This is a genomic window from Klebsiella sp. MISC125, assembly GCF_051131775.1.
In the GTDB taxonomy this organism is placed as follows: domain Bacteria; phylum Pseudomonadota; class Gammaproteobacteria; order Enterobacterales; family Enterobacteriaceae; genus Klebsiella.
The window spans coordinates 5,734,975-5,792,369 of record NZ_CP180448.1 but is presented as its reverse complement, the minus strand read 5'-3'; the positions used below and the strand labels follow the sequence as shown (position 1 = coordinate 5,792,369).

General features: G+C 52.3%; 52 protein-coding genes (2 of these 52 only partly in view). 23 read left to right on the top strand and 29 right to left on the bottom strand.

The window, feature by feature from the left end; genetic code table 11:
* The 3 genes from ACMYSL_RS27115 to uvrA all read right to left on the bottom strand — a co-directional run.
* On the bottom strand, window positions 1-43 hold the start of the coding sequence (locus ACMYSL_RS27115) for a hypothetical protein (RefSeq protein WP_434664284.1). The gene continues 275 nt to the left of window position 1, outside the view; the window shows 43 of its 318 coding nt (coding positions 1-43); its start codon is at window positions 41-43; its stop codon lies beyond the left edge, outside the window.
* Between the two features lie 2 nt (window positions 44-45).
* Window positions 46-456: a hypothetical protein gene (locus tag ACMYSL_RS27110; RefSeq protein WP_434660650.1), complete on the bottom strand. Its 411-nt coding sequence runs from the start codon at window positions 454-456 to the stop codon at window positions 46-48.
* A 142-nt stretch (window positions 457-598) separates the two neighbouring features.
* The gene (gene uvrA, locus ACMYSL_RS27105; protein ID WP_181484019.1) at window positions 599-3,424 is read right to left on the bottom strand and encodes an excinuclease ABC subunit UvrA; all 2,826 of its coding nucleotides are present in this window, start codon (window positions 3,422-3,424) and stop codon (window positions 599-601) included.
* Between the two features lie 250 nt (window positions 3,425-3,674).
* Between uvrA and ssb1 the strand changes: the two genes are divergently transcribed.
* Window positions 3,675-4,211 carry a single-stranded DNA-binding protein SSB1 gene (ssb1, locus tag ACMYSL_RS27100; RefSeq protein WP_110274575.1) on the top strand — a complete coding sequence of 179 codons (537 nt, stop codon included), beginning with the start codon at window positions 3,675-3,677 and terminating at the stop codon, window positions 4,209-4,211.
* 102 nt (window positions 4,212-4,313) lie between these two features.
* Here the strand turns inward: ssb1 and ACMYSL_RS27095 are convergent, their stop codons facing one another.
* The gene (locus tag ACMYSL_RS27095; protein ID WP_434660648.1) at window positions 4,314-5,864 is read right to left on the bottom strand and encodes a transglycosylase SLT domain-containing protein; all 1,551 of its coding nucleotides are present in this window, start codon (window positions 5,862-5,864) and stop codon (window positions 4,314-4,316) included.
* 607 nt (window positions 5,865-6,471) lie between these two features.
* On the opposite strand from ACMYSL_RS27095, the gene ACMYSL_RS27090 reads away from it, so the two are divergent.
* Window positions 6,472-8,739: a TonB-dependent siderophore receptor gene (locus ACMYSL_RS27090; RefSeq protein WP_434660646.1), complete on the top strand. Its 2,268-nt coding sequence runs from the start codon at window positions 6,472-6,474 to the stop codon at window positions 8,737-8,739.
* 261 nt (window positions 8,740-9,000) lie between these two features.
* Here ACMYSL_RS27090 and ACMYSL_RS27085 read toward each other — a convergent pair whose 3' ends face one another.
* On the bottom strand, window positions 9,001-9,351 hold the full coding sequence (locus ACMYSL_RS27085; protein ID WP_434660644.1) for a helix-turn-helix transcriptional regulator: 351 nt from the start codon (window positions 9,349-9,351) through the stop codon (window positions 9,001-9,003).
* 639 nt (window positions 9,352-9,990) lie between these two features.
* Here ACMYSL_RS27085 and bamA point away from each other — a divergent pair.
* Both bamA and iraM read left to right on the top strand, forming a co-directional pair.
* Window positions 9,991-12,414 (top strand): outer membrane protein assembly factor BamA, encoded by a 2,424-nt coding sequence (bamA, locus tag ACMYSL_RS27080; RefSeq protein ID WP_434660642.1) that lies wholly within the window; start codon window positions 9,991-9,993, stop codon window positions 12,412-12,414.
* Window positions 12,415-12,829: 415 nt separating this feature from the next.
* Entirely contained in the window at window positions 12,830-13,183 is a 354-nt protein-coding gene (gene iraM / locus ACMYSL_RS27075; RefSeq protein ID WP_182235650.1) for an anti-adapter protein IraM, read from the top strand.
* 31 nt (window positions 13,184-13,214) lie between these two features.
* Here iraM and ACMYSL_RS27070 read toward each other — a convergent pair whose 3' ends face one another.
* Genes ACMYSL_RS27070 through ACMYSL_RS27060 form a run of 3 tightly spaced genes read right to left on the bottom strand, consistent with a single transcriptional unit; the run spans window position 13,215 to window position 15,756 of the window.
* Window positions 13,215-13,976, bottom strand: a complete 762-nt coding sequence (locus ACMYSL_RS27070) for an inositol monophosphatase family protein (protein ID WP_228727453.1) — start codon at window positions 13,974-13,976, stop codon at window positions 13,215-13,217.
* Complete coding sequence (locus ACMYSL_RS27065; RefSeq protein WP_434660641.1) at window positions 13,973-15,004, bottom strand: LacI family DNA-binding transcriptional regulator; 1,032 nt, start codon at window positions 15,002-15,004, stop codon at window positions 13,973-13,975. Before ACMYSL_RS27065 ends, ACMYSL_RS27070 begins: the two co-directional genes overlap by 4 nt.
* Window positions 15,001-15,756 carry an MBL fold metallo-hydrolase gene (locus tag ACMYSL_RS27060; protein WP_434660640.1) on the bottom strand — a complete coding sequence of 252 codons (756 nt, stop codon included), beginning with the start codon at window positions 15,754-15,756 and terminating at the stop codon, window positions 15,001-15,003. The genes ACMYSL_RS27065 and ACMYSL_RS27060 overlap by 4 nt, the downstream gene beginning before the upstream one ends.
* Before the next feature lie 164 nt (window positions 15,757-15,920).
* Between ACMYSL_RS27060 and ACMYSL_RS27055 the strand changes: the two genes are divergently transcribed.
* The 4 genes from ACMYSL_RS27055 to ACMYSL_RS27040 all read left to right on the top strand — a co-directional run bounded on the left by ACMYSL_RS27055 (window position 15,921) and on the right by ACMYSL_RS27040 (window position 19,898).
* On the top strand, window positions 15,921-16,970 hold the full coding sequence (locus tag ACMYSL_RS27055) for an ABC transporter ATP-binding protein (protein ID WP_434660638.1): 1,050 nt from the start codon (window positions 15,921-15,923) through the stop codon (window positions 16,968-16,970).
* 29 nt (window positions 16,971-16,999) lie between these two features.
* Window positions 17,000-18,139, top strand: a complete 1,140-nt coding sequence (locus ACMYSL_RS27050) for an ABC transporter substrate-binding protein (RefSeq protein ID WP_434660637.1) — start codon at window positions 17,000-17,002, stop codon at window positions 18,137-18,139.
* Between the two features lie 71 nt (window positions 18,140-18,210).
* A complete protein-coding gene (locus ACMYSL_RS27045; protein ID WP_434660635.1) occupies window positions 18,211-19,041 on the top strand; it encodes an ABC transporter permease in 831 nt (276 codons plus the stop codon).
* Window positions 19,041-19,898, top strand: coding sequence for an ABC transporter permease (locus ACMYSL_RS27040; protein WP_434660632.1), 858 nt, complete (start codon window positions 19,041-19,043; stop codon window positions 19,896-19,898). Before ACMYSL_RS27045 ends, ACMYSL_RS27040 begins: the two co-directional genes overlap by 1 nt.
* Window positions 19,899-19,936: 38 nt before the next feature.
* Here the strand turns inward: ACMYSL_RS27040 and ACMYSL_RS27035 are convergent, their stop codons facing one another.
* Complete coding sequence (locus ACMYSL_RS27035) at window positions 19,937-20,218, bottom strand: YjcB family protein (protein WP_181484005.1); 282 nt, start codon at window positions 20,216-20,218, stop codon at window positions 19,937-19,939.
* Window positions 20,219-20,761: 543 nt separating this feature from the next.
* Between ACMYSL_RS27035 and ACMYSL_RS27030 the strand changes: the two genes are divergently transcribed.
* Complete coding sequence (locus tag ACMYSL_RS27030) at window positions 20,762-22,366, top strand: EAL domain-containing protein (protein ID WP_434660630.1); 1,605 nt, start codon at window positions 20,762-20,764, stop codon at window positions 22,364-22,366.
* Here the strand turns inward: ACMYSL_RS27030 and soxS are convergent.
* Window positions 22,351-22,680: a superoxide response transcriptional regulator SoxS gene (gene soxS, locus ACMYSL_RS27025; protein ID WP_110274562.1), complete on the bottom strand. Its 330-nt coding sequence runs from the start codon at window positions 22,678-22,680 to the stop codon at window positions 22,351-22,353. The genes ACMYSL_RS27030 and soxS overlap by 16 nt on opposite strands.
* 84 nt (window positions 22,681-22,764) lie before the next feature.
* Between soxS and soxR the strand changes: the two genes are divergently transcribed.
* The 4 genes from soxR (at window position 22,765) to ACMYSL_RS27005 (ending at window position 27,683) form a co-directional block, all read left to right on the top strand.
* Entirely contained in the window at window positions 22,765-23,223 is a 459-nt protein-coding gene (soxR, locus tag ACMYSL_RS27020; RefSeq protein WP_110274561.1) for a redox-sensitive transcriptional activator SoxR, read from the top strand.
* 259 nt (window positions 23,224-23,482) lie between these two features.
* Window positions 23,483-24,151, top strand: a complete 669-nt coding sequence (locus tag ACMYSL_RS27015) for a glutathione S-transferase family protein (RefSeq protein WP_434660626.1) — start codon at window positions 23,483-23,485, stop codon at window positions 24,149-24,151.
* A 388-nt stretch (window positions 24,152-24,539) separates the two neighbouring features.
* On the top strand, window positions 24,540-25,889 hold the full coding sequence (locus ACMYSL_RS27010; RefSeq protein WP_181484002.1) for an NCS2 family permease: 1,350 nt from the start codon (window positions 24,540-24,542) through the stop codon (window positions 25,887-25,889).
* 147 nt (window positions 25,890-26,036) lie between these two features.
* Entirely contained in the window at window positions 26,037-27,683 is a 1,647-nt protein-coding gene (locus ACMYSL_RS27005; protein WP_434660623.1) for a Na+/H+ antiporter, read from the top strand.
* A gap of 110 nt (window positions 27,684-27,793) precedes the next feature.
* Here ACMYSL_RS27005 and ACMYSL_RS27000 read toward each other — a convergent pair whose 3' ends face one another.
* Window positions 27,794-28,675: a LysR substrate-binding domain-containing protein gene (locus tag ACMYSL_RS27000; protein WP_434660621.1), complete on the bottom strand. Its 882-nt coding sequence runs from the start codon at window positions 28,673-28,675 to the stop codon at window positions 27,794-27,796.
* 103 nt (window positions 28,676-28,778) lie between these two features.
* Here ACMYSL_RS27000 and ACMYSL_RS26995 point away from each other — a divergent pair, with 103 nt between their 5' ends.
* From ACMYSL_RS26995 to ACMYSL_RS26965, 7 genes are all read left to right on the top strand, one after another.
* Window positions 28,779-29,189, top strand: a complete 411-nt coding sequence (locus ACMYSL_RS26995; RefSeq protein WP_434660619.1) for a CidA/LrgA family protein — start codon at window positions 28,779-28,781, stop codon at window positions 29,187-29,189.
* Entirely contained in the window at window positions 29,182-29,871 is a 690-nt protein-coding gene (locus tag ACMYSL_RS26990) for an LrgB family protein (RefSeq protein ID WP_434660616.1), read from the top strand. Before ACMYSL_RS26995 ends, ACMYSL_RS26990 begins: the two co-directional genes overlap by 8 nt.
* A 638-nt stretch (window positions 29,872-30,509) precedes the next feature.
* Window positions 30,510-31,046: a fimbrial protein gene (locus ACMYSL_RS26985; RefSeq protein ID WP_434660614.1), complete on the top strand. Its 537-nt coding sequence runs from the start codon at window positions 30,510-30,512 to the stop codon at window positions 31,044-31,046.
* Window positions 31,047-31,102: 56 nt separating this feature from the next.
* The gene (locus tag ACMYSL_RS26980; protein WP_434660611.1) at window positions 31,103-31,789 is read left to right on the top strand and encodes a fimbrial assembly chaperone; all 687 of its coding nucleotides are present in this window, start codon (window positions 31,103-31,105) and stop codon (window positions 31,787-31,789) included.
* Entirely contained in the window at window positions 31,743-34,334 is a 2,592-nt protein-coding gene (locus tag ACMYSL_RS26975) for a fimbria/pilus outer membrane usher protein (RefSeq protein WP_434660608.1), read from the top strand. Before ACMYSL_RS26980 ends, ACMYSL_RS26975 begins: the two co-directional genes overlap by 47 nt.
* Before the next feature lie 47 nt (window positions 34,335-34,381).
* Window positions 34,382-34,945, top strand: a complete 564-nt coding sequence (locus ACMYSL_RS26970; protein WP_434664281.1) for a fimbrial protein — start codon at window positions 34,382-34,384, stop codon at window positions 34,943-34,945.
* A 22-nt stretch (window positions 34,946-34,967) separates the two neighbouring features.
* Window positions 34,968-36,071 carry a type 1 fimbrial protein gene (locus ACMYSL_RS26965; RefSeq protein WP_434660606.1) on the top strand — a complete coding sequence of 368 codons (1,104 nt, stop codon included), beginning with the start codon at window positions 34,968-34,970 and terminating at the stop codon, window positions 36,069-36,071.
* Between the two features lie 43 nt (window positions 36,072-36,114).
* Here the strand turns inward: ACMYSL_RS26965 and actP are convergent, their stop codons facing one another.
* The 3 genes from actP to acs form a co-directional block, all read right to left on the bottom strand.
* Complete coding sequence (gene actP / locus ACMYSL_RS26960; protein WP_181483991.1) at window positions 36,115-37,764, bottom strand: cation/acetate symporter ActP; 1,650 nt, start codon at window positions 37,762-37,764, stop codon at window positions 36,115-36,117.
* The gene (locus ACMYSL_RS26955) at window positions 37,761-38,075 is read right to left on the bottom strand and encodes a DUF485 domain-containing protein (RefSeq protein WP_110274548.1); all 315 of its coding nucleotides are present in this window, start codon (window positions 38,073-38,075) and stop codon (window positions 37,761-37,763) included. The genes actP and ACMYSL_RS26955 overlap by 4 nt, the downstream gene beginning before the upstream one ends.
* Before the next feature lie 181 nt (window positions 38,076-38,256).
* A complete protein-coding gene (gene acs, locus ACMYSL_RS26950; RefSeq protein WP_434660601.1) occupies window positions 38,257-40,215 on the bottom strand; it encodes an acetate--CoA ligase in 1,959 nt (652 codons plus the stop codon).
* A 411-nt stretch (window positions 40,216-40,626) separates the two neighbouring features.
* Here acs and gltP point away from each other — a divergent pair, with 411 nt between their 5' ends.
* Window positions 40,627-41,940: a glutamate/aspartate:proton symporter GltP gene (gene gltP / locus ACMYSL_RS26945; protein WP_112215858.1), complete on the top strand. Its 1,314-nt coding sequence runs from the start codon at window positions 40,627-40,629 to the stop codon at window positions 41,938-41,940.
* 148 nt (window positions 41,941-42,088) lie between these two features.
* Here gltP and ACMYSL_RS26940 read toward each other — a convergent pair whose 3' ends face one another.
* From ACMYSL_RS26940 to ACMYSL_RS26900, 9 genes are all read right to left on the bottom strand, one after another.
* Window positions 42,089-42,772, bottom strand: coding sequence for a tetratricopeptide repeat protein (locus ACMYSL_RS26940; protein WP_142514441.1), 684 nt, complete (start codon window positions 42,770-42,772; stop codon window positions 42,089-42,091).
* Between the two features lie 222 nt (window positions 42,773-42,994).
* Entirely contained in the window at window positions 42,995-45,142 is a 2,148-nt protein-coding gene (gene fdhF / locus ACMYSL_RS26935; protein ID WP_434660597.1) for a formate dehydrogenase subunit alpha, read from the bottom strand.
* A 249-nt stretch (window positions 45,143-45,391) separates the two neighbouring features.
* Window positions 45,392-47,377 carry an alkyl/aryl-sulfatase gene (locus tag ACMYSL_RS26930; protein ID WP_434660595.1) on the bottom strand — a complete coding sequence of 662 codons (1,986 nt, stop codon included), beginning with the start codon at window positions 47,375-47,377 and terminating at the stop codon, window positions 45,392-45,394.
* A gap of 284 nt (window positions 47,378-47,661) precedes the next feature.
* Window positions 47,662-48,588 (bottom strand): allose kinase, encoded by a 927-nt coding sequence (alsK, locus tag ACMYSL_RS26925; RefSeq protein WP_434660592.1) that lies wholly within the window; start codon window positions 48,586-48,588, stop codon window positions 47,662-47,664.
* On the bottom strand, window positions 48,572-49,267 hold the full coding sequence (gene alsE / locus ACMYSL_RS26920; protein ID WP_304255186.1) for a D-allulose 6-phosphate 3-epimerase: 696 nt from the start codon (window positions 49,265-49,267) through the stop codon (window positions 48,572-48,574). Before alsE ends, alsK begins: the two co-directional genes overlap by 17 nt.
* Before the next feature lie 10 nt (window positions 49,268-49,277).
* Window positions 49,278-50,258, bottom strand: a complete 981-nt coding sequence (gene alsC, locus ACMYSL_RS26915) for a D-allose ABC transporter permease (protein ID WP_434660589.1) — start codon at window positions 50,256-50,258, stop codon at window positions 49,278-49,280.
* Window positions 50,237-51,769, bottom strand: coding sequence for a D-allose ABC transporter ATP-binding protein AlsA (alsA, locus tag ACMYSL_RS26910; protein WP_434660587.1), 1,533 nt, complete (start codon window positions 51,767-51,769; stop codon window positions 50,237-50,239). Before alsA ends, alsC begins: the two co-directional genes overlap by 22 nt.
* Before the next feature lie 155 nt (window positions 51,770-51,924).
* Window positions 51,925-52,860, bottom strand: a complete 936-nt coding sequence (alsB, locus tag ACMYSL_RS26905; RefSeq protein WP_182235675.1) for a D-allose transporter substrate-binding protein — start codon at window positions 52,858-52,860, stop codon at window positions 51,925-51,927.
* Between the two features lie 63 nt (window positions 52,861-52,923).
* Window positions 52,924-53,811: a MurR/RpiR family transcriptional regulator gene (locus ACMYSL_RS26900; RefSeq protein ID WP_110274538.1), complete on the bottom strand. Its 888-nt coding sequence runs from the start codon at window positions 53,809-53,811 to the stop codon at window positions 52,924-52,926.
* A gap of 363 nt (window positions 53,812-54,174) precedes the next feature.
* Here ACMYSL_RS26900 and rpiB point away from each other — a divergent pair, with 363 nt between their 5' ends.
* Together rpiB and yjdP are read left to right on the top strand one after the other, a co-directional pair.
* A complete protein-coding gene (rpiB, locus tag ACMYSL_RS26895; protein ID WP_434660583.1) occupies window positions 54,175-54,624 on the top strand; it encodes a bifunctional allose-6-phosphate isomerase/ribose-5-phosphate isomerase RpiB in 450 nt (149 codons plus the stop codon).
* Between the two features lie 69 nt (window positions 54,625-54,693).
* Entirely contained in the window at window positions 54,694-55,023 is a 330-nt protein-coding gene (gene yjdP, locus ACMYSL_RS26890) for a DDRRRQL repeat protein YjdP (protein WP_434660580.1), read from the top strand.
* Here yjdP and ACMYSL_RS26885 read toward each other — a convergent pair.
* From ACMYSL_RS26885 to phnP, 6 genes are all read right to left on the bottom strand, one after another.
* On the bottom strand, window positions 55,017-55,421 hold the full coding sequence (locus ACMYSL_RS26885) for a hypothetical protein (protein ID WP_434660578.1): 405 nt from the start codon (window positions 55,419-55,421) through the stop codon (window positions 55,017-55,019). The two genes, yjdP and ACMYSL_RS26885, sit on opposite strands and share 7 nt — an antisense overlap.
* Window positions 55,421-55,894, bottom strand: coding sequence for a hypothetical protein (locus ACMYSL_RS26880; RefSeq protein ID WP_228727456.1), 474 nt, complete (start codon window positions 55,892-55,894; stop codon window positions 55,421-55,423). Before ACMYSL_RS26880 ends, ACMYSL_RS26885 begins: the two co-directional genes overlap by 1 nt.
* A gap of 84 nt (window positions 55,895-55,978) precedes the next feature.
* A complete protein-coding gene (locus ACMYSL_RS26875; RefSeq protein WP_182240607.1) occupies window positions 55,979-56,311 on the bottom strand; it encodes a low molecular weight protein tyrosine phosphatase family protein in 333 nt (110 codons plus the stop codon).
* Entirely contained in the window at window positions 56,311-56,535 is a 225-nt protein-coding gene (locus ACMYSL_RS26870) for a hypothetical protein (protein ID WP_182235679.1), read from the bottom strand. The genes ACMYSL_RS26875 and ACMYSL_RS26870 overlap by 1 nt, the downstream gene beginning before the upstream one ends.
* Window positions 56,536-56,623: 88 nt before the next feature.
* Window positions 56,624-57,094, bottom strand: coding sequence for a hypothetical protein (locus ACMYSL_RS26865; RefSeq protein WP_434660575.1), 471 nt, complete (start codon window positions 57,092-57,094; stop codon window positions 56,624-56,626).
* Window positions 57,095-57,164: 70 nt separating this feature from the next.
* Window positions 57,165-57,395, bottom strand: the end of a protein-coding gene (phnP, locus tag ACMYSL_RS26860; protein ID WP_434660573.1) for a phosphonate metabolism protein PhnP. Its footprint extends 528 nt past the window's final position; only the last 231 of its 759 coding nucleotides appear in the window; its start codon lies off the right edge, out of view — the gene reads right to left on this strand; the stop codon is at window positions 57,165-57,167.

The following is a 57,395-nucleotide window of genomic DNA, read 5'->3' as shown; positions in this document are numbered from 1 at the left end:
CGGCGTCAGTGAACTGGGTGCTGAGTTCCTCTAGGGTAGACATCATTATTTCCCTGAACGTTGTTGTTCGCCATTGATGGCCTGTTGGTAAAGGTTTTCCGTTTGTTTCGTTAGAACCGAGGCTGCGAAAGGCGTCAGTGCGGTATCCTGGCTGGATACTTGCGCGTATAGCCGCTGGTAGTTTTGTTTCAGTACCAGCAGATTATCCTGCCGCAGCGTATCGCTATTGTTTAACGCCAGGCTGAATAGCTGACGAATCTGGCTATCCTCTTGCCTTAGCATCGGCCGATCGACAGGCGTTACCGCGGCATCGGTGATGAACTGGAGATGAAGTTGTTCCAGCATAAGTAACTGCTGATGCGCTGAGCTACTGTAGCTATCCACCCAACTGCAGGCGGTCAGCGCAAATAACGCAGCGGCGAGGGCGTATCGATAAAATCCGTGTTTTAAAGACATGATGCTTCCTGCAAGTAGTGGTTATGCAGCTATCGTCATGCCAGATGACGAACGGTCGCAAATCACAAATGCTCAGCAGGAAAAAATGAGGTGAAATGAGATTAAATGATGCCTCTTCCCCGCAGAGAAGAGGCAGATGAACTTACTTCAGCATTGGTTTGAGGAAGTGTGCCGTATATGAAGCTTCACACTCGGCGACGGTTTCAGGCGTTCCGGAAACGAGGATTTCACCGCCGCCGCTACCGCCTTCCGGGCCGAGGTCGACAATCCAGTCAGCCGTTTTGATAACGTCCAGATTGTGTTCGATCACCACGATGGTATTGCCCTGGTCGCGCAGCTGATGCAGAACTTCCAGCAGCTGTTGGATATCGGCAAAGTGCAGACCGGTGGTCGGCTCATCAAGGATATACAGCGTCTGCCCGGTACCGCGCTTGGACAGCTCACGGGCCAGCTTGACGCGCTGGGCCTCACCGCCGGAGAGCGTGGTCGCCGACTGACCAAGGCGAATATAGGTCAAACCGACATCCATCAGGGTCTGGAGCTTACGCGCCAACGCCGGAACCGCATCAAAGAACTCACGCGCTTCTTCAATGGTCATATCCAGCACTTCATGAATCGTTTTGCCTTTGTACTTAATCTCCAGCGTTTCGCGGTTATAGCGCTTGCCTTTGCACTGGTCGCACGGCACGTAGATATCCGGCAAGAAGTGCATTTCGACTTTGATCACGCCATCGCCCTGACAGGCTTCACAGCGCCCGCCGCGTACGTTAAAGCTGAAGCGGCCAGGCGTATAGCCACGTGAACGTGATTCAGGCACGCCCGCAAACAGTTCACGAACTGGCGTAAAGACGCCGGTGTAGGTCGCCGGGTTAGAACGCGGCGTACGGCCGATGGGGCTCTGGTCGATATCGATCACTTTGTCGAAATGTTCCAGTCCCTGTACGTCACGATACGGTGCCGGTTCTGCGATGGTCGCGCCGTTGAGCTGGCGCTGGGCAATCGGAAACAGCGTGTCGTTAATCAGCGTTGATTTACCCGAACCAGAAACGCCGGTAATACAGGTAAACAGGCCCACTGGCAGCGTCAGCGTGACATCTTTCAGGTTGTTGCCGCGCGCACCTGTCAGCTTCAGTACTTTCTCCGGGTTGGCCGGAACGCGCTGTTTTGGCACCTCGATTTTGCGCTTACCGCTCATAAACTGGCCGGTCAGCGACTCCGGCACCGCCATAATATCTTCCAGCTTACCTTCAGCCACGACCTGACCGCCGTGCACACCGGCGCCAGGGCCGATATCGATAACGTGGTCAGCGGCGCGAATGGCGTCTTCATCGTGCTCGACAACGATAACGGTGTTGCCGAGATTACGCAGGTGGATCAGGGTGCCGAGCAGACGCTCATTATCGCGTTGGTGCAGGCCGATAGAGGGTTCATCCAGCACGTACATCACGCCGACCAGACCTGCGCCGATTTGGCTGGCGAGGCGGATACGCTGGGCTTCACCGCCGGAGAGAGTTTCCGCCGAACGGGAAAGCGTCAGGTAATTCAGGCCGACGTTAACGAGGAATTTCAGACGATCGCCAATCTCTTTCAGCACTTTTTCGGCGATTTGCGCGCGCTGACCGGAGAGCTTCAGATTGTTGAAGAAGTCCATCGCGTGGCCGATGCTCATATCCGAGATGGTCGGCAGCGGCGTATTTTCCACGAATACGTGACGTGCTTCGCGACGCAGACGCGTGCCGCCGCAGCTGGTGCAGGAGCGGTTGCTGATGAATTTCGCCAGCTCTTCGCGCACGGCGCTGGATTCGGTCTCTTTGTAGCGGCGCTCCATATTATGTAAAACGCCTTCGAACGGATGACGGCGAACGGAAGTGTCGCCGCGGTCGTTCATGTATTTGAATTCAATATTCTCTTTGCCTGAGCCGTAGAGAACGACTTTCTGTACGTTGGCGTTCAGCGTGCCCCACGGTGCTTCAACATCGAATTCATAATGTTCTGCCAGCGATTTCAGCATCTGGAAATAGTAAAAATTGCGCCGATCCCAACCACGAATCGCGCCACCCGCCAGCGATAACTCCGGGTTCTGGATAACGCGTTCAGGATCGAAATATTGCTGTACTCCCAGGCCGTCGCAGGTTGGACAAGCGCCTGCCGGATTGTTGAAGGAGAACAGGCGCGGTTCGAGCTCGCGCATGCTGTAGCCGCAAATCGGGCAGGCGAAGTTAGCGGAAAATAGCAGCTCTTCCGCTTTGGGATCGTCCATATTGGCGACGATGGCGCTCCCGCCGGAAAGCTCCAGCGCGGTTTCAAAGGACTCAGCCAGACGCGTGCTGAGATCTTCGCGCACCTTGAAGCGGTCGATTACCACTTCGATGGTGTGTTTCTTTTGCAGTTCAAGCTTCGGCGGATCGGAGAGATCGCAGACTTCGCCGTCGATCCTTGCGCGGATGTATCCTTGCCCGGCGAGGTTCTCCAGCGTTTTGTTATGCTCACCTTTGCGCTCTTTAATGATCGGCGCCAGCAGCATTAGACGCTGACCTTCCGGCTGCGAGAGCACGTTATCGACCATCTGGCTGACGGTTTGCGCCGCCAGCGGGACGTCGTGATCCGGGCAACGAGGTTCACCGACGCGAGCGTACAGCAGACGCAGGTAGTCGTGAATTTCGGTAATAGTACCTACCGTTGAGCGGGGGTTATGGGACGTTGATTTCTGTTCAATGGAAATCGCTGGCGACAGCCCTTCGATGTGGTCAACATCAGGTTTCTCCATCAGCGACAGGAACTGCCGCGCATAGGCGGAGAGCGACTCAACGTAACGACGCTGTCCTTCGGCATACAAGGTGTCGAAAGCCAGTGAGGATTTGCCTGAACCCGAAAGCCCGGTGACGACAATGAGTTTGTCGCGTGGGATAACGAGGTTGATATTTTTGAGATTGTGGGTGCGGGCGCCCCGAACTTCGATCTTATCCATTCACCTTTCCCGGTAGATACGCGGATTGCCTGATTTGCTTGAAGGACAAACGGCAGAAACGGCTAATTATGACACAATTTAACCTGTTTGAATATACAGTATTGGAATGCATTTTCCGACGGGCTGTGTAAAAATGTCAGGTCGCGCGTGATATCTGGAAGCTTCTTCGCAGCTATCAAAATACCACCTGGAAATGGTACACTCGCGCGTTTACACTATTTATTAATAAACGCATTCAGGAGAGACAAACATGGCCAGCAGAGGCGTAAACAAGGTGATTCTCGTCGGTAACCTGGGCCAGGACCCGGAAGTACGCTATATGCCTAGTGGTGGCGCAGTTGCCAACATTACGCTGGCTACTTCCGAATCCTGGCGTGACAAAGCGACCGGTGAGATGAAAGAGCAGACTGAATGGCACCGCGTGGTGCTGTTCGGTAAACTGGCAGAAGTGGCTGGTGAATACCTGCGTAAGGGTTCCCAGGTCTATATCGAAGGCCAGCTGCGTACCCGTAAATGGACCGATCAATCCGGTCAGGAAAAATACACCACCGAGATCGTGGTTAACGTTGGCGGCACGATGCAAATGCTCGGCGGCCGTCAGCAGGGCGCAGGCGCTCCGGCAGGTGGCAACGCAGGCGGTCAGCAGCAGGGCGGTTGGGGTCAACCTCAGCAGCCGCAGGGTGGCAACCAGTTCAGCGGCGGCGCGCAGTCTCGTCCGCAGCAGCAGGCTCCGGCAGCACCTTCCAATGAACCGCCGATGGACTTTGACGACGATATCCCGTTCTAAGCGCGCCGTTTTGCTTTGTAAGTCAGACGTTGTGAAGTTATCTCTGAAAAAGCCCCATTTGGGGCTTTTTCTATTTTGAAAAGTAAATTGTCAGCCGGGTTTCTACGGCGTGGCTGGCGCGGTCTGCGCGTTTGTTGCCGGAGCAGTCTGGTTTTTTGAATCCGTTGTCGCCTGCTGCTTACGCGCCATTTCATCGACGATCAGCCGGTAAGCGATGTAGTACTTATAAATATTGCTCACATAGGTCACGGTCTCAGAACCAATTTTTTCGGCGGCCAGATACTCGACGTTGCCAAACCAAACGTTGGGGTCAAAGCCGCGCTTTTTGGTCTCGGTGCGCAGTCGGGCGATGCGCGCGGGACCGGCGTTATAAGAAGCAAATGAGAACAGCGCCTTATCAAGCTGAGTCATCGGTTCATCCCCGTAATAATGGTCTATCATCCAGCGCATATATTTCACCCCGGCATGGATATTGGGATCGAGCTGCTTAATATCGCCGACCTTCAGCTCCCTACCGGTATTCGGCATCACCTGCATGACGCCAATTGCGCCAACGTGGCTCCGTACCGACTGATTAAGCCGCGACTCCTGATACCCCTGTGCGGCCATCAGCAGCCAGTCGACGTCATAGCGATCGCCGTATTTACGGAAAATTTCCACCATCGTGAGAAACTTACGTCGCTCCTTCTGCGCCGCCGCGTTTTTAACGTATTTAGCATCTTTCAGATAGCGCAGCAGGATCGTATTACCCAGCTTGCTGCCCTGGCTGTTTTCTTTGATGAAATGATTAAGTAACGCGAGGAGCTGCGGGCTGTTGCTGCGTACCGCCCAGCCAATATTGCCCTCGTTGCGCAGAATGATGTCCTGGTGAACCTGAATTTTTGGAAAAACCTGTTTCCAGAATATCGCCTTATGGCGATCGACCACGGTCAGTGGGATAAGTCCGGCGCTGAGCATCTCTATTAAATCTTCATCCTCCAGCGCTTCGGGGGCTGGTTTAATAATCACGGGCGGCAGGGACTCTTGCGCAAAGCGCGCATTGAGCGCAATCAGACTTGCGTAGTAGCTCGACGATGTGCGCACAAATACTGTTTTGCCGGAGAGTTGTTGCAGATTTTCCACTTTAGGAGAGCCGGGGCCAGAAAGCAGCAGCTCCTGAACGTGGGAATAGATAGGCGCGGTAAACGTCATTTGCTGTTGACGTTCCGGTGTGATGGTCAGGTTAGCGGCGATGATATCCCCTTTACCGGCGTTAAGCGCGCTGATGAGCTGGTCGCGGGCAACGGGAACAAAAATGATCCGCACTTTGAGATGGCGATGCTTAAGCTTCTTCTCTTTCGCTAATTTTTGATTCAGGCTGCGTTCAAACTCCATAAAAATATCGTGCGTGGCGCCGCGCTGGGTGCCTTTGTTGATAAAGAAAAAGGTTTTGCTGTAGGTGGTTAAAACCCGGATTGTTCGTCGGTCGAGCATACCCGGCAAATCGCCCTGCCATGGTTGCAACATATCCTCGACGTTAACTTCAAGGGCCTCGCGTTCGTCTGGCTCTGCGCGTTTATTTTCTGAGGCTGCGTTAACCGAACTGAAAAATAGCAGGGCGGCAAGGCAGGTCAGCCAGCCGATAAGGTATCGATATGACGACAGGGTGTTCATGGCGCGGTGCTCCGCAGGGGGATTGTTTTATTCTAGTCAATCCTGCGCAGTTAGCATGCCAGGCAGCATGTATGAGGGACTACAAATCCGGATGTTAATTATTTAATTAATTAACAAGATCAGTATTTATATTGCAATAATAAAATCGAGCTTATTTAAATAATTGTGGAAATAATATGGATGAATTGTGTTTTTTTAATGTAGATACAATTCATTTGTTTAATTTTGTCATGGTATTAAATAGATTTAAATTTTTTCATCTGTCTGTTTTTGCTTTGTATTTTAATTTATTTGCATGATGAATAACTATCAACTTGATAATAAATCTCATTTCTAATAACGTGGTTCGGCACAATAATCCTATTGCGTGCTGATCGGCAAACACTATCAAAGAATAGCGTGGCGCGTTTATTTCTTCGTGTTGCCAGGGCAAAAATTTCTATTTTTGGCGTAAATTTTGAATCGATATCCCGGTATTGCATCGGGAGGGCTCTGCTTACGCCAAAACCAGAGACGTTGCCCTATGCATGGAAGTCACTGCCGTTGTTTATATGACTGATGAAGAAGGCGTGCCCCGACAGCAATAAAAGAAAACAGGGCATATTCCATGAAACACTCTTCGCACTACTCGCTGGCCGTGCTGATCCACATGGCTATCCTGGGGGTGGCGCTGCCAGCGCTGGCCGCCGAGGGCAACACTTCAGACGAAACAAAGAAATCCGATACGGCGATTGCCGCAGAAAATCATGATGAAACGATGGTCGTGACCGCGGCAACGCAGAACCTGCAAGCCCCCGGCGTATCCACTATTACCGCCGATGAAATCCGCAAGCATCCACCGGCTCGCGACGTTTCAGAACTGATTCGAACCCAACCGGGCGTCAACCTTACCGGCAACTCCACCAGCGGCCAGCGCGGTAATAACCGCCAGGTCGATATTCGCGGTATGGGACCGGAGAACACGCTGATTCTGGTAGACGGTAAACCGGTGACCAGCCGTAACTCCGTGCGCTATGGCTGGCGCGGAGACCGTGATACGCGCGGTGATACCAGTTGGGTTCCGGCAGAAATGATCGACCATATCGATGTCATTCGCGGCTCTGCGGCGGCCCGCTACGGTAATGGCGCAATGGGCGGGGTGGTCAATATTGTCACTAAACCGGCGACCAGCGAGTGGCATGGTGCCTGGAATACCTATATGAACGCTCCTCAGCACCGTAAAGAGGGATCGACGAAGCGCACGAACTTTAGCCTCAACGGTCCGCTGTCGGATGAGGTTAGCTTTAATTTATGGGGCAACCTGAGCAAAACGCAGGCCGACGCCCAGGATATTAACTCCGGCCACGAAGCGGCACGAACCGGTACCTATGCGGGCTCTTATCCAGCGGGACGTGAAGGCGTAGAGAACAAAGATATCCATGGCAAACTGCGCTGGGAGTTTGCGCCGATGCAGGCGCTGGAGTTCGAAACCGGCTACAGCCGCCAGGGTAATCTGTATGCTGGCGACACGCAAAATACCAACACCAGCACGCTGGTGAAAAGTATGTACGGCAAAGAGACTAACCGCCTATATCGGCAGACTTACGGGGTGACGTGGACCGGCGGCTGGGATAATGGCGTGACCAGCAATACCTATGCTCAGTATGAGCACACCCGTAACTCGCGCATGAACGAGGGGCTGGCGGGCGGAACGGAAGGGATCTTCTCCGGAAGCGAATTCTCCGATATCGACCTGTCGGATGTGCTATTGCACAGCGAGGTGAATATTCCGTTTACCTTCGGGTTTGAGCAAAACCTGACGCTGGGGACCGAGTGGAACCAGCAGCGGATGAAAGATGGCGTGTCGACGACCCAGTCTCTCTCTTATGGCTCTATTGACGGCATCTCGGCAACCGGGCGTAGTCCGTATTCCAGCGCTGAGATTTTCTCGCTGTTTACCGAAGACAATATTGCACTGACCGATAGCACCATGCTGACGCCCGCTCTGCGTTTTGACCATCACAGCATCGTCGGCAATAACTGGAGTCCGTCGCTGAACCTTTCGCAGGGGCTGTCGGATGACTGGACGTTGAAGCTGGGGATTGCTCGCGCCTATAAAGCGCCGAACCTCTATCAGCTCAATCCGAACTATATTCTGTACAGCAACGGACAGGGTTGCTACGCCAGCAGCTCCGCCTGTTATCTGATGGGCAATAGCGACCTGAAGGCAGAAACCAGCGTCAATAAAGAGATTGGCCTGGAGTACAAGCATGGCGGCTATCAGGCTGGGCTGACTTACTTCCGTAACGACTACCACAATAAGATAGAGTCCGGCTATTCGGCGGTCAGTACCGCCAGCAACGGCACCACCAATATTTATCAGTGGGAAAACGTACCGAAGGCGCTGGTCGAAGGGCTGGAGGGCTCGTTAAACCTGCCGGTGAGTGAAACGGTCAACTGGAGCAACAACCTGACGTGGATGTTGCAGAGTAAGAACAAAACCACCGGCGATCGTCTGTCAGTGATCCCGCAGTTTACGCTTAACTCAACCCTAAGTTGGCAGGTACGCGACGATCTCTCGTTGCAGAGCACCTTCACCTGGTATGGTCGTCAGAAACCGAAGCGCTTCAACTATAAGGGTGAAGCGGTGTCCGGCAGCGAGCTGAACGAAGTCAGTCCGTACAGCATTGTCGGCCTTAGTGCGACCTGGGATGTGAACAAAAACCTGAGCCTGACCAGCGGAGTGGATAATCTGTTTGATATTCGCCACTATCGCGCCGGGAATGCGCAGACGACGGGGAACTCGACGACCGGTGCTTATCTGTATGGGGCAGGCGCGGAGACCTATAACGAGTCAGGACGGACGTTTTATGTCAGCGTGAATACGCACTTCTAATTATCCATTAATCACCAGCCGGGATATTTAATTATTCCGGCTTTTTAATTTTTGAAAAATGTGTCGCTGATATAAATGATGACAAAATCTCCACGGCCTCTACACAATTAACTCAACTTAGCAGCTTATACTTGTCTCTGTTGATCGGTTCTGCTTGATCCCGGAAACGATTAACAGTGGCATCCTGCCATTTCCATTCTAAAGTTGTTCCTCTTCCCCCTTCCATTCCCAACCGCAGCAATGCGGAGGAGGGGGAATCCCTTATTGGTGCGTATTCAGATTTTTACGATATTGGCTTGGAGTCACGGTATAATATCTCTTGAAAGTACGGTTAAAAGCGCTGATATCCTCATAACCAGCCATAATACAAATATCGACAATGCGAAAGGCGGGTTGCATCTGTAACAGATTAAGGCATAGCTGCATTCGCTGCTGGCGAACATACTCCATTGGTGACATGTTAAAATAGTGGCGGAATAGGCGAAACAGATGCCACTCGGAATAGCCGGAAAAGAGGCTCAGAGCATGCATGGTGAGCTTCTTTTCAAGATTTTTTTTTATCCATTGCACTAATTCGTTGAGTACGGATTGTTGGATCTCATTTCGCGGCATGTTACCTACTCATTTCATCACTATGGGAACCGGGCTACATAATTTATACCCGTCATACTTCAAGTTGCTTGTGCGTTGGCTTTCCTCGCTCACCCCAGTCACTTACTGGAGTAAGCTCCTGGGGACTCACTGCGTCGCCGCGTTACTCGGCCTGCGGCCTCGCCCCTTCGGGGCCAGCGCAAGCGCTGTTCAAAGCACTAGTGCCTTGTCCTGCAACTCGAATTATTTAGGGTATATTCAATATTTCTTCATTTTATCTACGGGATTTTAGGTTAATTTCTCCCTGTTCCTGGTCTATCCCAGAGAGCATCATTCCTAACAAGATCTTTTCCCCCTTTCAACCAATGAGAAAGGGGGCTTTTTGTTTTTTTTAATTTAAAAAAACAAAATGATTAAATGGTTTTGCTAGTGTCAGTAAACGCTTATATGACTAATGGTCAGGAAGAAAGTTCAACCTAAAAAAAACTTTTTCAACATTCTCTAACATCCATTTTTTCTCCATTTTATCGTCATAATTGCGTGCAATTCTGCGCCTCGTTCAGGTTATTTCAGGTTGCGTCATATTCTGTCCGCCGGAAAGAACACTGTTATTCCCAGCAGATATCTGCTATTGCCAAATATCTTTTAGACGACACCTCCATGCTAAAAAAAACGAGTATCATCGCCGGGCTATTGATTTCTCCTTTAACGCTTTATGCATCAACCTCATATACCGTTGATGATATTCGTTTTGAGGGGTTGCAGCGCGTTACCGTCGGCGCGGCGCTGTTAAGCATGCCCGTTCATACGGGAGAAGAGGTCTCGAACGAGGATATCAGCGACTCGGTTCGTGCCCTGTACGCCAGCGGAAACTTTGAGAATGTGCAGATTCTGCGGGATGGCAGCACGCTGGTGGTGCAGGTGAAAGAGCGACCAACCATCGCCAAAATCAGCTTTTCTGGCAATAAGTCCGTAAAGGATGATGCCCTGAAAGAGAACCTGGCCGCCACGGGTATCGAAGAAGGCAGCGCGCTGGATCGCAACACGCTTACGGAAATCGAAAAAGGATTACAGGATTTCTATTACAGTGTGGGTAAATACAGCGCCCAGGTTCATGCAGTTGTCACACCGCTGCCGCGCAATCGCGTTGATTTAACCTTTGTTTTTCAGGAAGGCGTCTCGGCAAAAATCGCGCAAATTAATATTATTGGCAACCAGGCTTTTAGTGAAGAAACATTGTTGGACCAGCTGCAGTTGCGCGATACCGTACCGTGGTGGAACGTGATCGGCGATAAAAAATATCAAAAGCAAAAGATGGCGGCGGATTTAGAAACGCTGCGTAGTTATTATCTCGATCGCGGCTATGCGCGGTTTGTGATTAACTCCAGTCAGGTCAGTATGACACCGGATAAAAAGTCTCTGTATATCACCATTAATCTTGCAGAAGGTGAACGTTATAAAATCGCCAGCACGATGTTGACTGGCGATATGGCGCAGCATAATAAAGAGATTGAGGCGCTGGTAAAGCCGTTAACAAATAAATGGTATAGCGGCGCGGAAATTACGACGGTAGAAAATAGTATTAAGACGCTGTTGGGGAAATATGGCTATGCCTGGCCGCAGGTTAACACCGCCCCGGATATTGATGATGCGAAAAAAAGTGTGGTTTTGCATATCAACGTTAATGCAGGACGCCGTTACTCAGTACGACAGATCCGTTTTGAGGGTAACGATACGTCGCGTGACGCGGTGCTGAGGCGTCAGATGCGCCAGATGGAAGGCGCGTGGCTGAACGATGAAAAAGTCGAACAGGGAAAAACGCGGTTGGATCGCAGCGGATTTTTTGAAACTGTTGATAAGCAAATCATCCCGGTAAGCGGTAGCCAGGATCAGGTGGACGTGGTCTATAAGGTGAAGGAACGCAACACCGGCTCTTTCAACGTTGGTCTGGGCTTCGGTACCGACAGCGGCGTGAGCTATCAGCTTGGCGTCACCCAGGATAACTGGCTGGGCACCGGCAATAGCGTTAGCTTCAACGGCACGCGCAATAGCTACCAGTCTTATCTTGAATTGGGGGCGACGAACCCTTATTTCACCGTCGACGGCGTGAGTTTGGGGGGGAAAATTTTCTATAACAGCTACGATGCCTCTGATGCCGATAGCGGCAGTTACAATCAGCAAAGTTACGGCGTTGGCAGTACGCTTGGATTCCCGATCAGCGAGAACAACTCCCTCAATCTGGGCGTGGATTATGTTCATAACCGCCTGACTAATATGGACCCGGAACTGACGACCTGGAGCTATCTTAACTCACGAGGTATTTACCCCAGCGTGGTGACCAAGGATGGTGATAGCGGCGCAACCTACAGCGCTAATGACTATTTTGTCAGCCTCGGCTGGAGCTATAACGATCTGGACCGCGGCTTCTTCCCGCGTGCAGGGAATAAGAGCAGCCTGACCGGCAAGGTCACGGTACCCGGCTCGGATAACAGCTATTACAAAGTCACTTTTGATACCACGCAGTATTTGCCGCTGAACGAAAACAAAAGCTGGGTGTGGATGGAGCACCTGCGCGCGGGATATGCCGATGGGTTGAACGGCAAATCGGTGCCGTTTTATGATAATTTCTATGCCGGTGGCTCGACGTCGGTTCGCGGATTCTCCTCGAATACGATTGGCCCAAAAGCGGCTTACTATCGTTGTAATGGTTCTGAAAGTAGCTACAGCACCTGCCCGTTGGACTCCTCGTCCGATGCGGTTGGCGGTAACGCGATGGCGGTGCTAAACAGCGAGTTTATTGTGCCAACGCCATTTGTGAATGACAAATACGCCGACAGCCTGCGCACGTCGTTATTCCTCGATGCGGGGACGGTATGGAGCACCTCCTGGCAAAATACCGGCCAGACGTTGGCCGCGGGGATCCCAGACTATGGCGATCCGTCGCATATTCGCATGTCCGCCGGGATTGCGGTGCAGTGGATGTCGCCGCTAGGTCCGCTGGTCTTCTCATGGGCCGAGCCGTTTAAAAAATATGATGGTGATAAAGCCGAGCAGTTCCAGTTTAATATCGGAAAAACCTGGTAATAACGCCTGCGGCTTACCAAAAACGAGTACAGGCTGCCCTAAACGGCAGCCTGTAATTTATTGTAAATATATTTTTGTTTATATACCAAAAATAATTCGAGTTGCAGGAAGGCGGCAAGGGAGAAAGTCCCGATGAGCTTACTTGAGTAAGTGATTCGGGCGAACGAGCGTAGCCAACGCACAAGCAACTTGAAGTATGACGGGTATACATGAGCCTGTGCATACGGTGGCTGTCATCATGAGAATTAGTTATTAATTATTAGAATTCAGCATTTTCTATACATCTAAATAAGTATGGTTGGTGTTTGAGTATTGTCTTATGTCACATTGTTGTGTGATAACCTTGCGGGTATTTATGATGAGTGCTATCAATATATAAAACATTATTTATCAGTAACAGATACAAGGATAGAAAATGAAATGGACTATTCATAATACTCTTGTCTGTCCACACTCCGGTGTGGCCTTTTCCTCGATCTCCAGCCTGCGGTTTTTAAAGTTTATCCTTTGGTACGAAGCCGATATTTTACTGTTGCCAGGGGAGTCAATGAAGCTGTACTCCTCAAGAGTTTTAATAAATGATCAGTATCATTCATTAAAAGTTTACAACATCACGCGCTATGACGAAGCGCAGTGGGAGAGGCTGCGGGAACGACCTTCCTGTCCGTATCACTCCACGGCGGCAGCGGCAGAATCCTGCTCTTACCAGGCTCACTGCGCGATTAAACGCTGCCCGAACAATTATCCGCGTGGGGCGATATGGCGGTAGTCCGGACAGCCAAATCTACATGACGCCTGATTTATGCGGGCAGCAGAGCGGAAAGCCGGGCCTGTACATCGACGCACCCGGCCAGCACCAGGTTACCGCGCAGCAAGCCATCGTCGGCTAAAAAGTCATTGCTGGCACCGCCCGCTTCGACGATCAGCAACATTCCTGCCAGCGCATCCCAGCTATTCATATGTTCTTCGTAATAGGCGTGCACCTGCCCGGTGGCGACGTGGGCCAGCATTAACGCTCCTGCGCCAAAGCGACGGTACTCCATTCCCGCGTTGATGACGCGAGTGAGGGCTCGGGTATAGTTTTCCGCGGGCGCGCGGCTGGAACGCCCCATCCCAATCACCACCGTTTCCGGATCCGGTTCGCGTAATGTCAGGCGCTGATCGTTAAGAAAGGCACCTTTACCGCGGCGGGCAAAGAAAAATTCATTTCGGTCAGGGGCGTAAATAATCCCCAGTTCAAGCGTATTGTGCAGAACGTAAGCCAGAGAAATACACCAGTAGTCCATCCCCTGAATGTAGTTAGTGGTTCCGTCGATAGGGTCGAGCACCCAGGTTCCTTGCTCACCGCTTTCCAGGCCGCTCTCTTCGCCGAGAAAACCATCCTGCGGGCAGTGGATCTTCAGCCAGTCCTTGATCTCTTTTTCCACAAACAGATCAGCCTGCGAGACAAAATCCTGACGCGCTTTTTTATCTATCTGTAGCCCCGTATCGCGCAGCGCTTGTGCCTGCGCGCCCAACTGGCGAATCAATTCGCATAATGACTGCTGTTGTTCTTCCGTCATAGCCTGCTCTTATCGGTTGATGGCGACGTACGCCGATGAATTAACTGCACCCCCACCCACGTGATGCGCGAAGGCTGTAAAGGATCGCTGGCCCGCTCCAGCAGGCGCGCTAAGGCCTGGCGGGAAATCTCCGCGACGTCCTGGTGCAAGGTGCTGAGCTGATAACTGTATTGCGCCGTTTGCGGCGTATTGTCAAAACCAATGAGCTGAAAATCTTCGGGAGCCTGCTTGCCGCGTAGGCGCATGCCGTCAAGGAAACCGCAGGCCAGCTGGGCATTGGCGCAGAAAATACCCTGTAGCCTGTCGTCGGCGCTGGCGGCGGCCTGAAAACCGCCGTCGTAGCCTTCAACCGGTGCGAAAAGGGCGTGCAGGTCACGTTGAGTATCCACGCCGAGTGCCAGGAGTGCTTGAGAAAATGCCGCGCCGCGCGTTTGTCCTGCCCAGGTTGAGTGATGATGGTTGAGCCAACCGAATCGATGACAGCCAGCACGAACCAGCTGCTCGGCGGCAAGGGTCGCTCCGGCGACATTATCCGAGCAAACGTAATCGACGCAGGGGATATTGGGCTGGCGATTGATGCCTACCACCGGAATTTGCTGCTGAACGCACTCGTTAACCAGCGATTCCGGCGGTTGCCCGGAGGTGACGATAACGCCGGAAACGCGAAATTGGGCGAAGCGCCGCAGGGTTTGCGCCAGATCCTGTTCGCTACGGATTTCACTCACCAGCGCCTGAAAACCGCGGCGCTGGATCTCGCTGAGCAACGCGTCAAGCAGGCTGCTGCGAAACGGATCGCTGATGCGCGAAACGATCACGCCGATCAGATGGCTGCGCCGTCGGTTTAACCCCTGGGCGAGGAAATTAACCTGATACCCCAGCTCTTCGGCCGCGCGCAGTACGCGCTCTCTGGTATCGGGAGAGATGCTGCCGTTATTGCTCAGGGCGCGGGAAACTACGGCCCGTGAGACCCCCGCACGCTGGGCGACATCCTGCGCGGTAATACTCTGTTTACGCGGCAATGAAGTCATATCGGGCGTTCCGAATGATGGAGCTCATACTGCAGGCCGTCGTGGCTAACGAACAAGCCTTCCCATGGCCGGCAGGCGAATTTCAGCGCGGGCAATATCGCGTCGTAGCAGTGATAGAGTCCCATCGTACGCAAATTGAGCTGCTGGAATAGCGCCAGGCATGAAGGGAAATCGCCGTGCGAGGCGTCATCGGCCAGCGCGGTCAGCGAGGCGCACTCCTGAAATACCAAATCGGCCCCTGCCATCAGCGCAATGGAATCCGGCGTCGGGCGACCATCACCGCTGTAGAACAGGGTTTGCCCGCCGAAGGTGATACGAATGGCGCGATTGGTCAGCTCATGCTGCGTTTGTGCAGTCTGAATATGCCAGTCATGCCACGTCCAGGACTCTGCACTGTCACGCCAGTCGATGGCAAAACACAACGTTGTTTGCGGCCAGTTTGCCAGCGCTGCCAACTGCATCAGGACCGGGCGCTGCTGCGGCTGGCTGTAGATAATCAGCGGCTTCTGGCGGGAAAAACTCTTCCAGTAGTTGAGCAGCGCCGTCAGGCCGGTGCAGTGGTCCGGGTGAACGTGGGTGAAATAGATAACGTCAATCTCGTTGATATCGCCGCTGCGCCGCCACAGCGCCCGGGGGATTGTGGGGCCGCAATCAATCAGCCACTGTCGGTTTTGGGCGTCGATAACCCGTAGTGCAGAGGTATTTTGTTCGCTGGAGAAAGCGCTGCCGCAGCCAAGAACATCTATTTTCATTTTCCCTCGCCGAAATTTTAGGGGGCTTAATTAAATTGTCACAAATACCCGACAAAGTAGGCCCACATCATGTCGAGTCAACGTTGCATTTTTTTTACATTCAAATGAACACGTGTTCATCAAAGCGATAAAAATGCAGGCACAGAGATTTTTGGGTATCGAATATGAGCTATTTACAGATCTCCCGGTTAAAGATTAGCTACGGCGATAAAGTCGTTTTGCATAATATCGATCTGAGCGTTGAGAAAGGGGAAATGATTGCCCTGCTGGGCCCTTCCGGTTGTGGGAAAACAACGCTTTTGAACGCGCTTTGCGGGTTTATTCCGACGCAGACGGGAGAGATTGCCGTTGCCGGACGCGATATTACCCGCAGCGCACCGGAGCAGCGCAATATCACCATGGTCTTCCAAAGCTATGCCCTGTGGCCGCATATGACGGTGGCACGTAATATTGGCTATGGCCTGAAGCTGCGCAAATGGCGGGGTGACGACATTGATCGCCGGGTGGCGGAGTTGCTCAATATCGTCAATCTCAACGGTCTGGCTGATGTGAAGGTGACTGAACTTTCCGGCGGTCAACGCCAGCGGGTGGCTCTGGCTCGGGCGCTGGCGATAGAGCCGGATGTTCTGGTGCTGGATGAACCGCTCTCAAACCTTGATGCGAAAGTGCGACTTAACGTACGCCACGAAATCAAAGCGCTGCAAAAAAGACTCGGCTTTACCTCGTTAATCGTTACTCACGATCAGCAGGAGGCGCTGGTAATGGCCGACCGCATTGCGGTATTAAATAACGGTCGTATTGAGCAAATAGGTTCGCCAGAGGATATTTATCAGCGCCCGGCTACGCCTTTTGTTGCCGATTTTATGGGCGCGGATAATAAAATTTCCGCCAGCGAACTCTTTGCCGCAGAGGGTATTTATCTACGCGCAGCCGGGCAATATTCCGCTGAGCATTTTCACGACCATATTATTTATTTTCGCAGCGCCGACGCCGCGCTTGATGAATTATCCGAGAGCGCCGCGCCAGAAGGGTTAACGCTGAGCGGCGTGGTTGAACAAAGTGCTTTTCTCGGCAACTTATATCGCCATAGCGTGCGCTGTCATGACCGTGTCCTGCTGGCGGATTCCGCGCACTGCTGGCCCGCGCATTCGCCGGTCAGGCTACATGTCCCGGCGCCCGCACTGCATATTTTTCCTTCATCACAAACCCATTAACTTCATCGCGTTCATTCTGGGGATAGACCATGTTTACGAAAACGAAAGCTGCGGTAGTGATTGCATTATTCCTGAGCTACGGCGCGCAGGCCGACACCGTTCTTCACGTTGCTACGGCGGGGGATCAGAATATGGTGGATTACGTCAAAACCTGGCTGGGGCCGAAGTTTGAAGCGGCGCATCCGGGAGTCAAAGTTCAGGTTGTCGGCACCGGTCCGGGAGACGCGGGGTCGAATAAAATCATTGAAAAGCTGACGGCGCAAAAAGAGAGCGGCGCGCAGAGCTGGGATATTGATGTGGCAGTGGTGCATCAGAAAGCCGGTGGTGAGCTGGTGGAGAAAGGGCTGCTGGAGAAGTATCGCCAGCAGATTAAGACCGGTTCAATGGTGAGCGCCGACAACGCGAAGAACGCCCTTGGGGTGAACGTCGACGGCTACGTTATGCCGATGTTTTTAAGCCAGACCGCCATTGCCTGGAATAGCGATGCCATTAAAACGCCTCCAGCGTCCTACGATGAACTGGTGAGCTGGGCGCAAAAAAATCCGCAGGCCTTTGGCTACAACGGCATTAAGAATGGCATGTCCGGCGTCAGCTTTGTGGTGGGCTGGATCTACGCCTACGGCACCGATGCCCAGCGTTTGTCTTCTCTGCCGTACGATAAAGGCGTTGAGAAAAATTGGGGGCAGGCTTACGAGAAGCTGAAAGCGTTTAATAAGAACGTTACCTTCACGCCGGGTAACGCCGGGACGCTCGATATGCTGAGCCGCGGCGAAATCATGATGGGGCCGGTGTGGGTGGATATGTTCTACAGCTGGAAAGATCAGGGCAAGCTGCCGCCGTCGATTAAGCTGTCGCTGCTGGCGCCGGGGATGCCGGGCCAACCGATGTACTACGTGACCCCGGCGAAGGCGGCGAACCCGCAGCTAGCGCGTGAGTTTATTGAACTGGCGACCAGCCCGGAAGTGCAGGCGCAGGGGATCGTGAAGCAGTTTAACTGGTATCCGGGGATTGACGCTGAACAGGTGAAGCCGAAGCTTGATGCGCAAACCTTGCAAAAACTGTTTGCTGAAATTTCGCCGCAGGCGCTGGCGGAATACGGTAAGAGCTTCCCGATTACGCCATATTTTGACGACATCAAAGAAGGCTATGAAAGCCAGGTCGCCAATTAATTGACTGCTGATGCTCAGGCGCGGCGTGACGTCGCCCTGAGCTTTTTCTTGTTGCTGACACCAGGTTTGCTATGCGTACTTCGCTGAAATATCTGCTGCTGGTCGCTCCGGCCGCGCTGATGATCGCCGTGCTCTTTTTATACCCGCTGGGCTTCTCGCTGATCGCCGCCTTTACCGACGATGCGCAGCGCCTCACGCTGGCTCATTTCCGTAAGGTATATGCGCTCTATTCCAGCGATATTCTGTTTACACTGATTATTGTGCTGGCTTCGGTGGCGCTGCTGGCGGTTCTCTCCATTACTCTTTCGGCGGTGATCACGCTCTCGCCCTGTCGCCCTATTGTCCGCATGCTGGGGTTTTTGTATCGCCTGCCGCTGTTTATCCCTTTTATCGTCGCCGCGCAGATGATGCGTACCTTTCTGGCCAAAAACGGCTTGATGAACAACGCGCTGGTGGCAACTGACCTCATCACTCCGCTGGAGACCGTCTCCTGGCTGGGTTGGAAGGGGATTATTATCACTTTTGTCTGGAAGCAACTGGCGTTTGCCACGTTGCTTATCTGTGGGGCAATGGCCGCGCTTGAGCAATCGCAAATTCTGGCGGCGCGTAATCTTGGGGCATCGCGTCCGCGTATTCTGTTCGACATTATTTTGCCGCAGGTGCTGCCAGCAATCGGCGTGGCGCTGGTGCTCTCCACCGTCACCATGATGTCGGTGCTGTCGGTCCCGCTGATGATAGGCGTCGGCTCGCCGACGATGATGACCGTGGATATGGCCTTCCGCGTTAATTCCTATGGCGACTATGCCGTCGCTAACGCGCTTGGCGTGGTGTCGTTGCTGATTTGCGGGGCGCTGTCGTGGTTTTATCTGCGCCATAGTCTGCAGCAAAAAGGGAGCGAATAATGAAAGAGGCAATCATGACACGACCGGGAACGCTGCTGGCGAAAGGCCGCAGAAAGCTGAGCGCCAGCCTGCCGCTACAAACGTTACTGGTAGTCTTTATGCTGCTGGCGATGTTTGGCCCGCTGCTGAACTTGCTCATCTGGACGGTGGCGGAGAGCTGGTTTTTCCCGCATTCACTGCCCAGCCAATGGGGGCTGAAATACTGGTATCAGGTATTCAGCCCCTACAGCGATGTGTCCGGCTCGCTGCTGACCAGCGTGCTGATTGCGCTGCTATCGGTGTTGGTATGTCTGCTGATCTCCATTCCGGCGGGCTACGCGCTTTCAAGGCGCGGGATGCCGCTACGGGTGTTGTTTATGCTGTTGTTTCTGATCCCGCAGGCGTTTCCCAATCTGACGGTGTACATGAATATCGCCCGGCTTTTCTATCAATGGGGGCTTAACGGCACGGTAGCGGGGGTTGTGTTGGTGCACAGCGTACATGGGTTGATGTATTCGGTGTGGATTTGCGTGGCGGCCTTTTCGGCGGTTGATCCGCTACTGGCGAGGGCTTCGCGTAATCTGGGGGCCGGACCGATTTACACCTTCTGGCATATTGTGCTGCCGCAGGCTTCGCCGGGAATTATCGCCGCCAGCATTTTTGTCTTTCTGGAATCGCTGGACGAATTTACCGGCACCTTTTTTGTCGGCGCGCCGGATATCACCACCTTGCCGCTGCTGCTGTATAACGCCAGTATGTCGGGCAACTATCAAGTATCGTCAATTACGGCGCTGATTTTACTGGTGCCGTCGCTGCTGTTTATGCTGGTGATTCATAAATTTATGCGCCCGGAGATGCTGTCGAAAATGGGCAAATAGCGGTAAAAAAAGCTTCCCGTTGGGAAGCTTTTTTTACATCAGGTCATCATCATCGGCCATTCCGGCGGGGTCTGACTCATCACTTCAATCATGACATCTTTGATATTGCCCCAGATCTTTGCAACGTCCAGCAGCGTAATACCTAACAGACCGGTGGCAAACCAACAGGCTGCGGCCAGGCCTACACAGCTACAAATAACCGCTAAACCGGCATAATCACTTTTACGCAGCTGAATATTCATCGAGCTGGCCAGGAACATCAGCACTGCGCTCACGAGTGGCCAGCGCAAAAGTACGACACTGGTAGTAATGGTAGCCATCAACCTTTCCTCAAAGAAATGCGGGAGCCTTTGACAACCTGACGAGACTAACGATGACGTGGTGCTCTGGCTATCTACAGGCAAACAAGAGAGTAATGAAACAACGTTCTTGTTTCATCAACTAATGTGAACTATATCACAATTGTTCTTTTATTCACCAGCCAAAAAAAGTACTTTTCTTGCGCTTATTAACCCCTTTATTTGAGTGGTTAATAAGAGAGGGAGGGATGTATCTTTCATTCAGAAGGCGATTATAAACGATAGCCAGCCGCAATTCTTTTTTATTAGCGTTTATGTTCTGCGGATTTTATTACTTATTCCCGCCAATTATACGGATAAACCGAATGAGATAGTGGAGCTAATCTCATTATGTTGAGAATGTTTCTCCAGCCTTCTATAAGTCAGTATTATTCATGATTCATAGTTATGAGGTTTTTACGTCAAAGTGTGGGTTGCTGAATTGCCCTGATTCATATCACAGTAAGCAGAGTCATCGGGGCCTTTCACCTTGATTAAGGCGTATCGCATGGATAAAAAGCGGAAATGAGTCATAGCTCGCCACATAAGGCGTTAAGAGTATTTGGCATCGTGCTGGTTATTCTGCTACCGGTGATGCTGGCATTGTGGTTTGCACAAATACGCGCCAAAGCAGAAACCACCGATCAGCTACGGGTGTTTTCTAAGCTGGCGCTGCAAAAAACTGAGGTGGTCATTCGTGAAGCCGATGAGGCGCGCGATAAAGCCAGGTTATATCAGGGGGAGCTATGCTCGCCACAGCATCAGCAATATATGTTGGGCATTGTTCGCGGCCTGCTCTACATCGACGATTTAATCTATGCTAATGGCACGCATTTTTTCTGCTCGACTTCGGTACGTCGCCAGGCCGGATGGCGCATTCCGGCTGCGACGTATACTAAAAAGCCGGATATTGCGATTTACTACTACCGCGAAACCCCTTTTTATCCCAGCTATGCCATGAACTATATGCAGCGCGGTCATTATGTGGCGGTGATTCATCCGCTTTCCTTTAGCGCGTTGATAACCAGCGACCGCGATCTGGCATGGGGCGTTTTTGATACCAAAACCAACCAGTTTTTTTCCGTCAGTACGAATGCAGACTCCGGTCAACTGCATCGGTTGATCCGTGATGAAGAGGCGTTTTTTCATCAGGATGGACGCGTTTATACCATTGCCCACTCCACCGTTCGCCCGATAGCCGTCATTATGTCCACTTCGCGGGTGAGCTATTATCAGAATTTTTATAATCAGGTCACGCTGACCCTGCCGCTAGGGCTGATTTGCAGCATCTTGCTTTTGCTGGTGTGGTCACGCACCCGACAGCAGTATCATTCTCCGCGCAGCATGCTGCAGCGAGCGCTAAACCGTCGCCAACTGTGCCTGTACTACCAACCGATCATAGATATCAAAAATAATTGCTGCGTGGGTGCCGAGGCGCTGTTGCGCTGGCCTGGATTTGATGGCCCGGTGATGAGCCCGGCGGAGTTTATCCCGCTGGCGGAAAATGAGGGGATGATTGCGCAGGTCACGGACTATGTGGTGGATGAGGTATTCGCCGATATGGGCGAGTTTCTGGCCCGGCACCCGCATTTATACGTGACAATCAACCTTTCGGCTTCGGATTTCCACTCCGCGAGATTGATTGAGCACATCAACGAAAAGGTCCACCGCCATGCAGTTAGCGTGGAGCAGATTAAAATCGAAGTGACTGAGCGCGGGTTTATCGATGTGCCGAAAACCACCCCGGTGATTCAGGCCTTCCGCGACGCGGGGTATGAAATTGCGATTGATGATTTTGGTACCGGCTACTCCAACCTGCACAACCTCCATTCGTTGAACGTTGACATCCTCAAGATTGATAAATCCTTCGTTGATGCGCTAACGAACAACAGCACCAGCCACCTGATTGCTGAACATATTATTCAGATGGCTAACAGCTTGCATTTAAAGATCGTTGCCGAAGGGGTTGAAACGGCCGACCAGGTGGCGTGGTTACAAAAGCACGGCGTGCAATACTGTCAGGGCTGGCACTTTGCGAAAGCGATGCCACCGCTGGAGTTTATGCAGTGGCTGACTAACGCCCGCACCAGCCTTTGCCCGCATCAACAACATCTTCACGCGGAGATTTGATGGCGATAGGCGCTGGGCGTGCGGTCGAACTCGCGGCGGAAAACCCGCGAAAATGTTTGCTGCGACACGTAGCCAAGATCCATCGCGATATCAAAAATAGGGCGCTGGGTGGTTCTTAGCGCTTCTGCGGCAAGCAGCAGGCGGCGCTGGCGAATGTAATCCCCCAGGGTTTGATGCATCACTGCACGAAACATCCGCTGCAGATACCATTTCGAATAGCCCGATTTTCTGGCGACTACATCAATGTTAAGTGGTTGATCGATATGTTCATCAATCCATTCAATAAGCGTTTGGATAATATCGTGATGGGACATATTGCGGCCTCTCTCAATTCTCGATTCGTCGTTTTGTCTGTGGGCGAGTATAATTCCTCAAGTTAACTTGAGGTAAAGCGCTTTATGGAAAAGAAATCCCCTCGCATCAAAATGCTGCTGACCCCCGGCGAAGTGGCAAAACGAACCGGTGTTGCTGTCTCCGCGCTGCACTTTTATGAAAGCAAGGGGCTGATTCACAGCCAGCGTAACGCCGGTAATCAGCGGCGCTATCGGCGTGATGTCCTGCGCGCGGTGGCGATCATTAAAATTGCGCAACGTATTGGTATTCCGCTGTCGACGATTGGCGATGCGTTCGGCGTGTTGCCGGAAGGGCATAACCTCAGCGCCAAGGAGTGGAAGATGCTGTCATCCCAGTGGCGGGAAGAGCTGGATCGGCGCATTCACACCCTGACCGCACTGCGCGATCAGCTGGATGGCTGCATTGGCTGCGGCTGCCTGTCGCGTCGCGACTGCCCGTTACGTAACCCTGGCGATAAGCTGGGCGAAGAGGGGACCGGCGCGCGGCTGTTGGAAGAGGAGTAAAAAAACTAAAGCGCCACAACAGGGCGCTTTAGTTGTTTTCCGGTCTTGGTCTTTCGCACTATCCCGCTGCTTCGCAGGAGGGTTTCCCCCGACGTCGGCTCCCCTCGGTATTGCGCAATGTGTTGATTGAGGTTCCGGTTTGTGCCGACAACTTAAGTGTGGCACTTCCCGCTGATTTTTCCTCTTTGGTTTGCCGGAAAATTTCCGTCATTCGCCGCCTGTTCCTATAGTTAATTTGAACAAACAGCGGGAGAGGCCCATGTTGACGGTACATCATCTTAATCAGTCGCGATCGCAGCGCGTGTTATGGGCACTGGAAGAGCTGCAACTGCCTTACCAGATAGTCTCTTATCAGCGGGGGAAAAATATGCTCGCCCCGGCGGAGTTGAAAGATATTCATCCGCTAGGTAAATCGCCGGTGGTGGAAGATAACGGCTACATCCTCGCGGAATCTGGCGCAATCCTCGAATATTTGCAGGAGACCTATGACAGCATTCAGCGGTTCAGGCCGCAGTCGATAGAAGATAAGTTGCAATACCGTTTTTGGCTGCACTACGCCGAAGGTTCGCTGATGCCGCTGCTGCTGATGAAACTGGTGTTCGCCAGCCTCGGTAAACCCCCAGTACCGTTCGGCATGCGCACTTTAGGCAATGCGTTAGGCAAGGGCGTACAAAAAGCCTGGCTTGATCGGCAAGTGGAAACGCACGCCCGTTTTATTGAAGAGCATCTTTCCCGACACCGATGGTTTGCCGGAGCCGAACTGAGTATGGCGGATATCCAGATGAGCTTCCCGGCGATGGCGTTGCTGGCGCGCGGCGGTGTGGACCATTTACCGCATCTGACGCAGTGGGTACAGCGCATAGAGCAGCGCCCGGCGTGGCAGAGGGCGATTGAGCGCGGTGGTCCTTTTACCTTACCTAGTGGGTGAAGCATTACTAAAGCCGATGACTGGAAAAAGTTGCTATCAGTGCAATGCAAAAATGTTACCGGATTGCGCATGGACGATAACGTTTGCGCATCGGCTGGTTATTTCCTGAACGTCATAAGCGAAATTTAGCGAAATACGGCAATCTTCAGTTGAAAAGGCCCATCTAAAGGCTGGATAATCGTTTGCCTTTTTATTTTGCTCATCATTTCCTCTGCTAACAGGGGGGAGCAAAGTCATTCTTCACACCGTATTGTATGCGCGGAGTTAAACGTTTGCTTTTCACAGCCCCTGGCGCTGCGATGTAGCACAAGGAGATCGCGTTTAACTGGCAGTGGATGGTCCACCTCGCATCCAAACGAACGATAAAAATTCTCAGGGGAAGTTTTCTATGTCTACGCCTTCAGCGCGTACCGGCGGTTCATTGGACGCCTGGTTTAAAATTTCTGCTCGCGGCAGCACCGTGCGCCAGGAAATCGTTGCCGGTCTTACGACCTTTCTGGCGATGGTGTATTCCGTCATCGTGGTGCCGGGGATGCTCGGAAAAGCCGGTTTCCCACCGGCGGCGGTCTTTGTCTCCACCTGCCTGGTGGCGGGCGTTGGCTCTCTGCTGATGGGACTGTGGGCGAACCTGCCGCTGGCAATTGGCTGCGCGATTTCGCTGACCGCCTTTACCGCCTTTAGCCTGGTGTTGGGCCAACAGATCAGTATTCCGGTAGCGTTGGGTGCCGTGTTCCTGATGGGCGTGCTGTTTACCGTGATTTCCGCAACCGGTATTCGTAGCTGGATCTTGCGTAACCTGCCGCAGGGCGTTGCGCACGGCACGGGGATTGGTATCGGCCTGTTCCTGCTGCTGATCGCCGCCAACGGCGTTGGTCTGGTCATTAAAAACCCGCTGGACGGTCTGCCGGTGGCGTTGGGTAATTTCGACAGCTTCCCGGTGATTATGTCGCTGGTGGGGCTGGCGGTGATTATCGGCCTCGAAAAACTCAAAGTGCCGGGCGGTATCCTGCTGACGATTATCGGCGTGTCGATTATCGGTCTGATTTTCGATCCTAACGTTCACTTCTCCGGTGTTTTCGCTATGCCGTCGCTGAGCGACGAGCACGGCAACTCGCTGATCGGTAGCCTGGATATCGTGGGCGCGCTGAACCCCATCGTTCTGCCGAGCGTGCTGGCGCTGGTGATGACCGCAGTATTTGATGCTACCGGCACCATCCGCGCGGTGGCCGGCCAGGCAAACTTGCTGGATAAAGATGGGCAGATTATCAACGGCGGCAAAGCATTGACCACTGACTCCCTGAGCAGCGTCTTCTCAGGTCTGGTTGGCGCGGCTCCGGCAGCGGTCTATATCGAGTCAGCCGCAGGTACTGCCGCGGGCGGTAAAACCGGCCTGACTGCGGTAACCGTTGGCGTGCTGTTCCTGCTGATCCTGTTCCTCTCTCCGCTCTCTTATCTGGTACCGGCGTACGCGACGGCTCCGGCGCTGATGTACGTTGGCTTGCTGATGCTGAGCAACGTGGCGAAAATCGACTTTAACGATTTTGTCGATGCGATGGCGGGCCTGATTACGGCGGTCTTTATCGTTCTGACCTGTAACATCGTTACCGGCATTATGATTGGCTTTGCTTCACTGGTGATTGGTCGTCTGGTGTCCGGGGAGTGGCGCAAGCTGAACCTGGGGACGGTGATCATCGCGGCGGCGTTGGTTATTTTCTACGCTGGCGGCTGGGCGATTTAACTTTTTCTGCTAATCACGGGCGGCTTTGGCCGCCCGATTTATTTTTAAGCCACATCCTGTTTCCTTTTGCGTTAATCTGAGTAGCGTACCATTTCGAGACATGACGCCTCAGATGTAAAAAAAGAAAACGCAGCAAACAGGGAACACATGGAAATATTCTTTACCATACTCATCATGACCCTCGTGGTCTCTCTCTCCGGGGTGGTTACACGCGTACTGCCCTTTCAGGTTCCACTACCTTTAATCCAAATAGCCATTGGCGCGATGCTGGCCTGGCCTACCTTTGGACTACACGTCGAATTCGACCCTGAACTCTTTCTGGTTCTGTTTATCCCGCCGCTGCTATTTGCTGATGGCTGGAAGACGCCGACCCGCGAATTCATTGAGCATGGGCGAGAAATATTTGGTCTGGCGCTAGCGCTGGTGCTGGTGACGGTGGTCGGTATTGGCTACCTCATCTACTGGATCGTGCCGGGCATTCCGCTGATACCGGCCTTCGCGCTGGCGGCGGTGCTGTCACCGACGGATGCCGTAGCGCTCTCAGGGATTGTTGGTGAAGGGCGCATCCCGAAAAAAATTATGGGGATTTTGCAGGGTGAGGCGCTGATGAACGACGCCTCCGGCCTGGTCTCCCTGAAGTTTGCCGTCGCGGTAGCGATGGGCACGATGGTCTTTACCGTCGGCGGAGCGACGGTAGAGTTCTTCAAAGTGGCGGTGGGCGGCATTCTTGCAGGATTCGTGGTCAGTTGGCTGTACGGGCGTTCAATGCGCTTTCTTAGCCGTTGGGGCGGCGATGAACCGGCAACGCAGATTGTCCTGCTGTTCCTGCTGCCGTTCGCTTCCTACCTGATTGCCGAACATATCGGTTTTTCCGGGATCCTGGCGGCGGTTGCTGCGGGGATGACCATCACCCGTTCCGGCGTGATGCGCAGCGCACCGCTGGCGATGCGCCTGCGTGCTAACAGCACCTGGGCGATGCTGGAATTCGTGTTTAACGGCATGGTTTTCCTGCTGTTGGGGCTGCAGTTGCCGGATATTCTGTCGAGCTCGCTGGTGGCGGCAGAGGCGGATCCGAACGTTGAAACCTGGATGCTGTTTACCGATATCATCCTGATTTACGCCGCCCTGATGCTGGTGCGCTTTGGCTGGCTGTGGACGATGCGTAAATTGAGCCAGCGCTTCCTGAAAAAGAAACCGATGGAGTTTGGCTCCTGGACCACGCGTGAGCTGCTGATCTCCTCCGTCGCCGGGGTGCGCGGGGCGATTACCCTTGCCGGTGTGCTGTCGATTCCTCTGCTGTTGCCGGACGGTAACGTCTTCCCGGCGCGCTATGAGCTGGTGTTCCTTGCCGCCGGGGTGATTCTGTTCTCCCTGTTTGTTGGTGTGATTGCGCTGCCGATTCTGCTGCGCCATATCGAGTCGAGCGACCACGTTCAGCAGCGCAAAGAAGAGCGTCTGGCGCGGGCGGCAACGGCGGACGTGGCGATTGTCGCGATTCAGAAAATGGAAGAGCGCCTGGCATCAGACACCAAAGAGAATATCGATAATCAGCTGCTGACCGAGGTTAGTTCGCGGGTAATTGGTAACCTGCGTCGTCGTGTCGATGGACGTAACGATGTGGAAACGTCGATGCTGGAAGAGAGCCTCGAACGCCGGTTCCGCCTGGCGGCGCTGCGTTCAGAGCGCGGGGAGCTATACCACCTGCGTGCCACCCGGCAGATCAGCAACGAGACGCTGCAGAAGATGTTGCACGATCTCGACCTGCTGGAAGCGCTGTTAATCGAAGATCATTAATCCCGAGCCTGTGCTCCGGCGGCGCCTGACGCGCCTTGTCCGGGTTACCGTCCCTCAGACGATTGGGAATCTGTAGCCCGGGTAAGGCGTTTACGCCGCAACCCGGGAGCTCACTCCAGCCAGAATGCCTTACTGCACTCCAGCCATGCCCGCGCGCTGTGCGACATATACACGCCCTCCCGCCAAATCATCCCCAGCTCCCAACGCAGCTCGCTCTGCAACGGTATCCAGCAAAAACTTTGCGCATCGAGACGCTGGCAAATCGGCTCCGGCAGAATCGCTATCCCAATCCCCGCTTGTACCATCGCGGCCAGAAAATCCCACTGCCCGCTACGCACCGCAATACGCGGCTTAACTTCATGCTGGGTAAAAAGCTGCATCAACTGCTGGCTGAGGGCAAAATCTTCGTTGTAAATCACCAGAGGATGCTCGGCGAGCGCCTTCGGAGACAGTGACGATAGGCTTTCCCATTGCGCTGTTCTCGGGGTCAGCACGCAGAGTGGATGACTAAACAACGACAGCGTGCTCAGGCCGCTTGTCTCATCAACGGGGAGCGCCGTCATCGCCAGGTCTAGTTCGCCGTTGCTTACCGCCTGCTGCACCGTCAATCCGCCAAACTCGGCAATCTTGAGTTCAATACCCGAGTAGCGCTGGCGAAAGTAGCTAATCGGTTCCGCCATCAGCATTCCCACCATCGGCGGGATCCCCAGACGCAGCACACCTTTGTGCAGATGATTAATATCGCTCAGCTCCGACTCGAGCTGATGAAACTCACCAAGAATGGCCTGTCCGCGCTCGAAAACCACCCGCCCGGTATCGGTCAGCAATAGCTTGCGCCCATCGCGAATCAGCAGGGTGCAGTTCAGCTCATCTTCCAGATTTTTGAGCATCTTGCTGATGGTGGGCTGCGTGACGAATAGCTTCTCCGCCGCACGGGTAAAGCTTTGCTGGCGGACTACTTCAACAAAATAACGCAGCGTTCGGATATCCATAATTATTCCCTGAGACTATACCTGTGATGATTTTAATTCATTTCTACCAGGCCTGGCGGCTCTCTATACTGCACGCCTGTCATCTTTTTCAGGAATTCCGCTCATGGCCTTCGCGCCAGCTCGCGTGACGCCCTTCGTCATGCAACGCCTTCAGGTACCCATTCAGGTACTGATCTATGCCGGATTGTTTGTCTGCGCTGAATATTTGGTTAACTGGTTGCACCTGCCGCTTCCGGCAAATTTAGTCGGCATGTTGCTGCTGCTGGCGCTGATTGTCTGTCGGGTTATCCCCTTAAACTGGGTACGCGCCGGGGCTCGCTGGCTGTTGGCTGAGATGCTGCTGTTTTTCGTGCCAGCAGTAGTTGCGGTCGTGAACTACGCCCAACTGCTGATGGTTGGTGGCTGGCGTATCTTTTTGGTTATTGGGCTGAGCACCACCATGGTACTGGGCACGACGGCGTGGGTGGTCGATAAAGTGTATCGCTATGAAGTGAGCAGGATGAAACATGAGTGATTTTCAGCTGAGCGTCCTGTGTCTTATCGTTACGCTGGGGCTCTATTTTGCCAACAAACGTCTCTATCGACGCTTTCATAAGCTCCCGCTGATGCCGCTGGTTTTTACCCCAGTCCTGTTGGTACTGATCCTGGTATTTGGCCATATCTCCTATCAAAGCTATATCGGGGAAACCCACTGGCTGCTGTGGTTGCTGGGTCCGGCGACCATCGCCTTTGCCGTCCCGGTGTATGACAATCTGACGATTATTAAGCGCCACTGGATGTCGCTGACTGCTGGCGTCACGACTGCATCGGTGGTAGCGGTGACCAGCTCCGTCTGGTTGGCGCGGCTGTTTACGCTGCCTGATGAGATCCAGCGGAGCCTGGCGGTACGTTCGGTGACGACGCCCTTTGCGCTGGCGGCAGCCAAACCGCTGGGCGGTCAGCCTGATTTAGTCGCCCTGTTTGTGGTCGTGACCGGGGTATTTGGTATGGCGGTGGGGGATATGTTGTTTTTTCGTCTTTCCATCCGAGAGGGGATAGCGAAAGGGGCGGGATTTGGCGCGGCGTCTCACGGTGCCGGAACGGCCCGTTCCTATGAGCTAGGGCCGCAGGAGGGCGTGGTCGCCAGCCTGGTGATGATGCTTTCCGGTGTGGTGATGGTATTGGCCGCGCCGTTGGTGCGATGGGTCATGTTTTGATAATCATTTAACCATCATCACGATTATTATCTTTGCGGATAGACCGGTAAATATAATGGTGTATTAAGTATTTTTAATAGAAAATGTTAATTAACGCTACATGTATATACTTATGTAATTGATGATTCAATCAGTTGCGATATTAATGTTAAATAGAGATTAGGTGTGTTTTTTATTGGTTTTTTCGCGAATTTTCTCAATTGCTTTACGTTTGAATTGTAACTAAATGTTTCATTTTTTAGTGATTTTATAGTTGTTTTGAGTATGTGTTTTATATTTTATATTATTTATGTGAATGTATGTATTTTATAATATCATGATTTTTATTGTTTATTTTTAAATTATACACTGTGATTATTGATGGCTGGTAATTATATCCTTAAGCGAGATGTCTTTACCTTGTTGAGAATACTCCTACTTTCGGTTATCTTAGCGACGTGAGCTTTTATTATTGAATGGATTCATGTGGAGCTAAAGCTCTTGCGTTGGTATTTATAATTAATATTATATGCAAGCGATTCATTTCCCAGGAAATATATCAACGTGTATATCAGGTTGGTATCCAATCCCATTCTCTAATATATCGCCATAAACAATTGATGGATTGATTGTTAATCTGGATAAATAGGGGAATACCAATGAAAACCAATGTAAAAACTTTAGCTAAAATTCTGGCCTTATCTGCGGGCTGCTCTCTGGTTGCAATGTCTCATGCAGATAACACTATCAAGTTTACCGGAACGGTTTCCGATACGACGTGTACCGCCACTATTGATGGCGGCGTTTCCTCTATTGAGATGGGGACTGTCTCGGTAGCAGATTTAATAGCTAATACCTATAGCGCGGCGAAAAGTTTCACTTTCAATTTGACCGCTTGCCCTACGGATGAAGGGGCATTGACTAAAGCCAAAATTACCTTTGGTGGTGAAGCTGATACTTACAATAGTGATTATTTTAAAAACCAGGCTTCAGGGACCCCTGCTGCCAATGTAGCTGTCGCTATTTTTGATAACGCCGGAGCTTTACAGAAGAACAATACCGAAGGCTCTAATGTTGATATCACCTCCGGTTCAGCAACTGTTCCGTTTACCGTAAAAATGGCTAAATCTGGTGCCTCTGACCCAACTAAAGGTCCGGTGTCGACGACAGTAACTTATAACGTTACCTATTATTAATTAAGTAACAAATATATAAAGGGAAAGCAGTTTGCTTTCCCTGTTTGGACACTGCTATGAACAGATTATTATGTTGTGTTTGTTTATTTTCTTGTATCTCAGTATCGCAGGCCAGCGTGGTTGTTGGTGGTACGCGAGTTATATTTGATGGGGCACAAAAGACAACAACGGTGTCTGTCCAAAATAAAGATAATGTTACGAATATAGTACAGTCATGGATTTCGATTGTGGATGGGACAACACCCGCGAAAGATTCATTTATTACTACCCCTCCGCTGTTCCGATTGAAGGCGGGTGAGCAAGGATTTGTACGCATTCTCCGTTCAGGTAAACCTCTGCCGGAAGATCGGGAGTCGATGTTTTGGCTTAATGTTAAAGGGATTCCTGCAATGGAAAATGCACCAGACAAGAACATGGTGCAATTTGCTATCAACTCCAGAATTAAACTTATTTATCGACCCGCAGCCTTAAAAAAAGCCATTCCAGAAAACTACTCTGAGAAACTGCAATGGTCCAGTGAAGGAAGAGAGCTGAAGGTGAAAAACGACTCTCCACTATATATGAATTTCTCAGGAATATTTATTAATGGCAAGGCAGTGCCCGAAGCGTGGTTTGTCGCCCCTTACTCAACGATAAAAATACCGGCAGCAAGCGCATCTTCATCTGGGAAAAGAGAAGTCACATGGAGCGTGATCAATGATTATGGTATGTCAGGACCGAAATATACTGCCATCATTCAATGATATTGAGAGTAGTAACACCTTTGCATTGAAAAGCAGCTACATTGCCATTTTCTGCTGTCTTGGCACAATCCCATTACCGACGGTTGCTGGAGAATATTTCAACCCTCACTTACTTGAGGTGAATGAAACTGGGGCGACAGCTGTAGATTTATCCTATATTTCCCAGGAAACTGTACCTCCGGGTAAATATAATCTCGATGTCTATCTTAACGACAAGTTTATTACTTCTGAATCCATCGTTTTCAAGCCGCAGAATGAAGGTGATGACGCTTCTGTTCAGCCGTGTATCAGCGTTGCGCAACTGAAAGAGTGGTCGATCAAAATCGAAGATTATCCCGAACTCACGGTGGCTGGCTCCGGGTGCGCAAAGCTGTCCGCGATCCCCGGATGGGAGACGGCAGTACAGCTTTCGCATCAGCGGGTCGATTTCACATTGCCTCAGGTCGCCATGTTGCACCGTCCGCAGGGTTATGTTCCCGAAAGCAGATGGCAGCAGGGCATTACTGCTGGGTTGTTTAACTATAATCTTTCCGGGCAAAAAACCGATCCGCGACACGGCGGCGAATCGACGTCCAGCCAGTTTGTCAGCCTGCAACCGGGTCTGAACGTTGGACCATGGCGTTTACGCAATTACAGCACCCTCAATCACAATGATGACGGCAACCAGTGGGACTCCGTCTACAGCTATATTTCACGTGATATTCACGCCCTGAAAGGCCAGATGATAATGGGGCAGACCTATACCTCATCAGGTGTGTTTGACAGCATCAGCTTCACCGGCCTGCAACTGAACTCAGATAAAGAGATGCTCCCGGATAGCATGAACGGTTTTGCGCCGATAATTAAAGGGATCGCCCGCACGACCGCCGACGTGACGGTTTATCAGAACGGATACAGCATCTATAAAACCACGGTCTCTCCTGGCGCATTCGAAATAAACGACCTCTACCCAACCGGGAGCGCGGGCGATCTCTATGTGACGGTAAAAGAGTCCGATGGCAGCGAACAGAGCTTTGTTGTGCCTTTCGCTTCGCTGGCGATTTTGCAACGTGAGGGACAGGTCGATTACTCTTTCAGCAGTGGTAAAACGCGCTCGGGGAGTTCAGGAGGAAAGGAGTATAACTTCCTGCAATCTACAGTCGCCTGGGGGGCACTGAGTAACGTCACGCTATACAGTGGTTTCCAGCAATTAGAAGATAAATATAGTAATTTGCTGCTGGGGGCTGGGTTTAATCTGGGTTCTGTCGGCGCGCTCTCATTTGATGCTTCCCAGTCTGTGGCTGATATAAAAGAAAACCCTGCATCGGATAAAACGTCATCCAGCGAAGGGCAGTCATATCGCGTGCGCTTTAGTAAAGATTTTCCGCTGACGGGAACCAACTTTTCTGTTGCTGGCTATCGTTATTCAACGCATGGCTACTACTCACTGCAAAATTTTATTGATAACGCGAATTCTTACAGCGGCTGTTGTTCGTCAACCGGGCGGACGAAAGATCGATTTGACGCTTCAGCTTCTCAGGTTTTCTCAGGTTACGGTTCGCTATCCCTTTCACTGGTCAGTGAGTCCTACTGGGATAATTCACGTATGGAGTCTCTGGGCGTGAGTTATAGCAACACCTTTGGTCGGGTGTCATATTTCATCAATTACTCCTATAACCGAAATGTGCAGAGCACTAGCCAGAACAGTGATAGTTCGCCGTCCAGCGATAACATTATTTCCCTCACCGTGAGCGTACCTTTCGGCGCGGATATGTCGGCTAACTACAATATGAACAGTAGTCGGAAGGGCGACACCACGCATAGCCTTGGTTTAAATGGTACAGCCTTTACGGACCGTTCCCTGAACTGGAACGTGCAGGAAGGATATAACGCAAATGACAGAAGTACCTCGGGGAACGTCAACCTGAACTATCAGGGTTCAAAAGGTGAAGTGGCGGCTGGATACGGTTATGACAGCTATAGCTCTCATTATAATTACTCGCTGCGCGGCGGGATGGTTGCCCACTCCGGTGGCGTCACTTTTTCACGCTATCTTGGCGAAAGCGTGGCGCTGGTTGAAGCGCCCGGCGTCAGCGATGTAGCAGTACGTGGACAGACTAACGTGATGACCGATTCTGCTGGATACGCCGTCGTGCCATTTGTTCGCCCTTATCATGAAAATAATCTCTCCCTTGATGAACAGCAGGTCTCGGGAGCGGAAATTGATAATATCGTCAGAACGGTGGTACCGACGCGCAGCGCTATCGTCAGGGTAAAATATGATACCTGGATTGGCTATAAGGCGATGATGACCTTGCGTTACCAGAATAAAGCCGTGCCTTTTGGCGCCGTTATTACGTTAGATGATGAAAGCCGGGACCATAAAGAAGACCGCAGTTCCATTGTTGGTGATTCCGGGCAGGCCTATCTTACCGGGCTCCCGGAAAAAGGTCGGCTGTTGGTGAAGTGGGGTGATGCTCAAAATACCCAGTGCTATCTCAAGTATGATTTGTCGTCCAATAAATCAGTTGATGATATTGTTTTTTATGAAGCGGATTGCCGATGATGAATATCAATATATTCGGTTTAAACCAGAAAATAAGAACGGTAGAGATGCAGGTAAATCATGTTAAACCATTGATGAAATCTCGAACGCTATTATTGATTACAGGGCTTCTGCTGAGCGGCACTATGCCTGCCTGGGCTTATGATGCAACGAGCACCGTTAATTTTAACGTTACCGGTACGATTGAAGAGCCCGTATGTGAAGTGTCCGTGAAACCATCCAATGCTATCGACCTGGGAACGGTCTCCTCTCAACATCTGATCGGCAAACCAGGAGCAACGAGTGAAACCACAGCAGTTGCACTGGTCTTTGATAATTGCTCGACAGGCACGGCTTCAGCAGCGATAACATTTGGTGGTGTTCCGTTTGATAGTACCTATACCGCGATTTATGAAAATGAGCTGATTGATGGCGCCAAGGACGTCGGGCTGCAACTGCTTAGTGCAGAGGATCAGAAAACGTTGGGGCCAAACGATAGCTATACCTATGTGTTCAATGATAGCTCCTCGGGGCATACTTTTGATATGAGCGCCAGAATGTATACACCCTACGGACATGTAACGGCAGGAAATGTCGCCTATACGGTCACTTTTAATGTGTCGTATAAGTGAATTATTTTTGTCAGGGAGATGTATGAAAAAATATATTTTATTACTACTGGCGTTAAGCTTTCCAATTTATGGTTGGTCATGTACCAGCGGCACCAATTATGGTGATGTGTCGATGACGAATCTTCCGGAGCAAATATTGATTAATGCTGGGAGTTACTCGGCCGGGACGGTTCTTTATGATTCTGGCCAAATCACCCGATCGCAAACTTCGGTTCTTAACTGCCAGGGTAATATATATGCTCAGTTTGCATGGTCTTCAGGAAATACCATTTCATCTGTTAGCGACGGGATATATACAACTAGCGTACCCGGTATCGGTCTCAGAGTTAAGGTGTGGTTGAATGTTACCGGGGAATATGGTGGTGATACTGATGATTTTAATGCGGATTATAGCCAGCATTATATCGGTGATGCGGACTTCTACTTGGGCAAGCCAAATGGGATTCTTGATACTTGGGCTGCTACAAATTATACCCCAAAATATCAGCTGCAGCTTATTGCTACGGGTGGTGCGATCGCCAGCAATAGCTCCCTGACGCTGAAGGATCCCGTCTCCTCAGTTTCTATTAAAGATAGTTCTGGAACGATGGTTATTTCCCAACTGCACGTGACCGGAACGACGAAAATCCAGCTGACGCCGATGGGCTGCACGGCAAGTACGACCGCGCTAAATTTCCCAATGGGTTCGGTTAAAACGAGTGAATTTAATCTCTCCAGCAAAGTTGGCTCCGCCCAGCAAACGTTGGCGCTGACCTGTGAGCCAGGGACTAACGTGACGATGCGTATTACGGCGACAGAAGCGGAGGGGGATAATCCGGACCACACCGTGATTGCGTTAACGCCTGGTGAAAACGTGGCTACCGGTGTAGGGGTTCAGTTGAATATCAACGGCGCGCCGCTGTCTGTGAATACCACTACCTACAGGGTATTTGCAGAAACTAACAGAACCACGATAACGAATTCAGGCGCAGAGGCCAGTTATACGAAATTCACCGATCCTGCTAACCCAGGCGGGGCGGCGGCGTCAAACTCGCTGGCGTTTTCGACTAACTATTATAAAACTGGCGCTGAAGTGACGCCGGGGACCGCTAATGCGAGCGGCACAATAACGTTTAGCTATAACTAAAATGAAACGTTCCCCGACCGTCAGGTCGGGGGAACGAAAGAACTTAATGCGCCTGACCCTTCTCAATACCGATACCGGTCTGCGAACGGATAAACTGCGCGCGGAACCGCTCGCGCTCGCGCAATCCTTCCTCTGAGTTATCGGTAGCGGAGAAGAACCAGATACCAACAAAGGCAATGGCGATAGAGAACAGCGCCGGATATTCATATGGGAATACCGCCTTTTCGTGGCCGAGGATCTGCACCCAAATGGTCGGGCCGAGGATCATCAGAATCACCGCGGTCAACAGGCCCAGCCAGCCGCCAATCATCGCCCCACGCGTGGTCAGCTTCGACCAGTACATTGACAGCAGGATAATCGGGAAGTTACAGCTGGCGGCGATAGAGAACGCCAGGCCGACCATAAACGCGATGTTTTGATTCTCGAAGAGGATGCCCAGCAGAATCGCCACCACGCCCAGAATCAGCACGGTAATCTTCGACACTCTCAACTCTTCGCGTTCGGTTGCGCCTTTCTTAAAGACGTTGGCGTACAGGTCATGCGAAACAGCCGAAGCTCCCGCCAGCGTCAGGCCAGCCACCACCGCCAGAATAGTGGCGAAGGCGACCGCTGAGATAAAGCCGAGGAACAGGTTGCCGCCGACCGCATCCGCCAGATGCACCGCCGCCATATTATTGCCGCCGATCAACTGCCCGGCCGCGTCTTTGAACGCCGGATTCGCCCCTACCAACATGATGGCGCCGAAACCGATGATAAAGGTCAGGATGTAGAAATAACCCATAAAGCCGGTGGCGTAGAACACGCTCTTACGCGCTTCTTTGGCGTCGCTCACGGTGAAGAAACGCATCAGAATGTGCGGCAGCCCCGCAGTACCGAACATCAGTCCAAGACCGAGCGACAGCGCCGATATCGGGTCTTTCACCAGCCCGCCGGGGCTCATAATCGCCGAGCCCTTAGGATGGACCGCCATCGCTTCGGTAAACAGGTTATTGAAGCTGAAGCCGACGTGCTTCATCACCATAAAGGCCATAAAGCTTGCACCGAACAGCAGCAACACCGCTTTAATAATTTGTACCCAGGTGGTGGCGAGCATGCCGCCGAACAGCACATAGAGCACCATCAGTACGCCGACCAGCACCACCGCGATGTGGTAATTGAGGCCGAACAGCAGCTGAATAAGTTTACCGGCACCAACCATCTGGGCAATCAGATACAGCGCCACGACCACCAGCGAACCGCAGGCGGAGAGGATGCGAATCGGCCCCTGTTTCAGACGATAAGAAGCCACGTCGGCAAAGGTGTAGCGTCCGAGGTTACGCAGGCGTTCAGCGATCAGGAACAGAATAATCGGCCAGCCGACCAGGAAGCCGAGGGAGTAGATCAAACCGTCGTAGCCGGAGGTGTAAACCAGCGCGGAAATCCCGAGGAACGAGGCCGCCGACATAAAGTCACCGGCAATTGCCAGGCCGTTCTGGAAACCGGTGATATTGCCGCCCGCGGTGTAGTAATCGCTACGCGAACGCACGCGTTTTGACGCCCAGTAAGTGATGTACAGCGTCAGAGCGACGAAAATCAGAAACATGATAATCGCCTGCCAGTTGGTCGGCTGGCGCTGTACCGCGCCGGTGATGGCGTCTGCGGCGTTGGCGGTAAAAGGGAGCGTGGCGGCGAGCGCCGTCAGAACTTTCTTCATGATGCTTTAACCTCGCTGAGAATGCTCTTCGTCAGCTGGTCAAATTCACCGTTTGCCCGCCAGACGTAAATTCCGGTTAGTACGAAAGAAATAACGATTACGCCGATACCGATCGGAATACCCCGGGTGACGCTGGTTCCCGCATGCAGCGGCGTGCCCAGCCAGCCGGGGGCGAAGGCGATAAGCAAAATAAAGCCCACATAAATCACCAACATAATCAGTGACAGGATGGTGGCAAACCTTTGCCGGGCTGCAACAAGCTCCCTAAAATGCGCACTATTTTCTATCCGCTGACAAATCTGATCGTTCATCGTAGCGTCTCCAGAGGTTCCCTTTCGTCATCCACGCGCCATCTGTCGGCAACACTCATCCGCCCGGCAGTTAACTGTCGGGAATCAGCCTGGTTACCGCTTTCCTGCTACCTGAAATCCTTGGGGAGTTTTTATTTATGTCCTCTCCCCTGGTGGGGAGAGGGTGTAGGGGATCGGTCTTTTATGATGGCATAGCGATGGCCTGCTTCTCTTCGAGCAGTTTTTCCACCACGCCAGGATCGGCGAGCGTTGAAGTATCGCCGAGGTTACTGGTATCGCCCGCGGCAATCTTGCGCAGAATACGGCGCATGATTTTCCCCGAGCGGGTTTTCGGTAGTGAATCGGTCCAGTGCAGGATGTCCGGCGTGGCCAGCGGCCCAATCTCTTTGCGTACCCAGTTGCGTACTTCGGCGTACAGCTCCGGCGAAGGTTCCTCACCATGATTAAGCGTGACGTAGGCGTAGATGGCCTGGCCTTTGATGTTATGCGGAATGCCTACCACTGCCGCTTCAGCGATTTTCGGATGCGACACCAGCGCGGATTCAATTTCGGCAGTGCCCAGACGGTGTCCGGAAACGTTCAACACGTCGTCCACGCGGCCGGTGATCCAGTAATAACCGTCTTCATCACGGCGCGCGCCGTCACCGCTGAAGTACATATTTTTAAAGGTAGAGAAGTAGGTTTGCTCAAAGCGTTCGTGATCGCCGAACAGGGTGCGCGCCTGGCCCGGCCAGGAGTCGGCGATGGCCAGGTTGCCCTCGGTCGCGCCTTCCAGCGGCGTGCCTTCGTTATCCACCAGCACCGGCTGAACGCCGAAGAATGGACGCGTGGCGGAGCCGGCTTTCAGTTCAATCGCGCCCGGCAGCGGGGTGATCATAAAGCCGCCGGTTTCGGTCTGCCACCAGGTATCCATTACCGGGCATTTCTCGTTGCCGATCTTCTTCCAGTACCACTCCCAGGCTTCCGGGTTAATCGGCTCGCCGACGGAGCCGAGAATGCGCAGGGAGGAGCGGTCGGTGCCCTCAATCGCTTTATCGCCTTCCGCCATCAGCGCGCGGATCGCCGTGGGTGCGGTATAGAGAATGCTGACCTGATGCTTATCGACCACCTGGCACATGCGTGCCGGGGTTGGCCAGTTTGGCACGCCTTCGAACATCAGCGTCGTCGCGCCGCAGGCCAGCGGGCCGTACAGCAGGTAGCTATGACCGGTGACCCAGCCGACGTCGGCGGTACACCAGTAGATATCGCCCGGATGGTAGTCGAAGACATATTTAAAGGTCGAGGCCGCATAGACCAGGTAGCCGCCGGTGGTGTGCAACACGCCTTTGGGTTTACCGGTCGAGCCGGAGGTATAAAGGATGAACAGCGGGTCTTCGGCGTTCATCTCTTCCGGCTGATGCTCGGCGCTGGCTTTCTCAATCAGATCGCTCCACCACAGGTCGCGGCCTTCATGCCAGTCGATTTTGCCGCCGGTACGTTTGAAGACCACCACGTTCTCAATGCTTTTAACGTTTGGATTTTTCAACGCGTCATCAACGTTTTTCTTCAGCGGGATCGCGCGACCGGCGCGCAGCCCTTCATCAGAGGTAATGACCAGGCGGGAGTTCGAGTCGATGATGCGCCCGGCGACCGCTTCCGGCGAGAAGCCGCCGAAAATCACCGAGTGGATAGCGCCGATGCGGGCGCAGGCCAGCATCGCCACCGCCGCTTCCGGCACCATCGGCATATAGATAGCAACAACGTCGCCCTTTTTAATGCCGAGGTCGAGCAGGACGTTGGCAAAGCGGCAGACGTCATGATGCAGTTCGCGATAAGAGATGTTTTTGCTCTGGCTGGCGTCGTCGCCTTCCCAGATGATCGCCGTCTGGTCACCGCTCTCCGCCAGATGACGATCGAGGCAGTTAGCGGCCAGGTTCAGGGTGCCGTCTTCGTACCATTTGATGGAAATGTTGCCCGGCGCGAAAGAGGTGTTTTTCACGCGAGTATAGGGTTTGATCCAGTCAAGGATTTTGCCCTGCTCACCCCAAAACGCGTCGGGGTCGGTGATGGATTGTTGATATTGCGCCTTGTACTGTTCCGGGTTAATCAGGCAGCGTTCCGCAATATTAGCGGGAATAGAGTGTTTGTGTATTTGGCTCATGGCTTTTTTTCTCCTGTAGGTTGTTAAATATATGTCAAATAAACGTTAATAGTAGGGCTTTTGGCGGCTTTGTTTACTATTTGGGGGGCAGATCACGCATTAATTAAACTGAATGAAAAGCAATCAAATGAAACTTTGAGGTGAAATAATTTCTTGAGTGGATTTATAGAAATTGAATTTATTAAATATTTTTTATAACAAATACTTATGCAATGTAAGGCGACAATATTAGCGAGTTTATGCAGAAAACAAGATTAAACCCCTGTTCTTAAAGACTTGCGCAGCATGCCGTGCAAATGATACTGATACTGCGCGTTAAATAATCCTATAAAGCAACGCAACACAATTCATACCCCTTTCAGTAGGCGTCATTACCTCCTGGAATGGTGCCTTTCATTGAGGAAGTCTGTAGTGAAGAAAAAAACAAAAGTCAGCCTGGCCTGGCAAATTTTGCTGGCCCTGGTGCTGGGCATACTTCTGGGTAGTTACCTGCATTACCACGCTGAAAGCCGCGACTGGTTAATCTCGAATCTCCTGACGCCTGCCGGCGATATCTTTATCCATCTGATAAAAATGATCGTTGTACCGATTGTGATTTCGACCCTGGTGGTTGGCATTGCTGGCGTGGGTGATGCGAAACAGCTGGGCCGTATCGGCGCGAAAACCATTATCTATTTTGAAGTGATCACTACGGTGGCGATCGTGCTGGGTATTACCCTGGCCAACGTTTTCCAGCCGGGAACCGGGATCGATATGTCGCAGCTGGCGGCGGTCGATATCTCGAAATATCAGAGCACCACGGCGGAAGTGCAGAGTCACGCGCATGGTTTCATGGGCACGATCCTTTCGCTGGTGCCGACCAACATCGTGGCGTCGATGGCGAAAGGCGACATGCTGCCGATTATTTTCTTCTCGGTGCTGTTCGGCTTAGGGTTATCTTCGCTGCCCGCCACCCATCGTGAACCGCTGGTCACGGTGTTCCGCTCCATCTCCGAAACCATGTTCAAAGTGACGCACATGGTGATGCGCTATGCGCCGATCGGGGTATTTGCGCTGATCTCGGTGACCGTGGCGACCTTCGGCTTCGCCTCACTGTGGCCGCTGGCGAAGCTGGTGATTCTGGTTTACTTCGCTATTCTGTTTTTCGCACTGGTGGTGTTGGGCATCGTGGCGCGTGTATGCGGGCTAAGTATCTGGATCCTGATTCGCATTCTGAAAGACGAGCTGATTCTGGCGTACTCCACCGCCAGCTCTGAGAGCGTGCTGCCGCGTATTATTGAGAAGATGGAAGCCTATGGCGCACCGGCGGCGATCACCAGCTTCGTGGTGCCGACCGGCTACTCGTTTAACCTTGATGGCTCAACGCTGTACCAGAGCATCGCGGCTATCTTTATCGCCCAGTTGTACGGTATTGACCTCTCTATCTGGCAGGAAATTACCCTCGTGCTGACGCTGATGGTGACGTCGAAAGGGATTGCGGGCGTGCCGGGCGTCTCCTTTGTGGTGCTGCTGGCGACGCTGGGTAGCGTGGGGATTCCGCTGGAAGGTCTTGCCTTTATTGCCGGCGTTGACCGTATCCTCGATATGGCGCGTACCGCGCTGAACGTGGTCGGCAATGCGCTGGCGGTGCTGGTTATCGCCAAATGGGAACACAAGTTTGACCGCAAAAAAGCGCTGGCGTATGAGCGTGAAGTGTTGGGCAAATTTGATAAAACGGCGCAATGAAATGCGTTTCACTTGCGCCAGCGTTTGATATTGTGGGTTTCGTAGGCCGGGTAAGGCGTTAGCCGCCACCCGGCAGAAATGCGGACACAATATTTAAAGTAGGCTTGTCCAAAGAAAAAGCCCGGTGACATATCGCACCGGGCTTTTTTTATCTTTTACTGATCCTGTCGAACTCTTCACATCCGGTATCAAACCCTTCCTGACAGCTGACGTTGAGCCAGTGCAGCGCTTTCTGCTTATTCGGTTCGATAAAGCCTTTTTCCCCTTGCTGGAACAACATTCCGGCCCAGTATTCGGCATAGCCGGTGCGGGAGAGGGCGGAGCTCTCTTTAAAGTACTGTGTCGCCTTTGCGTCATCTTCCGGCGGATGAACGCCGCTGGCGTAAATCAGGCCCAACAGCATTTGGGCGTCGACGGCGGAGTCGCTTTCCGGGTCCCGAGCGGCATCCTGCAACAGCGTAATGGCGTGCGGATAGTTTGGCGTACCGGCCTGCTGGTTCACCAGCACCCGAGCGAGAACAATTTCACCCGCCTTGCTGCCAACCTGCACAGATTGTTCCGCCAGCGCTTTGGCCTGGTGATAGTCGGCCTGCTGCGGATTGCGAATCTTAAGCTGGGCCAGCAGCGCCAGCGCATCGCCGTCCCCCTTGTCAGCCGCTTTTTGCGCCCAGTATTCGGCCTGCGGAAAATCACCGAAGCTGACGTAAGTATCCGCCAGGTAATATTGTGCGCGCGGATCGCCCGCTTCGGCTTGCTGTTTGTATTGACTGCCAGGTTCCATGGCTCCTGCGGTGAGGCTTACCATCACCAGCAGTAAAGAGAGGTATTTCATTTTTTATTATCGGTAGAGGACATAGTGAGCAGTATAAAGGGAGGCGAAGAAGAAGAAAACGACGGGAACTCGTGGGGAGTTCTCATGCTTTACCCGAACAATAGTGCCGCCTGTTTCCCGGGGGCGGCGCTAGCGCGCCTTGCCCGGGCTACAAATTCACAGCCGTTTGCGGTCCGGTAGCCCGGACAGGTGCGAAGCACCGCCTCCGGGGAGGCGGCTTGATTAACCCATCGCGCTTTCGCGCAGGCGGGATTTCAGCTTATTGTACTCGTCAATCACGTACTGCTCGGCGGCACGCTGGTCGCTAATCCGCTCAATGTTGACGGCGCAGTACTTGTACTCTGGCGTTTTGGTTATCGGGCTCAGGTTCTCGGTCACCAGCTCGTTACAGGCGCCAATCCACCACTGATAGGTCATATAGACCGCCCCTTTGTTCGGACGATCGCTAACCTGCGCGCGGGTGATGATGCGGCCTTTACGCGAGTTAACCCACACCAGCGCTTCATCCTCAATGCCCAGACGTTCGGCATCGGCGGTATTTATTTGCGCATAGCCTGGTTCATCCGCCAGCGCGGCCAGCGCCGCACAGTTACCGGTCATTGAGCGGCACGAGTAGTGGCCGACTTCACGCACCGTCGACAGCACCATTGGGTACTGCTCGGTGAGCTTGTCAATCGGCGCGACCCAGTCGCAAGTGAAGAACTGCGCCAGACCGTTCGGGGTATCGAACTTCTCTTTAAACAGATAAGAGGTCCCCTGATCGGCGTCGGACTCGTCGCGACATGGCCACATGATGTAGCCCAGTTCGCCCATTTTCTCGTAGGTGGCACCGTAGAAATCCGGGCACAGATGACGCAACTCATCCCAGATTTCCTGGGTGTTGTTGTAATGCATCTTGTAGCCCATCCGGGTGGCGATTTCGCTGATGATCTGCCAGTCGGTTTTCAGATCCCACTTCGGCTCTACCGCTTTAAAGAAGCGCTGGAAGCCGCGGTCCGCTGCGGTATAGACGCCTTCATGCTCGCCCCACGAAGTGGACGGTAGGATGACATCAGCCGCTGATGCGGTTTTGGTCATGAAAATATCCTGGACGATAACCAGTTCCAGCTCTTCAAACGCTTTACGCACGGCGGACAGCTCGGCGTCGGTCTGAAGCGGATCTTCACCCATGATGTACGCCGCCCGCACTTCACCGTGCGCCGCGCGATGCGGCAGTTCGCTGATGCGATAACCGGTATGTTCCGGCAGGCTGTCAACGCCCCAGGCTTTGGCGAATTTCTCGCGGTTTTCCGGGAACTTGACGTACTGATAGCCCGGATAGGTATCCGGGAGCGCACCCATATCGCAGGCGCCCTGAACGTTGTTCTGGCCACGCACCGGGTTGACGCCAACGCTCGGCTTGCCGAGGTTGCCGGTCATGATCGCCAGGCTGGTCAGCGAACGTACGGTCTCCACGCCCTGATAGAACTGGGTGACGCCCATGCCCCACAGAATGGCGGCGGATTTCGCGCTGGCGTACATACGGGCGCAGGCTCGGATCTCCTGAGCGCTGACGCCGGTAATCTCTTCCACCGACTCCGGCGTATAGCCTTCGACGATTTTGCGATACTCCTCGAAGCCCTCAGAACGGCTGGCGACGAAGGATTTATCATAGAGATCCTCTTCAATAATGACGTGCCCGATGGCGTTGAGTAGCGCGATGTTCGAGCCGTTTTTCAACGCAATGTGCATATCGGCAATGCGCGCGGTTTCGATTTTACGCGGATCGCAGACAATAATTTTCGCCCCATTGCGTTTGGCGTTAATTACGTGATTCGCCACAATAGGATGTGAATCTGCCGGGTTGTACCCGAAGATAAATACGAGATCGGTATTGTCGATCTCAGTGATGGCATTACTCATAGCGCCGTTACCGACCGATTGGTGCAGACCTGCAACCGAAGGGCCGTGTCAGACGCGAGCGCAGCAGTCGACGTTATTGGTACCAATAACGGCGCGCGCGAATTTTTGCATCACATAGTTAGTTTCATTACCCGTCCCGCGGGACGAACCGGTAGTCTGAATTGCGTCAGGGCCATACTTCTCTTTAATGGCGCTGAGACGAGTGGCGACGTAGTCGAGCGCCTCATCCCAGGAGACGGATTCCAGTTTGCCGCCACGCTGGCGACGGATCATTGGGGTTTTGAGGCGTGGGGTCAGGATCTGGGTATCGTTAATGAAATCCCAGCCATAATAGCCTTTCAGACACAGGGTACCCTGGTTGGTTTTCCCCTGCGCCGCCTCAGCCCGGACGATTTTGCCGTTATCGACCACCAGGTTGATTTTGCAACCTGATGCGCAATATGGGCAAACCGTGACGACTTTTTTCATCGGTCTTGCTCCAGTTAATCAATTGGCGCATACGCGCTATCGCGCCGTTACTATGCATCTTCTATGCCATGTTTTCATTGTGGGTATCGACTGATAATACGTCGTTTTTTTGTGCTAAATGATGACGAAAAACAGGCTATCGTCAGTTTTGACGTGTCGAAGAAATACCGCGCGACGGACGTCACGCGGCATGGGGGTATTTTTTAGCTGTGGGCCTGATAGCCGCCGTTCAGCGTTTTGAGCGGTGGTTTAATTAGGCGTAACGATATTTACCCAGAAATCAAAGTTATCCAGGCAGTTGACGATTTCATCCAGTTTAGCCGCATCGCCAGTGACCTTAACCTTCTTCTCTTTGATCAAATCAGCCATCTTCGCCTGGCCTGCCAGTACGGCGTGTAGATCCGCTCGGCTAATATCGAACGATGCATCGGCTTTCTGCTGCAGGGTCTGACGGTAGTTTAATACGCTGTCGTTAAGCGTCAGGTTGAGAGTATCTCCCTTATCCAGATTGAAGTTCAGGCTAATATCTTTGCCCGCAGATTTCTCGCTATCCAGACGCACAGCCATGTAATCAAACAGCATTTCTACCGTCATACCTTTGAGCATATCCGGGGAGGTGGTCGCACCAACTGGGAGTTTTTTAACGCCATTGCGAAGCTCTTGCGCACCAGTCAGGTAGAAACCGCGCCAGGTGGCAGACTCGGCCTGATAGCCCAGTTGTTCAAAAGAATTCGCCTGCAGATTTTTTGCTGTTTGGTTGCCAGGGTCAGCGGCAATAACCTGCTTGAGCAGTTCTGACGTCCAGCGATAATCGCCCTTGTCATAAGCCTGCTGTGCCAGTTCTATTGCGTGTTTTTCACCACCCAACGCTTCGACGTAGCGTTTACCCATATCGACCTGCCCGTAAGGATCCAGATTCGCCGGGTTACCGTCGAAATAGCCGAGGTAGAAGTTGTAAACCGCACGGGCGTTATGACTGACGGAACCGTAGTAACCCCGACTGGCCCAGTTTTTTTCCAGCTCCGGTGGCAACTTAATCATGTTGCCGATTTCATTCATCGTATAGCCCTGGTTGGCCAGGTGCAGAGTCTGATCGTGAATGTATTTAATGGTGTCTCTATATTTGCCAACATAGTCGTTAATGTGCTGATTGCCCCAGACAGGCCAGGTATGCGGCATAAACAGCACTTCGGCCTGACTGCCCCACATATCCAACGTTTGGTTCAGGTACGCCGTCCACTTGTTGGTATCACGGGTTTTTGCGCCGCGCAGAGTGTAGAAGTTATGCAGCAGATGGGTGGCATTTTCTGCGGTACACAGGGCTTTTAGCGCTGGAATATAGAAATGCATCTCAGAAGGCGCTTCGCTGCCTGGAGCCATCAGGAAGTCGAATTCCAGACCGTCAATTACCCGCTTCTCGCCGGTTTTAGTGATGGAAATGGTTGGCGGAATAATGGTTGGTGAGCCGCCTGTGACGGCCACGCCTAACCCGTTGCCGATATTGCCCTGGGGGTTGTGTGGTAATAAAGAGCTATAAGAATAAGAACCGCGACGGCTCATGATATTGCCTGCCAGCACGTTTTCGCTGATGGCTTCTTCCATAAAGCCTGCTGGGGCAATAATCTGCACTTTGCCAGATTTCACGTCGTCTTGAGAGACAATGCCTTTTACGCCGCCGTAATGATCGACGTGACTATGCGTATAGATGACCGCTACGACAGGTTTTTTTGGTCGATGCTGAAAGTACAGGTCGAGGCTGGCTTTAGCCGCAGGCGCGGAAATCAGCGGATCGATAACGATAATACCGGTATCACCTTCAATAAAGGTAATATTGGAAATATCCTGGCCGCGCACCTGATACATACGATCGGTAACTTTAAACAAACCGGAAATGCCATTGAGCTGTGACTGCCGCCACAGGCTAGGGTTTACGGTCTCTGGTGATGGGCCATTGATATCAAATTGATAATCGTGAGCGCGATAATAAATGTTACCCTTATCATTGGTTAACACGCCTTCATTGAGCAGCGGTGCGATAAACCCGCGCTGGGCGTCTTCAAAATCCTGGCGATCGCTGAACGGCAGTGACTGAGTATATTGCTGGTTAATTTGTTGCGTGTATTCAGTTGCGGCCTTAGGGGCTTCATTGGCAAACGAAGAGTGAGTAAAAAAGCCTGTTGCTACAGTGATGGCAATAAAAGTTCTGTTTAACCGGAATAACTTTGAGTTATTCATATATATCCTTATTTTTTATTTGCTTTGTGAATGTTTATCTTAATGAAATAAACGCGGTTTCGCTTTTTCAAATAATATGACTTTTTTTTATTTTTTCAGAATAAGAAGTGTGAGGTAGTTAACTATTTTTATAAGGTATTTGTGCGAAATACGGAGGGATGAATAATGGATATAATTGTGTTTGATATGTTTAACAGCGCAGAATTTATTTTGTTGAATGTAATATTTCATGAAACGTTGAATCCGATACCGAATTTGCTGACATCAGGTTCAACGTTAATAAATTAAGCTGTTACAAGCAGAGGTGAATAACGGCTGCGGGCCAGCGCCGCCGCGCCCTGTGCGCCGTTAAAGGCCGATGAGGATGCTGCAATAAAGCGCAGCGCCTGGTACGGCAGAGGACGGCGAACGTAGGTTTTGACCATTTCGATTAGCGCATCGCGCGGAAAGGCGGGCATGTCCATCACGCCGCCGCCGAGGATCACCGCGTCGGGGTCGAACAGGTTGATACTGGTGGCGATGGCGCGAGCGGCGTGGTTCAACAACGTCTGGACAAACGGTTCCTGTACGGCGTGAATAAACAGCTCGCCAAGTTCATAAGCCCTCGGCTCCTGTTCGTACCAGCGCTTAAGCGCAATGCCGGAGCAGACGGTCTCCAGACAGCCGGGATTACCGCAGCCGCAGGTGAGAGCGTCATCGCCCTGTGGAATGTGCCCCAGTTCGCCCGCCACGCCGTGCGCCCCGGTCCACGGCGCGCCGTTCAGCCAGATAGCGAAGCCCATTCCGGTACCGAGATAAGCCGCCAGCACCTCCTGCTCTTGCAGACCATTTTCCTGGACGTCAAACGAGAGCTGCAAATTAACGTCGCGGGAAAATTCCACCGGGCAGCCTAATGCTGCTTCCAGCCGGTCGGCCAGGTTATACAGATCGTCGGTGGTCAGAGGCAGATTGGGGGTAGAGATAATCGTGCGTTTGTCTTTCGCCACCAGAGCCGGAAAGCCCATCACCAGCCCACAACAGTGGGCAGAGTGGTTGGCAAGCTGTCGCTGTAGCAGGTTTTGAATACCGCTGACCAGGCCATCGGCGGCGATAACGTCCGCAGTGCGCAGCTTTTCGCAGTGCAGCGCTTCGCCCTGCGCCGTTTGCAGGCAAAAACGGATATGGGTCGCCCCCATATCCACGCCCGCGACGACGTTAAGCTGTTTTTGCATGAGGCAGTACCTCGTTTTTCGCCGCCAGGATCTGCTCCGCCATCACCTGCCACGCGTCATGGATGTTGTCACCATGGTTAAAGAGACCGGACGTGCCGACGATAAAGACATCTGCGCCCGCCGCCATCAGTTTTTCGTAGGTGGCTTTGTTGCAGGAGCCGTCAATTTCGATTTCGTAGCTCAGTCCTTCGCGCTCGCGCCAGGCTTTCAACTCAGCGATTTTCTCCAGCATTTCCGGGATAAACGGCTGTCCGGCGAAGCCTGGATCGACGGTCATCACCGTGATTTTGTCGGCTTTATGAATATAGTACTTCATGGTCTCAACCGGGGTTTCCGGGTTGAGGATCAGCCCAACTTTCATACCGTGGCGGCGGATTTCCTCAATCAGGCGGAAAGCCTGGCCGTTGATGGTCTCCGGGTGCAGGGTGATAAAGTCCGCGCCCGCCTGCGCCAACTGGCTGATGTAATCCTGCGGACGGGTAACCATCAGGTGGCAGTCCAGCGGTTTGCTGGCCAGCCGCTTCACCTGGCTGACGAAAAATGGCGACAGCGTCAGGTTCGGTACAAAATGGCCGTCCATAATGTCGATGTGAAAATAGTCTGCGTGCTGGTCGATAAACTCGATCTGTTCTTTGAATTTCAGCAGATCCATACACATTAAAGAGGGAGCAATTTTCATTATAAATTCCTTACTTACTGATAAGACGGTCGAGAGCGACAGCCGCGATGATTAATCCGCCCATCACCACCAGTTGGTAGTAGGTTTGTACTTGCAGAATATTCAGTCCGTTGTTGATGGTGCCGATGATTAAGCCGCCAATGACCACTGAGAAGATGCGTCCCTTGCCGCCGAAGAAGCTGGTGCCGCCGATAATGGCGCTGGCGATGGCGTACGTTTCAAAGCCCATGCCCGCCAGCGGTTCCGCCGCGCCGAGACGTGCCGTAGAAACCACGCCCGCAAGGCCAGCGCAAACGCCGGAGATAATAAACACCAGCAGCATGTGGAATTTGACGTCGATACCGGAGTAGAACGCGGAGTTTTTGTTGCCGCCCAGCGCATAGATATTGCGTCCCAGGCGGGTACGTGTGGTCAAAAACCACAGCAAAACCGCCACAATCAGCGAGAAAATGACCGGTACTGGAATGCCCAACGGCGTGGCGGCAAAGAAGTTAACGAAGCCAAATGAGAAGCCGTACACCGAGTTGGCATCGGAAATCACCAGCGTAATGCCGCGGAAAATAGCGTTGGTGCCAAGGGTGATAATAAACGGATGCAGACCGGTCCAGTTGACCAGGCAGCCGTTAATCGCCCCCAGCGCACCGCCCACCAGCACACCGCCAATCAGCGCCGCAAGAAACGGATCGACGCCCGCCAGCATCAGCTTGGCGGTAACCATCCCGGAGAGCGCGAGGATCGCTCCGACCGACAGGTCGATCCCGGCGACGAGGATCGCGAAGAATTCGCCCATGCCGATCAGCACGGTCACCGAACTCTGCACGAAGATCTGCGTAATATTGTTGGTCGTCAGGAAATACTCCGACGACAGGGTGCCAAATATCGCGACGATGGTTGCGAGGATAAAAAAGGTGCCGTATTTATCCCAGAACAGCGCGAAGTTAAACGGTTTTTTCTCGTCCATGTCGCCTTTCACTCTTGTGGTAGTGCCCATGCCATAATCTCCTCTTCGCTCAGATCGTCGCGATTGGTCAGGATTTGCGTCAGTCGCCCTTCGCAGAACACGGCAATGCGGTCGCAGACGGCGATAATTTCAGGAAGTTCGGACGACACCATCAGGATGACTTTTCCGTCATCGGCCAGCTGGCGCATCACTTTATAAATTTCGGCTTTTGCGCCGACGTCGATACCGCGCGTTGGCTCATCGAAAATAATGACTTCGGGGTTGCAGCATAACCATTTGGATATCAGCACTTTTTGCTGGTTTCCGCCGGAAAGCTCGCCAATATTCTGATCGACGGAATGACACTTCAGCCCCAGCAGCTGGCGCTGCTCTTCGGCCGTTTTGTGTTCACTGCTTTCGTGAAATAGCCCCATTGCGCCTTTGTAACCGCCGCGCTTGAGGCTCTGGCTGACCGCCATATTCTGGGCGATGGAAAAATTGGGGAAAAAGCCGTTTTCCCGGCGACTTTCGGTGATGTAGCCCATGCCTTTCTTTAAAGCGTCCAGCGGCGAGCGAGGGGAGATCTCTTTGCCATTCAGGTAGATTTTGCCGCCTGCGCGCTTATCGACACCGAACAGGCAGTTCATCAATTCAGTGCGCCCGGAGCCCACCAGACCGGCAAAGCCGAGAATTTCACCGCGATTGACGCTAAAGGAGATATCGCGAACTTTTTTCTTGTCGTGGCTGGTGACGTTTTTCACTTCGAAGACCGTTTTGCGCACGATGTTGCCGGTACTCTCTTTCATGGCGTTAAAGCGGTTCTGTAGCTCGCGACCGACCATCAGGCGCACGATGTCGTCATTATTCACTTCGCTGACCATCCCACTACACACGCTGCTGCCGTCTTTCATCACCGTATAGCGATCGCAGATGCGGCGAATTTCCGCCAGCTTGTGCGAGATATACACGATGGCGGTGCCCTCTTTGCGCAGTTGGTTCATGATCAGAAACAGGTAATCCACCTCTTTATTGGTCAGCGAAGAGGTGGGTTCATCCATAATCAGTACTTTGGCGTCGAGCATCAGCGTCTTGGCGATTTCCAGCATCTGTTTGTGGCTGATGGACAGGTTCGCCACTTTCTCGTCCAGGCCGACTTTTAATCCAACGCGCAGCAGCATCATTGCCGCCCGTACGCGCATTTCTCGCCAGTCGATAATATTGACGCCGCAGACTTTTTTCGTCAGGTGACGACCAATATATAAATTTTCCAGCACCGTTAATTCATCAATAACGCTGAGTTCTTGATAAATAATACCGATGCCGAGCTGGGCCGCTAATTTATGGTCCAGCTTGTCGTAGTTGACGTTATTAATGGTAATGGTGCCTTTGGTCGGTTCATGTATTCCCGACAGAACTTTCATCAGCGTTGATTTACCGGCACCATTTTCCCCTAATAACGCATGTATTTCGTGAGGGTAAACAGTTAAATCAACCGATTTTAATGCGTGAACCGGACCAAAGGATTTGCCGATCCCCGCCATCGAAATATATGGCGTGAGCATAGAGAATTTCCTTTATTACCTATTACTGGGAACGTGCTGTCTTCCCCTCACCCTAACCCGCCTGGCGCTATTGGTGAGTTTGGCGCGGTCTGCCCTTCTCCCTCTCCCTGTGGGAGAGGGTTGGGGTGAGGGCACCAGACCGCAAGAAACCTAAATTATTTCGTCACCAGAATAGAATCCACCAGCTTAAATTGCGGGGCTTTATCCAGCGGGATCACCTTGCCGCTCTTCTCGGCTTCGACCATCAGCTTAAGACCGGTTGCGCCAATATCCGCCGGGTTCTGCGCGACGGTAGCCGTCATCTGCCCGGCTTCGACCATCTTGCGCGCTTCCGGAATGCCATCGGTGCCGACGACCAGAATTTTGCCCGTTTTGCCAGCGTTAGCGACGGCTTGCGAGACGCCCATTGCCATGGTGTCGTTAGCGCAGTAAATCGCTTTGACGTTCGGGTTACGCTGCAACACGTTAGTCGCAACATCCAGTGCTTTAATACGGTCCCAGTCGGCGGGTTGGCTGGCAACTAGCTTGATCTGGCTGGCTTTTTTGAAGGCTTCGGTGGCGCCGTTACGACGAGCTTCACCGGACGCGTTACCGGCTTTGCCTTCGATAATAGCGACTTCGCCGCCTTCAGCGCCCAGTTTGTCGATGATAAAGTCTGCGCCTTTTGCCCCGACCGCCACGTTGTCGGTGGTGACAAACCCTTCCACGTTGCCGCCGGCTTTCTTCAGGTTGTCCATATCGATTTTTTCATCGAGGTTGACCAGATAGATGCCCTTTTTCCAGGCTTTAGCCACTGGCATCACCAGGTTTACGGAGGAGAGCGGCGCAAAGGCGATACCTTTGTAGTTTTTGTTGCTCAGGTCTTCAAATAGCTGCAGCTGCGACTGGAAATCGCCTTCCGAAGGGGAGGCGAAAATATCGACGCTCACACCCAGCGTTTTCGCTTCGTCTTCAATACCTTTTTTCATATCAACCCAAAATGGGTTGGATAATGTTTTTAATACGACAGCGTAATCGGCGGCGGCAAAGGCGCTGGTGGATAACATGACGCCCATGAGCGTACCGCTGAAAATTTTCAGATATTTATTCATATCAATACTCTCGGTGTAAGGTACAGTTTTATTGATCCCACTGATGTGGGATCAGCTTTTTATTTACTTCAGCGCGCCTGGTGAAAAGAAATTAACAATTGCGCCGGTTTTTTGCATATTTAAATTCGCTTGCTCAATATCTAGTTGTGCAACTGAAACAAAGAACGCATCTAATAGTGTCAGTTGTAATATACGCGCTGAGGCGTTTCGTCCCAATAAAGGTGTTTCTGGTGCTGGCGAACAAATAATAAAATCAGATAATTTGGCAATCGGCGAATGGTAGCTGTGGGTGATACAAATAATTTTCGCCCCATTCTTCTTCGCGAGTTCTACGGCCGATTTAATATCGCTGGTGCGCCCGGAGTGGGAAACTACTAGCACTACGTCGCCTTCTTTCAGCAGCGACGCGGACATCATCATGATATGCGCGTCCGGATAAGTCTGGCAGCGCACGCCGATGCGTAAAAATTTGTGCTGCACATCAGCACAGATGGCGTTAGAGCCGCCCGCGCCGTACAGGTCGCGCTGATTGGCCTGGGCAAAGAAGCGCGCCGCACGGTGAATCTCATCAACGTTGACGATCGACTGGCCTTCCATAATGGTGCGCAGGGTGATGTTAAACACCTTGTTCACCACGTCCTGCGGCGCTTCATCAAAAGAGAGCTCTGCCGGGAGGACCTGTTCAGATTGCGAAAAATACGCTTCCAGCGCGCTGCGCAGGTTACGAAAACCGCTAAAGCCCAACAGTTTAGAAACCTTCACGATCATGGCTTCGGATACTGACAGCGCTTCCGCGACATCCTTTATAGCTGGCGCATCGCTCAGATTGCCGGGCTTAAGCAACCATTCGACGATTCGGCTTTCGTTTTCGGTCATACCTTCCTGCTTCATGCGAAGCCAGGGGGCGAGGCCGATACCGTTGGGGAGCGAACTGGATTCTGACTGACTCATCGCTTTCTCTTTGTCCATAAAATGAAGACGCCACTATATCACCACAGGCAAAACAGAAAAGATACAATCAACTTCACAAAAAATGTATTTTTATAAAGTTTTGTATTTTGTGAAGTTTTATTGAATCTTTAAAAAATGGATTTATGATTTAAATGTATAAAAATCATTTAGTTATGTTGTTTATTTTAACGTTATAAAAATTGAAAATACTCGGAGTAAATGTTTTTTACACTTGATTTGTGAAATGACGCCGTGTAGAACAGGCGCAGATGACGGTGGGTTTGCTGTTTAAATCGGCAAAAGTTGCCGTTTAAATCACAAGACAACCTATATTCGTAAAGTTAACAACAGGCGAGGCTATGTATGAAAAGGATTGCATTTGGCTGCGATCACGTCGGGTTTATCCTGAAAGACGATATTCTGGCGCACCTGCACCAGCGCGGTATCGAGGTCGTGGATAAAGGAGCATGGTCAACGGAGCGCACCGACTATCCGCGCTACGCCAGCGCCGTCGCTCAGGCCGTTGCCGCCGGGGAAGTGGACGGCGGAATTCTTATCTGCGGTACCGGCGTCGGCATCTCTATCGCCGCTAATAAACACCCCGGTATTCGCGCCGTCGTGTGCAGCGAGCCTTATTCCGCGCAGCTTTCACGCCAGCATAATGACAGCAATATCCTGGCTTTTGGTTCGCGGGTGATTGGTCTTGAACTGGCGAAAATGATCGTCGATGCCTGGCTGGCAGCCGAGTTTGAAGGGGGGCGTCATCAGGGGCGGGTAGATGCTATCGGCGCGATTGAACAACAGCGGATTTGAGATTCCTCCGCTACTCGCGATGATAGCCGTTGATTAACGTAGAGCCAGCCCACCGATGAGACTGGCTTTATGAAACGTTACTCTACCGCTTTGCTTTTCTGCGCTCTGGCGCTGGTCAACCCGCTGGCGCACGCTGATATTATTGACGACGCCATTGGCAATATTCAGCAGGCCATTAATGATGCTTATCACCCCAGCGATAGCCGTTCGGATGATGATTATGATGACGGGCGCTATCAGGGCAGCCGTCAGCAAAACAGCGATCGCCAGCGGCAGTATGACGACAGGCAACGGCAAATTGAGGATCGTCGCCGCCAGCTTGACGATCGTCAGCGCCAACTGGACCAGGATCGTCGGCAACTGGAGAGCGATCAGCGTCGGCTGGATGATGATTATTGATGTGGGGCGACTCGCGGCGGTAGCCAGGGAACGATCAGCCCCATAACGATGCCGGACAGCAGCGCCGAGATAAGTAACAGCGGGATTAAATAGAAAAGCATCGGGATAAATGCGCCAATGATGCCGCAACAAATAGCCGTTATCACAACGCCCGCTATTCCCCCGGTCAATAAACGCCAAAACCAGATGCGATAAACTTGCCCTGACAGGATGGCCATAAAAATACCGGTTAACAATGCGGGTAAAAAGCCAATACCCCAGGTGAGGGATATTATCTCAGGGAGATGGCTGAGGAGTTCGTCAATTGAGGTGCCCCTGGGAAAAAACAGGAGTAGCGGCAGCGGTATTAACGGCCCAAGTCCCACGTACCAGCAAATATGGTGGAGAAATTTATTCATCAGGCGCTTTCCTCCGACTTCATCCCCGGCAGATAAGGTATCAGCCACCCCATAATCATCCCGGCAAGTAGACCTGAGCCAGTAAAAATCCAGAAAACCTCTTCATTCAGGATAAAGTGCAGAAGATCTCTATCAGTAAAAAGTAACACGCTTAATATTGCCGCCATCACGCTAATCCCCAGACCGATTGCCGCACTGGCGAGTGTGCGCCTGTAGTGGAACGCGTAAATGTATGTAGGCAGGCAGGCGACGGCAATACCCGTCAGCAGAGCAGGGAGGGCGCCGATTAACCATGTCACGATAAGCAAGAAGGGCAGCATGGAGACAATATTCCGAAGAAAGACGCCCGGTGACTCGTGATACTGCAATGCGATGGCGACGATTGAAATGATCGCAACCGGCAAACCAGCGCATGATGGCCCCAGCAATGTAAACCAGCCAGCATGGTGAATAATTCGTCGTGTTGTCGTCATTTCCTTTCCCTGAGTTTTTTTTGTCCTTCAGAAAAGGTATTTCATTATTGTGAAGTGAGAATGAAGTCAGGGTGAAGCGGCGGTCTAAAGTGAGTTTAGTTCGGGCAGGGTGGGGACAACCTCTTCCAGCAGCGCGACGAGTTCGGGGTCCATATAGCGATAGTCGTCGGGGATATCCAGCACGTAAAGCGGTTTATTTTCGACCAGACGACGATATTCGGCGACAAGACGATTTTTATGTTTTTGCTCCATCACGCAGATGATATCCGCCCAATTGAGGAGTTCCGGGGATAGAGGTTTTCTGGCGTTCCGACTGGTGCCCGCAGAGCGAACGTTCATACCAGGATAACGGCGGAACACCTGTTCCGCCGTAGGGCTTCGCCATTGATTGCGGCTACAAACAAAAAGCACGTTGATCAATTTGATAACAGCTCTTCTATTCCTTGGTGCGCCAATTGGCGACGGGTTTTACGGGGATATTCCATTCCCAGCTGTGCGGCCCGTAGCAATTTTTCTGAACGCATATAGAGCAGCTTCCAGTTTTTTTCACTACGAAAACGTAAAAGGGCGGTGTGAACATCGCGAGACTTATTGCGCTGCTTTTGCGCAATGCGCCAGTCCCGGTTACGGGTTGTTTCCATTATGTTTTCTCTCTCAGATTAATCGGGTTCAGCAGCCGCGATAATACGGAGAGTAAAACGTCGTTATGTTAACGCTGCCGGGAACCGTTTATCCAGCGTTTTCCTCCGATTTCATTCCCGGCAGATAAGGTATCAGCCATCCCATGACAAGACCGGAAAACAGGCCTGAACCCGCAATTGTCCTGAAATCGTTGTCATGGAAGATGAGGATAAAATTTTTAAGGTTTGGGTTGGAAAGAAGCAGCATCGCTAATATCACGGCTGCCGCGCTAATGGCCACGCCGATTATTGCGCTGGCGAGGATACGCCGATAGTGAAACGCGTAGATTTCCGCAGGTAAACAGGCAATGGCAATGCCCGCTAACAGCGCAGGGACGACGCCAATCAACCATGTGATGATGAGAAAAACCGGCAGCATGGTGACAATGTCCCACAGAAAGCTGAATGACGGATTTCGAGATTGTAATGTGATGGCGACAATCGCCCACAGTACGCCAACATAGGGTCCCAGTAATGCAAACCAGCAGGCATGATGAAAGATGGGGCGCGTTGTGCTCATATGATTCCCTTCAGATGGTTAAGTCTGAAAGGAAGGTAGCGACGGTAAGTGAAGAGACGATGAAGTGCGCTTAATCCAGCACAATTTCCATTCCGTCAAACCCCGCTTCAAACCCCGCAGGCAGAGAATGCGCCATCATCCACGCATCGAACTGATGGCTGATATGGGTGAGGATCACTCGCGGGCAGCCAATCACCTGATTAATCGCCCGCACGGTGTTGAGATCGCAGTGGTTGCGCGGCGGCTGCGGGCGCGGCTCGTGGCTACAGTCGATGATGATCAGCTGCGGCTGATTGTTAAG

Bases quoted from the DNA above. Each gene is read 5' to 3' on its own strand.
- ACMYSL_RS27110 (WP_434660650.1), bottom strand. From the start codon at position 456: ATGTCTTTAAAACACGGATTTTATCGATACGCCCTCGCCGCTGCGTTA.
- uvrA (WP_181484019.1), bottom strand. From the start codon at position 3,424: ATGGATAAGATCGAAGTTCGGGGCGCCCGCACCCACAATCTCAAAAAT.
- ssb1 (WP_110274575.1), top strand. From the start codon at position 3,675: ATGGCCAGCAGAGGCGTAAACAAGGTGATTCTCGTCGGTAACCTGGGC.
- ACMYSL_RS27095 (WP_434660648.1), bottom strand. From the start codon at position 5,864: ATGAACACCCTGTCGTCATATCGATACCTTATCGGCTGGCTGACCTGC.
- ACMYSL_RS27090 (WP_434660646.1), top strand. From the start codon at position 6,472: ATGAAACACTCTTCGCACTACTCGCTGGCCGTGCTGATCCACATGGCT.
- ACMYSL_RS27085 (WP_434660644.1), bottom strand. From the start codon at position 9,351: ATGCCGCGAAATGAGATCCAACAATCCGTACTCAACGAATTAGTGCAA.
- bamA (WP_434660642.1), top strand. From the start codon at position 9,991: ATGCTAAAAAAAACGAGTATCATCGCCGGGCTATTGATTTCTCCTTTA.
- iraM (WP_182235650.1), top strand. From the start codon at position 12,830: ATGAAATGGACTATTCATAATACTCTTGTCTGTCCACACTCCGGTGTG.
- ACMYSL_RS27070 (WP_228727453.1), bottom strand. From the start codon at position 13,976: ATGACGGAAGAACAACAGCAGTCATTATGCGAATTGATTCGCCAGTTG.
- ACMYSL_RS27065 (WP_434660641.1), bottom strand. From the start codon at position 15,004: ATGACTTCATTGCCGCGTAAACAGAGTATTACCGCGCAGGATGTCGCC.
- ACMYSL_RS27060 (WP_434660640.1), bottom strand. From the start codon at position 15,756: ATGAAAATAGATGTTCTTGGCTGCGGCAGCGCTTTCTCCAGCGAACAA.
- ACMYSL_RS27055 (WP_434660638.1), top strand. From the start codon at position 15,921: ATGAGCTATTTACAGATCTCCCGGTTAAAGATTAGCTACGGCGATAAA.
- ACMYSL_RS27050 (WP_434660637.1), top strand. From the start codon at position 17,000: ATGTTTACGAAAACGAAAGCTGCGGTAGTGATTGCATTATTCCTGAGC.
- ACMYSL_RS27045 (WP_434660635.1), top strand. From the start codon at position 18,211: ATGCGTACTTCGCTGAAATATCTGCTGCTGGTCGCTCCGGCCGCGCTG.
- ACMYSL_RS27040 (WP_434660632.1), top strand. From the start codon at position 19,041: ATGAAAGAGGCAATCATGACACGACCGGGAACGCTGCTGGCGAAAGGC.
- ACMYSL_RS27035 (WP_181484005.1), bottom strand. From the start codon at position 20,218: ATGGCTACCATTACTACCAGTGTCGTACTTTTGCGCTGGCCACTCGTG.
- ACMYSL_RS27030 (WP_434660630.1), top strand. From the start codon at position 20,762: ATGAGTCATAGCTCGCCACATAAGGCGTTAAGAGTATTTGGCATCGTG.
- soxS (WP_110274562.1), bottom strand. From the start codon at position 22,680: ATGTCCCATCACGATATTATCCAAACGCTTATTGAATGGATTGATGAA.
- soxR (WP_110274561.1), top strand. From the start codon at position 22,765: ATGGAAAAGAAATCCCCTCGCATCAAAATGCTGCTGACCCCCGGCGAA.
- ACMYSL_RS27015 (WP_434660626.1), top strand. From the start codon at position 23,483: ATGTTGACGGTACATCATCTTAATCAGTCGCGATCGCAGCGCGTGTTA.
- ACMYSL_RS27010 (WP_181484002.1), top strand. From the start codon at position 24,540: ATGTCTACGCCTTCAGCGCGTACCGGCGGTTCATTGGACGCCTGGTTT.
- ACMYSL_RS27005 (WP_434660623.1), top strand. From the start codon at position 26,037: ATGGAAATATTCTTTACCATACTCATCATGACCCTCGTGGTCTCTCTC.
- ACMYSL_RS27000 (WP_434660621.1), bottom strand. From the start codon at position 28,675: ATGGATATCCGAACGCTGCGTTATTTTGTTGAAGTAGTCCGCCAGCAA.
- ACMYSL_RS26995 (WP_434660619.1), top strand. From the start codon at position 28,779: ATGGCCTTCGCGCCAGCTCGCGTGACGCCCTTCGTCATGCAACGCCTT.
- ACMYSL_RS26990 (WP_434660616.1), top strand. From the start codon at position 29,182: ATGAGTGATTTTCAGCTGAGCGTCCTGTGTCTTATCGTTACGCTGGGG.
- ACMYSL_RS26985 (WP_434660614.1), top strand. From the start codon at position 30,510: ATGAAAACCAATGTAAAAACTTTAGCTAAAATTCTGGCCTTATCTGCG.
- ACMYSL_RS26980 (WP_434660611.1), top strand. From the start codon at position 31,103: ATGAACAGATTATTATGTTGTGTTTGTTTATTTTCTTGTATCTCAGTA.
- ACMYSL_RS26975 (WP_434660608.1), top strand. From the start codon at position 31,743: ATGATTATGGTATGTCAGGACCGAAATATACTGCCATCATTCAATGAT.
- ACMYSL_RS26970 (WP_434664281.1), top strand. From the start codon at position 34,382: ATGCAGGTAAATCATGTTAAACCATTGATGAAATCTCGAACGCTATTA.
- ACMYSL_RS26965 (WP_434660606.1), top strand. From the start codon at position 34,968: ATGAAAAAATATATTTTATTACTACTGGCGTTAAGCTTTCCAATTTAT.
- actP (WP_181483991.1), bottom strand. From the start codon at position 37,764: ATGAAGAAAGTTCTGACGGCGCTCGCCGCCACGCTCCCTTTTACCGCC.
- ACMYSL_RS26955 (WP_110274548.1), bottom strand. From the start codon at position 38,075: ATGAACGATCAGATTTGTCAGCGGATAGAAAATAGTGCGCATTTTAGG.
- acs (WP_434660601.1), bottom strand. From the start codon at position 40,215: ATGAGCCAAATACACAAACACTCTATTCCCGCTAATATTGCGGAACGC.
- ACMYSL_RS26940 (WP_142514441.1), bottom strand. From the start codon at position 42,772: ATGAAATACCTCTCTTTACTGCTGGTGATGGTAAGCCTCACCGCAGGA.
- ACMYSL_RS26930 (WP_434660595.1), bottom strand. From the start codon at position 47,377: ATGAATAACTCAAAGTTATTCCGGTTAAACAGAACTTTTATTGCCATC.
- alsK (WP_434660592.1), bottom strand. From the start codon at position 48,588: ATGCAAAAACAGCTTAACGTCGTCGCGGGCGTGGATATGGGGGCGACC.
- alsE (WP_304255186.1), bottom strand. From the start codon at position 49,267: ATGAAAATTGCTCCCTCTTTAATGTGTATGGATCTGCTGAAATTCAAA.
- alsC (WP_434660589.1), bottom strand. From the start codon at position 50,258: ATGGGCACTACCACAAGAGTGAAAGGCGACATGGACGAGAAAAAACCG.
- alsA (WP_434660587.1), bottom strand. From the start codon at position 51,769: ATGCTCACGCCATATATTTCGATGGCGGGGATCGGCAAATCCTTTGGT.
- alsB (WP_182235675.1), bottom strand. From the start codon at position 52,860: ATGAATAAATATCTGAAAATTTTCAGCGGTACGCTCATGGGCGTCATG.
- ACMYSL_RS26900 (WP_110274538.1), bottom strand. From the start codon at position 53,811: ATGAGTCAGTCAGAATCCAGTTCGCTCCCCAACGGTATCGGCCTCGCC.
- rpiB (WP_434660583.1), top strand. From the start codon at position 54,175: ATGAAAAGGATTGCATTTGGCTGCGATCACGTCGGGTTTATCCTGAAA.
- yjdP (WP_434660580.1), top strand. From the start codon at position 54,694: ATGAAACGTTACTCTACCGCTTTGCTTTTCTGCGCTCTGGCGCTGGTC.
- ACMYSL_RS26885 (WP_434660578.1), bottom strand. From the start codon at position 55,421: ATGAATAAATTTCTCCACCATATTTGCTGGTACGTGGGACTTGGGCCG.
- ACMYSL_RS26880 (WP_228727456.1), bottom strand. From the start codon at position 55,894: ATGACGACAACACGACGAATTATTCACCATGCTGGCTGGTTTACATTG.
- ACMYSL_RS26870 (WP_182235679.1), bottom strand. From the start codon at position 56,535: ATGGAAACAACCCGTAACCGGGACTGGCGCATTGCGCAAAAGCAGCGC.
- ACMYSL_RS26865 (WP_434660575.1), bottom strand. From the start codon at position 57,094: ATGAGCACAACGCGCCCCATCTTTCATCATGCCTGCTGGTTTGCATTA.